The organism is Nonomuraea sp. NPDC050227 (assembly GCF_044459705.1).
GTDB lineage: Bacteria > Actinomycetota > Actinomycetes > Streptosporangiales > Streptosporangiaceae > Nonomuraea.
In genome coordinates, this window is the sequence record NZ_JBITJF010000018.1 from 1 (window position 1) to 57434 (window position 57434).

53 protein-coding genes and 1 tRNA gene (1 of these 54 running past the window's edge) are annotated in these 57434 nt (G+C 67.9%); 28 read left to right on the top strand and 26 right to left on the bottom strand.

From position 1 onward, the window contains the following. The 8 genes from ACIBK9_RS48035 to ACIBK9_RS48070 all read left to right on the top strand — a co-directional run. On the top strand, positions 1 to 685 hold a 685-nt coding region (locus tag ACIBK9_RS48035), incomplete at its 5' end, for a class I SAM-dependent methyltransferase (protein WP_397165857.1). A gap of 7 nt (positions 686 to 692) precedes the next feature. After that, positions 693 to 1901 (top strand): hypothetical protein, encoded by a 1209-nt coding sequence (locus tag ACIBK9_RS48040; RefSeq protein ID WP_397165859.1) that lies wholly within the window; start codon positions 693 to 695, stop codon positions 1899 to 1901. Beyond that, positions 1816 to 3336, top strand: coding sequence for a formylglycine-generating enzyme family protein (locus ACIBK9_RS48045; protein ID WP_397165860.1), 1521 nt, complete (start codon positions 1816 to 1818; stop codon positions 3334 to 3336). Before ACIBK9_RS48040 ends, ACIBK9_RS48045 begins: the two co-directional genes overlap by 86 nt. Beyond that, positions 3336 to 3620 carry a hypothetical protein gene (locus ACIBK9_RS48050; protein WP_397165862.1) on the top strand — a complete coding sequence of 95 codons (285 nt, stop codon included), beginning with the start codon at positions 3336 to 3338 and terminating at the stop codon, positions 3618 to 3620. The genes ACIBK9_RS48045 and ACIBK9_RS48050 overlap by 1 nt, the downstream gene beginning before the upstream one ends. Then, positions 3617 to 4834 carry a hypothetical protein gene (locus tag ACIBK9_RS48055; RefSeq protein ID WP_397165863.1) on the top strand — a complete coding sequence of 406 codons (1218 nt, stop codon included), beginning with the start codon at positions 3617 to 3619 and terminating at the stop codon, positions 4832 to 4834. Before ACIBK9_RS48050 ends, ACIBK9_RS48055 begins: the two co-directional genes overlap by 4 nt. A gap of 576 nt (positions 4835 to 5410) precedes the next feature. Beyond that, positions 5411 to 5626 (top strand): hypothetical protein, encoded by a 216-nt coding sequence (locus tag ACIBK9_RS48060; protein WP_397165865.1) that lies wholly within the window; start codon positions 5411 to 5413, stop codon positions 5624 to 5626. Continuing rightward, on the top strand, positions 5623 to 7647 hold the full coding sequence (locus ACIBK9_RS48065; RefSeq protein WP_397165866.1) for a hypothetical protein: 2025 nt from the start codon (positions 5623 to 5625) through the stop codon (positions 7645 to 7647). The genes ACIBK9_RS48060 and ACIBK9_RS48065 overlap by 4 nt, the downstream gene beginning before the upstream one ends. Positions 7648 to 7830: 183 nt before the next feature. Further along, a complete protein-coding gene (locus ACIBK9_RS48070) occupies positions 7831 to 8283 on the top strand; it encodes a hypothetical protein (RefSeq protein ID WP_397165868.1) in 453 nt (150 codons plus the stop codon). 306 nt (positions 8284 to 8589) lie between these two features. On the opposite strand, the gene ACIBK9_RS48075 is transcribed toward ACIBK9_RS48070, so the two are convergent. The 4 genes from ACIBK9_RS48075 to ACIBK9_RS48090 all read right to left on the bottom strand — a co-directional run bounded on the left by ACIBK9_RS48075 (position 8590) and on the right by ACIBK9_RS48090 (position 11932). After that, on the bottom strand, positions 8590 to 9954 hold the full coding sequence (locus tag ACIBK9_RS48075) for a tyrosine-type recombinase/integrase (RefSeq protein ID WP_397165870.1): 1365 nt from the start codon (positions 9952 to 9954) through the stop codon (positions 8590 to 8592). After that, positions 9951 to 10142 carry a helix-turn-helix domain-containing protein gene (locus tag ACIBK9_RS48080; protein ID WP_358287778.1) on the bottom strand — a complete coding sequence of 64 codons (192 nt, stop codon included), beginning with the start codon at positions 10140 to 10142 and terminating at the stop codon, positions 9951 to 9953. Before ACIBK9_RS48080 ends, ACIBK9_RS48075 begins: the two co-directional genes overlap by 4 nt. A 759-nt stretch (positions 10143 to 10901) precedes the next feature. Beyond that, a complete protein-coding gene (locus tag ACIBK9_RS48085) occupies positions 10902 to 11114 on the bottom strand; it encodes a DUF397 domain-containing protein (protein WP_358287781.1) in 213 nt (70 codons plus the stop codon). Further along, positions 11105 to 11932: a helix-turn-helix domain-containing protein gene (locus tag ACIBK9_RS48090; RefSeq protein ID WP_397165872.1), complete on the bottom strand. Its 828-nt coding sequence runs from the start codon at positions 11930 to 11932 to the stop codon at positions 11105 to 11107. Before ACIBK9_RS48090 ends, ACIBK9_RS48085 begins: the two co-directional genes overlap by 10 nt. 178 nt (positions 11933 to 12110) lie before the next feature. Between ACIBK9_RS48090 and ACIBK9_RS48095 the strand changes: the two genes are divergently transcribed. Together ACIBK9_RS48095 and ACIBK9_RS48100 are read left to right on the top strand one after the other, a co-directional pair. Continuing rightward, on the top strand, positions 12111 to 12704 hold the full coding sequence (locus ACIBK9_RS48095) for an ATP-binding protein (protein WP_397165874.1): 594 nt from the start codon (positions 12111 to 12113) through the stop codon (positions 12702 to 12704). A gap of 75 nt (positions 12705 to 12779) precedes the next feature. Next, positions 12780 to 13112, top strand: a complete 333-nt coding sequence (locus ACIBK9_RS48100) for a hypothetical protein (RefSeq protein ID WP_397165876.1) — start codon at positions 12780 to 12782, stop codon at positions 13110 to 13112. A 680-nt stretch (positions 13113 to 13792) separates the two neighbouring features. Here ACIBK9_RS48100 and ACIBK9_RS48105 read toward each other — a convergent pair. The 3 genes from ACIBK9_RS48105 to ACIBK9_RS48115 form a co-directional block, all read right to left on the bottom strand. Next, positions 13793 to 14041, bottom strand: a complete 249-nt coding sequence (locus ACIBK9_RS48105) for a helix-turn-helix domain-containing protein (RefSeq protein ID WP_397165878.1) — start codon at positions 14039 to 14041, stop codon at positions 13793 to 13795. A 293-nt stretch (positions 14042 to 14334) separates the two neighbouring features. Then, on the bottom strand, positions 14335 to 15276 hold the full coding sequence (locus ACIBK9_RS48110; protein WP_397165880.1) for a TRM11 family SAM-dependent methyltransferase: 942 nt from the start codon (positions 15274 to 15276) through the stop codon (positions 14335 to 14337). Next, a complete protein-coding gene (locus ACIBK9_RS48115; RefSeq protein WP_397165882.1) occupies positions 15276 to 16241 on the bottom strand; it encodes a hypothetical protein in 966 nt (321 codons plus the stop codon). The genes ACIBK9_RS48110 and ACIBK9_RS48115 overlap by 1 nt, the downstream gene beginning before the upstream one ends. Positions 16242 to 16822: 581 nt before the next feature. On the opposite strand from ACIBK9_RS48115, the gene ACIBK9_RS48120 reads away from it, so the two are divergent. The 10 genes from ACIBK9_RS48120 to ACIBK9_RS48165 all read left to right on the top strand — a co-directional run bounded on the left by ACIBK9_RS48120 (position 16823) and on the right by ACIBK9_RS48165 (position 29269). Next, positions 16823 to 17236, top strand: a complete 414-nt coding sequence (locus ACIBK9_RS48120) for a hypothetical protein (RefSeq protein WP_397165883.1) — start codon at positions 16823 to 16825, stop codon at positions 17234 to 17236. A gap of 310 nt (positions 17237 to 17546) precedes the next feature. Beyond that, complete coding sequence (locus ACIBK9_RS48125; protein ID WP_397165885.1) at positions 17547 to 18485, top strand: hypothetical protein; 939 nt, start codon at positions 17547 to 17549, stop codon at positions 18483 to 18485. A gap of 305 nt (positions 18486 to 18790) precedes the next feature. Then, positions 18791 to 19192, top strand: coding sequence for a pilin (locus ACIBK9_RS48130; protein ID WP_397165886.1), 402 nt, complete (start codon positions 18791 to 18793; stop codon positions 19190 to 19192). 248 nt (positions 19193 to 19440) lie between these two features. Beyond that, positions 19441 to 20892, top strand: coding sequence for a hypothetical protein (locus ACIBK9_RS48135; protein ID WP_397165888.1), 1452 nt, complete (start codon positions 19441 to 19443; stop codon positions 20890 to 20892). Further along, on the top strand, positions 20892 to 21863 hold the full coding sequence (locus tag ACIBK9_RS48140; RefSeq protein ID WP_397165890.1) for a PrgI family mobile element protein: 972 nt from the start codon (positions 20892 to 20894) through the stop codon (positions 21861 to 21863). Before ACIBK9_RS48135 ends, ACIBK9_RS48140 begins: the two co-directional genes overlap by 1 nt. A 94-nt stretch (positions 21864 to 21957) precedes the next feature. Continuing rightward, positions 21958 to 23715, top strand: a complete 1758-nt coding sequence (locus tag ACIBK9_RS48145) for a VirB4 family type IV secretion system protein (protein ID WP_397165891.1) — start codon at positions 21958 to 21960, stop codon at positions 23713 to 23715. After that, the gene (locus tag ACIBK9_RS48150; RefSeq protein WP_397165893.1) at positions 23712 to 26276 is read left to right on the top strand and encodes a type IV secretory system conjugative DNA transfer family protein; all 2565 of its coding nucleotides are present in this window, start codon (positions 23712 to 23714) and stop codon (positions 26274 to 26276) included. Before ACIBK9_RS48145 ends, ACIBK9_RS48150 begins: the two co-directional genes overlap by 4 nt. A 126-nt stretch (positions 26277 to 26402) precedes the next feature. After that, the gene (locus ACIBK9_RS48155; RefSeq protein WP_397165895.1) at positions 26403 to 27359 is read left to right on the top strand and encodes a replication-relaxation family protein; all 957 of its coding nucleotides are present in this window, start codon (positions 26403 to 26405) and stop codon (positions 27357 to 27359) included. Next, positions 27356 to 28327, top strand: a complete 972-nt coding sequence (locus tag ACIBK9_RS48160; protein ID WP_397165897.1) for a C40 family peptidase — start codon at positions 27356 to 27358, stop codon at positions 28325 to 28327. Before ACIBK9_RS48155 ends, ACIBK9_RS48160 begins: the two co-directional genes overlap by 4 nt. Before the next feature lie 210 nt (positions 28328 to 28537). Then, positions 28538 to 29269 (top strand): hypothetical protein, encoded by a 732-nt coding sequence (locus ACIBK9_RS48165; protein WP_397165898.1) that lies wholly within the window; start codon positions 28538 to 28540, stop codon positions 29267 to 29269. 84 nt (positions 29270 to 29353) lie between these two features. On the opposite strand, the gene ACIBK9_RS48170 is transcribed toward ACIBK9_RS48165, so the two are convergent. From ACIBK9_RS48170 to ACIBK9_RS48195, 6 genes are all read right to left on the bottom strand, one after another. Continuing rightward, entirely contained in the window at positions 29354 to 29791 is a 438-nt protein-coding gene (locus ACIBK9_RS48170) for a hypothetical protein (RefSeq protein WP_364084384.1), read from the bottom strand. Then, entirely contained in the window at positions 29788 to 30336 is a 549-nt protein-coding gene (locus ACIBK9_RS48175) for a hypothetical protein (protein ID WP_397165900.1), read from the bottom strand. The genes ACIBK9_RS48170 and ACIBK9_RS48175 overlap by 4 nt, the downstream gene beginning before the upstream one ends. Positions 30337 to 30401: 65 nt before the next feature. Then, positions 30402 to 30998: a hypothetical protein gene (locus ACIBK9_RS48180; protein ID WP_397165902.1), complete on the bottom strand. Its 597-nt coding sequence runs from the start codon at positions 30996 to 30998 to the stop codon at positions 30402 to 30404. A gap of 451 nt (positions 30999 to 31449) precedes the next feature. Further along, positions 31450 to 31902, bottom strand: a complete 453-nt coding sequence (locus ACIBK9_RS48185) for a hypothetical protein (protein WP_397165903.1) — start codon at positions 31900 to 31902, stop codon at positions 31450 to 31452. Between the two features lie 203 nt (positions 31903 to 32105). Beyond that, positions 32106 to 33110 (bottom strand): DUF932 domain-containing protein, encoded by a 1005-nt coding sequence (locus tag ACIBK9_RS48190; RefSeq protein WP_397165905.1) that lies wholly within the window; start codon positions 33108 to 33110, stop codon positions 32106 to 32108. A gap of 246 nt (positions 33111 to 33356) precedes the next feature. After that, positions 33357 to 34595 (bottom strand): hypothetical protein, encoded by a 1239-nt coding sequence (locus ACIBK9_RS48195; RefSeq protein ID WP_397165906.1) that lies wholly within the window; start codon positions 34593 to 34595, stop codon positions 33357 to 33359. A gap of 1312 nt (positions 34596 to 35907) precedes the next feature. On the opposite strand from ACIBK9_RS48195, the gene ACIBK9_RS48200 reads away from it, so the two are divergent. Next, a complete protein-coding gene (locus ACIBK9_RS48200) occupies positions 35908 to 36267 on the top strand; it encodes a helix-turn-helix domain-containing protein (protein ID WP_397165907.1) in 360 nt (119 codons plus the stop codon). 38 nt (positions 36268 to 36305) lie between these two features. On the opposite strand, the gene ACIBK9_RS48205 is transcribed toward ACIBK9_RS48200, so the two are convergent. The 4 genes from ACIBK9_RS48205 to ACIBK9_RS48220 all read right to left on the bottom strand — a co-directional run bounded on the left by ACIBK9_RS48205 (position 36306) and on the right by ACIBK9_RS48220 (position 40451). Then, positions 36306 to 37385: a BTAD domain-containing putative transcriptional regulator gene (locus tag ACIBK9_RS48205; protein WP_397165909.1), complete on the bottom strand. Its 1080-nt coding sequence runs from the start codon at positions 37383 to 37385 to the stop codon at positions 36306 to 36308. A gap of 818 nt (positions 37386 to 38203) precedes the next feature. Then, the gene (locus tag ACIBK9_RS48210; RefSeq protein WP_397165911.1) at positions 38204 to 38500 is read right to left on the bottom strand and encodes a hypothetical protein; all 297 of its coding nucleotides are present in this window, start codon (positions 38498 to 38500) and stop codon (positions 38204 to 38206) included. A 958-nt stretch (positions 38501 to 39458) separates the two neighbouring features. Further along, positions 39459 to 40088, bottom strand: a complete 630-nt coding sequence (locus ACIBK9_RS48215; protein ID WP_397165913.1) for a hypothetical protein — start codon at positions 40086 to 40088, stop codon at positions 39459 to 39461. 39 nt (positions 40089 to 40127) lie between these two features. Continuing rightward, entirely contained in the window at positions 40128 to 40451 is a 324-nt protein-coding gene (locus ACIBK9_RS48220) for a hypothetical protein (RefSeq protein ID WP_397165915.1), read from the bottom strand. Between the two features lie 1740 nt (positions 40452 to 42191). Here ACIBK9_RS48220 and ACIBK9_RS48225 point away from each other — a divergent pair. Further along, positions 42192 to 43529, top strand: a complete 1338-nt coding sequence (locus ACIBK9_RS48225) for a tyrosine-type recombinase/integrase (RefSeq protein ID WP_397165916.1) — start codon at positions 42192 to 42194, stop codon at positions 43527 to 43529. 208 nt (positions 43530 to 43737) lie between these two features. On the opposite strand, the gene ACIBK9_RS48230 is transcribed toward ACIBK9_RS48225, so the two are convergent. Continuing rightward, positions 43738 to 43811 (bottom strand) — tRNA-Arg (locus ACIBK9_RS48230). A gap of 54 nt (positions 43812 to 43865) precedes the next feature. Further along, the gene (locus tag ACIBK9_RS48235) at positions 43866 to 44600 is read right to left on the bottom strand and encodes a ZIP family metal transporter (protein WP_397165918.1); all 735 of its coding nucleotides are present in this window, start codon (positions 44598 to 44600) and stop codon (positions 43866 to 43868) included. A gap of 509 nt (positions 44601 to 45109) precedes the next feature. Here ACIBK9_RS48235 and ACIBK9_RS48240 point away from each other — a divergent pair. Next, positions 45110 to 45916 (top strand): phosphotransferase, encoded by an 807-nt coding sequence (locus ACIBK9_RS48240; protein ID WP_397165920.1) that lies wholly within the window; start codon positions 45110 to 45112, stop codon positions 45914 to 45916. Then, complete coding sequence (locus tag ACIBK9_RS48245; RefSeq protein ID WP_397165921.1) at positions 45900 to 46835, top strand: cobalamin biosynthesis protein; 936 nt, start codon at positions 45900 to 45902, stop codon at positions 46833 to 46835. Before ACIBK9_RS48240 ends, ACIBK9_RS48245 begins: the two co-directional genes overlap by 17 nt. Positions 46836 to 46859: 24 nt before the next feature. On the opposite strand, the gene ACIBK9_RS48250 is transcribed toward ACIBK9_RS48245, so the two are convergent. The 4 genes from ACIBK9_RS48250 to ACIBK9_RS48265 all read right to left on the bottom strand — a co-directional run bounded on the left by ACIBK9_RS48250 (position 46860) and on the right by ACIBK9_RS48265 (position 51489). Further along, positions 46860 to 47096 carry a hypothetical protein gene (locus ACIBK9_RS48250; protein WP_357978197.1) on the bottom strand — a complete coding sequence of 79 codons (237 nt, stop codon included), beginning with the start codon at positions 47094 to 47096 and terminating at the stop codon, positions 46860 to 46862. Between the two features lie 88 nt (positions 47097 to 47184). Further along, positions 47185 to 47985: an exodeoxyribonuclease III gene (locus ACIBK9_RS48255; protein ID WP_358287891.1), complete on the bottom strand. Its 801-nt coding sequence runs from the start codon at positions 47983 to 47985 to the stop codon at positions 47185 to 47187. 37 nt (positions 47986 to 48022) lie between these two features. Then, on the bottom strand, positions 48023 to 48994 hold the full coding sequence (locus tag ACIBK9_RS48260) for an inositol-3-phosphate synthase (RefSeq protein WP_397165922.1): 972 nt from the start codon (positions 48992 to 48994) through the stop codon (positions 48023 to 48025). Between the two features lie 8 nt (positions 48995 to 49002). Then, the gene (locus ACIBK9_RS48265; protein ID WP_397165924.1) at positions 49003 to 51489 is read right to left on the bottom strand and encodes an ATP-binding protein; all 2487 of its coding nucleotides are present in this window, start codon (positions 51487 to 51489) and stop codon (positions 49003 to 49005) included. A gap of 77 nt (positions 51490 to 51566) precedes the next feature. On the opposite strand from ACIBK9_RS48265, the gene ACIBK9_RS48270 reads away from it, so the two are divergent. After that, complete coding sequence (locus ACIBK9_RS48270) at positions 51567 to 52667, top strand: MFS transporter (RefSeq protein WP_397165925.1); 1101 nt, start codon at positions 51567 to 51569, stop codon at positions 52665 to 52667. On the opposite strand, the gene ACIBK9_RS48275 is transcribed toward ACIBK9_RS48270, so the two are convergent. Beyond that, positions 52636 to 53259, bottom strand: coding sequence for a hypothetical protein (locus ACIBK9_RS48275; RefSeq protein WP_358289060.1), 624 nt, complete (start codon positions 53257 to 53259; stop codon positions 52636 to 52638). The two genes, ACIBK9_RS48270 and ACIBK9_RS48275, sit on opposite strands and share 32 nt — an antisense overlap. A 20-nt stretch (positions 53260 to 53279) precedes the next feature. Here ACIBK9_RS48275 and ACIBK9_RS48280 point away from each other — a divergent pair, with 20 nt between their 5' ends. Next, complete coding sequence (locus ACIBK9_RS48280; protein ID WP_397165927.1) at positions 53280 to 53459, top strand: hypothetical protein; 180 nt, start codon at positions 53280 to 53282, stop codon at positions 53457 to 53459. On the opposite strand, the gene ACIBK9_RS48285 is transcribed toward ACIBK9_RS48280, so the two are convergent. Next, on the bottom strand, positions 53435 to 54994 hold the full coding sequence (locus ACIBK9_RS48285) for an ABC transporter substrate-binding protein (RefSeq protein WP_397165929.1): 1560 nt from the start codon (positions 54992 to 54994) through the stop codon (positions 53435 to 53437). The two genes, ACIBK9_RS48280 and ACIBK9_RS48285, sit on opposite strands and share 25 nt — an antisense overlap. 160 nt (positions 54995 to 55154) lie before the next feature. Between ACIBK9_RS48285 and ACIBK9_RS48290 the strand changes: the two genes are divergently transcribed. Both ACIBK9_RS48290 and ACIBK9_RS48295 read left to right on the top strand, forming a co-directional pair. Then, entirely contained in the window at positions 55155 to 57047 is a 1893-nt protein-coding gene (locus ACIBK9_RS48290; RefSeq protein WP_397165931.1) for a nitrate- and nitrite sensing domain-containing protein, read from the top strand. Further along, the gene (locus ACIBK9_RS48295) at positions 57040 to 57396 is read left to right on the top strand and encodes a DUF742 domain-containing protein (protein ID WP_352328721.1); all 357 of its coding nucleotides are present in this window, start codon (positions 57040 to 57042) and stop codon (positions 57394 to 57396) included. The genes ACIBK9_RS48290 and ACIBK9_RS48295 overlap by 8 nt, the downstream gene beginning before the upstream one ends. On the opposite strand, the gene ACIBK9_RS48300 is transcribed toward ACIBK9_RS48295, so the two are convergent. Then, positions 57374 to 57434, bottom strand: partial view of an MFS transporter gene (locus tag ACIBK9_RS48300; RefSeq protein WP_397165932.1) — the final stretch only. The gene runs 1346 nt beyond the window's last position; 61 of the gene's 1407 nt are visible here — the last part of the coding sequence; the start codon falls outside the window, past its right edge; the stop codon is at positions 57374 to 57376. The genes ACIBK9_RS48295 and ACIBK9_RS48300 overlap by 23 nt on opposite strands.

The following is a 57434-nucleotide window of genomic DNA, read 5'->3' on the forward strand; positions in this document are numbered from 1 at the left end:
GCACGGCGGCGCAGCTCGGCGGGGTAGGGAGACTTACCTGGCATGGACTCGATCCTCTCAAGAGATCAAGTCTCCACCGAACCCGGGGCGATTCACTGGCCTCTACTCCCGCGGTCTGGGCGAGCACACCGGCACGGTGGTCAGCGCCGATCCCTCCCCAGCGATGCTGGAGCAACTCCCCGCCGACGAGGGTTTGATCCCGCTGTGCGCGGGAGCCGAAGACCTCGCCGAAGGCCGGATCACGCCTCCTCATGACGGCTACGACGCGATCCTCCTCAAGGAGGTCCTTCACCACGTTGCAGATCCGCCGCAGGTCCTCGCCGGCCTGGCCCGCCTTCTGAAGCCGGGCGGGCGGATCCTCGTCGTCATGCTTCCGACGACCATCGACTACCCGTTGTTCGAGGCAGCGCTGACGCTCTTCCAAGAACGGCAACCCGACCCGGAAGACGTGGCCGCCGCGATGGACCGCAGCGGTCTTCAGGCCGAGCTGACCTACGATGCCTTCCCGCTAACGTTCACCGTCGAGCGCTACACGCGGATGGTCCGCGACCGGTACATGTCACTGCTGTCCAGCTTCAGCGACGCAGAGATCGAGGCCGGGATCTCCGAGATCCGCCGCGAGCATCCCGGTCCCGAGGTCCATTTCCTGGATCGGTTCGCCTTCATTCTCGGGACGAAGGGGTGACGGCAGCGTGAGCGTTGAGTTCGACACTCGCTTGTTCCAGTTGAAGAACGAGCTGGATGATCATTCCAGGGTCGCCCGGCATCTCGGGCTGGACTTCGAGCGCCCGATCAAGTCGCTCGGCGACGGTTATCCCGAGAACGCCATCGCCCTGGTCGGGAAGATCACCGAACGGATCCTCAAGCAGCTCTGGCGGCACCACAACGTACCCGGTGACCCCGGCGGAAAGGCGCTGAGCGAGCTGATCAAGGGGGCGCAGCCGTACATCCGCAGCAGTACGGTCCTGGACTCCCTCCGTGACATCCAGCGGCTGCGGAACAGGTCCGCCCATGACGGGTATGAGATAGCCGAGGAGGACGGGCTCACTGCTGTCCGCCGGCTGCTAAGCGTGCTGGCGTGGTTCAGCAGCACCGGCAGCGGCGTCTTGAGTGGGGACGTGCCCAAGCTTGCCCCCGAGGTGGCCGCCAAGGCTGAGTTTCTCGCGGGGCTGTACCTCACGCTGGGGTTCCAGCCGGTCAAGCGGTTCGAGCTATCCCGCAACACGGTTTATCAGCTGTTTTTTCGTGAGCGAGGACTGCGCAGCGAGTATGTCGAGTTGCTGCTGAGTAGGAACGCTGATGATGTGGTCCAGGTCCTGGAGACCACCGATGGCGAACTGTTGCAGACTCGGCTGCCCAAGCTCACTCGCTTCCTGATCCTGGAGGAGAACGGCATTAGCCAGGTGCCGAGCCCGCTGGGTGGTGACTACCGGGTGCTGGCCTACGACCGGTTCATGGACGCATTTGTCGACCTGGACCGGCATCTGGCAGATATCGTCGGGGCCTACCCGCAACTGCTGGACGCGGGGCGGCTGTCCCTCTCCGGTGATCTGCTTACCACCGACGAGCGAACGGGCGAGCAGCGGATCTCCCGGGTAGGTGCGGCCGACCAGTTGCTGGACGAGGTGGCGGCTTCGGGCGGGAACCTGCTCATCGTCGGCCGGTCGGGCAGCGGCAAGACGACGCTGCTCAAGCAGTTGGTTGCCCGCTCGGTCGCGGCGAGCCAGGCGGCGGTACCGCTTCTACTTCGACATGAGCCTCAAGCGGCCGGACGAGGCCTTCCGCGAGTTCGTGACGCGTGTCCTCACTCCGTACATGGCCGTGGAGAGCGCGTATGTTTTCGAGGTGTTCCACTACTTCGCCCGTTCCGGCTCGGTGCTCTGCGCGCTGGACGGCATTGACGAGGCGGTGCCGTCGACGACCCAGGCAGGATTTCTGGAGCTGTTCACCGAGATCGCCCAGGTCCTGTCGGCGGAATCGGCGGTCATCACCACCTCCCGGGTCTCTTTCCTGGAGGATTCCCCCCAGGTGCGGCGGCTGCTGGACGGCACTTCACTAGTGTCGGAGAAACTGGTTCAGCAGCTTCACGCGCAAGGCGTGAACCCGCTGCTTGTGCCGCGCTTCTCGGCGTTGCGCCTGCATGACGCCACCGACGCCGCCTCGCCCCTGGAAGTACGGCTGGCTGAGGATCTAGATCTCGCTCCTGACCGGCGTCTCCCGCACCTGGCCGAGCTGGCCTGGCAGCACATCACCCGGGTCGGTGACGCGGCGGGTCTTACGTCCGCTTTGCCGTCGATCACAGAGTACTTCGGGCTGGCCTTCCTACACGGCCGTACGGTCTTCACTTTCGTCGACCTCGTCAATGATCTAGGTATCGAGTTGTTCGACGGCGGGCGGCTCACCTACGACGCCTTCCGGCTGCGGGCCTTGTTCCGGCTCGCGGGTCCCTCTGCGGTCTCCTTCGCCCACAGTGCTTACCAGGAGCTGCTGGCTGCAGAGTTCCTCCGCGATGCGGCCAATCGAGAAGCGTCCCTCGGGATGGCCTCGCGTCTGACTGAGCAGGTTCGCGAGTTTCTCCACCGAAGGGGCCACCAGGAAGCCCCGGCGGAGGACTGTGTCCTGCCCGCCGGTGTCTACCTGGTCGGACCGAGCCATCACTTGATGCTCAAGCGCGTCAGGCAAAGCGTCCGCTTCGATCGTTTTCCCGTTACGGTCGGCCGCTACAACCGCTTCCTGGAGGCGGTCCGCCGGTACGGTTCACGGCAGTGGGACCACCCGGACAAACCCGAAGAGTTCTCCCACGAGCCTTGGCAGGAACGCCTCAAGGTTCAGGAGTACTTCACCGACCCGGCATACGAGGATCATCCGGCGGTCTGCATCAACTACTGGAGCGCCTATGCCTTTGCCCGCTTCGAAGGCAAGCGCCTGCCCACCTCCCTGGAGTGGGAAGCTGCCGCCCGCGGGACCGACGGCCGGCTGTTCCCCTGGGGGGACGAGATCGATCTTGGCATCGTTAGCAGCGCGGACTCCTGGAGCGGGCGTGCACTGATCACCTACGAGGCGTGGCGGGAGGAACTCGATCTCGGGAGGCTGAGCCAGGCCATGCCCAGTCCGGTCGACGCTCATCCTGGCAATGTCTCCCCGTTCGGCATCCGGGAGATGGCCGGAAACGTCTGGGAGATCACCGGCACCGTACTGGAAGATTTGAACGAGGTGGTCATCTGCGGCGGCTCCTATGACAACCCCTATCGGGCACTGCAGACTTCCTCCAAGGGCCTGGCGCGGCGGCGGGGATGTAGCAATGCGGTCGGTTTTCGTTGCGTCGAGGAGCTGTGATGAGCGGGGAAGGGCTCGCCGAGAGCGGCGGGCAGCGGTTCGGCTACATCGTCGATCGCATGCCGCACGGCAGCGGGCAGGGCGGGCGCCAGGGCACCTACATCGTCCGTAACGCCGACACGGGCACACACCACTCCTTCATGTACGCCGACATCGTGACTGAGGGGTTCCGGACTATCCGGACCGGCGAACGGGTGCGGTTCCTGGAGGCCCCGGAGGACTCAGAGCATGCCTGCTACGTCATCCGCTTGGACCTCCCGGAGATCGAGGACTATTACCAGTGACCAGGCTGGTACGCCAGACCCTGATTGTTGTCTATGAGGCCCGCTTCCCTGCCGCACCCGCGTGGGAGCCGGGGCCGCTGGTCCTCCAGCATGGCCAGGTCCGCTCCACCGCCGAAGCCCGCAGTGAGTACTACAGCGCTAAGGCGGCCCGCGTGCTGTACGGTGATGCGGCACACGCCAGACGCTGGCACGACGCATCTCGCCGCCTCACCGCCCACGGCGAGATCGTCGGCATTGAAGCCCTCCGCGTGACCGACGAGCCGGACGCTTGCGGACTGGTGGCGATCCATCTGCGGCTCAGACAGGGAACCCCCATTGCGCTGCTACGCGCGCTGGCCCGGCGCAGAGACGCCCTACCCGCCGATCTCGACCCGCAAGAGCTCGTCGGCGGACAGATCACGATCGAGCCAGGTGTCCGCCCCTTCACCATCACTTTCATCACCTCAGCACGAAACGGCCTGCCGCGCCTGTACCGGCAACCTCGCTACTGGCGGTGGTCAGCCGTCTGCCAGTGGCTGTGGGCTCTCGCTTCCCGGACTAACCTGGCCGACTACCCTCCTGACCCGAAGAACCTCGAACCCGCAGACAACGAGATCATCCGGCTTTCCAGCGACTGGCAGGCCATCGTCCTGCGAGATGGGATGGGAGTAGTCGGCGTCCGTTCCGACCGGGGGCAGGACGACCCGTTCTACTGCTACGCGGAGCTGTACCTGCGCTCGATCTACCTGGACGCCGTCCTGCTCGGCATGCTGCAGAAGCAGGGGCTCACCCATCTGGAGAAGCGCATGGCCGCCGCACTCGATTCCGCGCTGTCTGCGACGATGGCCGGGCTCGAACGCGAAGTCAGCTTCTTCCGCCATCAGCTGTGGGCGCAGCACCTTACCCCACACGGCACACCTAACCGCCTGCTGACCGCCTACCAGCGCCAGCACGCGCTGCGGGAACGGTTCGAGCAGATGCTCACCGAGATCAGCGACTTCAACCGGCTCACCCGCGACGACGAGAACCGGCACGTCAACAGCGCCGTAGTCGTATTCACCCTTGTCACTGTCCCCGCTGGCATCGCCCTCGCGCTCCTGCAGGTCCTGGGGACCGATCAACCATGGCTCCTAGCCACCGTCGCAGGAGTCTGTCTAGTGCTCACCGCGCTTCTCCTGCGCACACGTTCCGCGCGGATGGCCTTCGGAGCTCTCCGCCGCCGCTTCACACCATGACACAGGACGTTGGTGACACTTTCGTCGCGAACCAATCGGCGTGACGCTGCCTCGGCGAAGACCGCGGTGTATTTGGCGTTGCGGTCACGGATAAACTTCTACGCCTTCGGCCCGCTCCCCCAAGGCCCATGACACGGTCGCTCCCCGAACACCATCATTCAACCTCATCGCGGCGATCCTCCGCGTACCCCACTGGATGCCCGCGGCAGTAACGAGGAATCCTACAACGAGCCTAGAGCCCATCATTCCCTGGCGTAGGCGGCCCCGACACGCCGTCTTGGATCCCATCACCGGCCCGGCGGACATCGCCAACCTAACCCCGTGCCGACGAGGGCGGCTCGCGATGCCCATCGAAAACTTGCATGCCGCCCGAACTGCACGGACGGAGTTCCGGCAGGCGCTCCATCCGCGGCCTCCTCATGCCATAGCCACTTCCATGTTGTACGCACGGCCAGGGCTGCCAGGTTCGAGTGATATCCACTTGGTCGGACTCATCCCGATCACGCCACCCAGGGTTAGCATTCAAGCGTCTAGTCGTCTCTCCTGGGTCAGGCCGTCATGCCGACGAAAAATGAGGTGGAGACCGCCCGCCGGCAGATCGAGCGTCTTTCCGATCAGTGCGAGGCGGATTTACGCGAGCTCATCCGCCTTGCCGAGGGCGGCGCGCTGAAAGGACCGGAGGGAGACAAACTCTCCGCCGATATGCGTCAGTGGGAACGCGACACCAAGAACTACTTCCGGGCGGCCCTGGACACTCTCCACAACCTCCCCGCGTCCGAGGTGTCTCGATGAGTCCTCAGGTGGGCATCAACCCCGAACTCATGACCAAGCTCATCGCCATGCTCAAGCGCACGGGCCCTGAGTTCCGGGAATCGAGCCGCCAGGTCGAAAGCGCGCTCGGCCGTCTCGGAGTCGAGCTCTGGGCCTCCCCCGCGCTGCGCTCGGTCGCCGACCAGATGAGCGCGAAGCCGCCGGACCTTCAAGGTCGCCTGGACCTGATTCTCGCCACCCCTGACGTGGGGCTCGACCGCGAGGGCATGATGTGGGCGGACGGCGCGGACTGGCAGTCCAGCACCACGGAAGGCGCCGCCGCCGCCCAGACCCTGGCGGCCACGATCCGGGCGCAGGCCAAAGCCGGGACCCTCGACGCCAAGACAGTCGCCCAACTCGAAAAACACAAGAACGATCCGCTCTTCGCGGCCGCGTTCGCCAAGGAACTCCCGCCTGCCAAGCTCAAGCGACTGATCTCCCGCATGTTCAGAACAGATCTTCCTCCCATCGGCCGCCCGGACGACAAGGACCTGGACACCGAGAAGAAGGTCGCCGACCTGTTCAGCACCATCCTGGGTACCGCCTCCCGGGCCCGGAAGCTGCCCGACAAGTACGCCGATGAACTGCTCAAGGATCTGGGCGACCCGCAAAGCGCGTTCGCCCTCGGCAAGCTCCTCGGCAAGGGGACGTTCGACCACGCGTTCCTGCTCAACGTGGTGAAGCGGGTCTACGACTACGACGTTGCCCATCCCCAAGCACGGGCCATCGAGCCGGAGCTGCCGCTTTCCGGCACAAACAAGGTGCGGCCCGGCCCTGACCAGAGTCCCATGAGCGCGGTGCTGAATGCCCTAATCCATCATCCGAAGGTTGGCCAGGACTTCTTCGCCGACCCCAAACGCAGGCCGCTGGCCTACCTAATGCGCGAGCGGCGGTGGACGCCGGGGAGCGACAAGTTGCTCGGCGAGGCCCTTTTCGAGGCTGCGACGAAGTTCCGGGACCATGGCATGCCCCGGGAGCAGTCGAGCGGATACAAGTCCGCGCTCATCGCGTCATGGGCCAGCCATTACTGGGCCGAGGAGAAGGTGCAGCAGAACCTGCCGAACACCCGGACCTGGGCCGCCTCCCTCTACGCGAACTACATCAGTGACGTTCACCGGGCCAACCAGGCGCCGGCGACCAAGGAATACGGCGTGGACGCCGCCTACGACCCGGACAAGTCCCTCTCTGGCGTACAGCCCTATGGCGCCGTCCTCAACAAGGACGAGCTCAAGAAGGCCATGACGTGGGCGTTCAATGACAACGAAGCGTTCAAGACCGTGGCGGCGGCCCACGCGCAGTACTCGGTGAAGGTGCTGGACGAGACAGCGTCCGAACTGGCCGCGGAGGTAAGAAGCAAGTTCGCGGCATGGCACAAGTCGCACCCTGGCGCGACCAAGGAACAGATCGACCAGAAGCGACAGGAGATCCTCGAGAACACGATGAGCAGCGGCGGCGGGTCTTTCCAGTTCCAGGGCATGGTGGACGACCTCAGCGAGACGACGTACGCGATCACTGATGCCGGGAACATCGCCAAGATCGAGGAAGCCAGGAAGAACGACGAGCGGTACGCGATGTACAAGAACATGGTCACGAAGATCATCGACCTGGCTCCGGGACCGCAGGGCAAGTTCGTCGGCCTTCTGGTGGGTCAGGCGAAGGAGCACATCTATGGACAGTTCACGTCCAAATCCGAGGACAAGGCAAAAGTGGCGGCCGGGAATGCGATCGAAGACGCGGGAATCATGTTCCGGGATGCCACTGCGGCGGCCATGATGCGTCACGGTCTTTTCGGTGACGGATCGGCGCCGGCACCAACCCACCCGTATGCTTCCAAGCAATACCCGAAAGGCTCGCCCGGCGACTTCCTGGCCAACGGGAAGATCATACCGAAGGATCAGATGAACCTAGACCAGAGAAGAGCTTACCGTGAATGGCTTTATCTGACCAAAGAGACGAAACGCATCTTCTACGGCGCAGATTCCGCCATAACCCGAGACTCCTGATCCACAGCAGAGGCCCCCATGAGTCGCCCCCCCTTCAGCACGAGAAACCTGCTATCACCCACGGCATTACTTCTTGCGGCGGGCCTGCTGACTGCCTGCTCCGGCTCTCCGCCATCGCCCCCGTCGCCCGCACCGGACACGCGGCCACTCGGCGATGTCACCGCCGCTCCCAAGGTATGCGGCTTGGTCTCGAAGCAGTCCATCGAACGCGCCACCGGCCTCAGTGACTTCACCGTCCAGAAGTACATGTCCGACGATGGCAAGCACCTCGATTCTTGTTACATCTATACCAATCCCCGAAGCGGCAGCGGCTATCGCCTCAGGTTCGAGATTGACAACACGTCACCGCTGCCGCTGAAGGATATTGAGCGGATCAAAGCGTCCAGCGACGGAGTCGATCTGCCCGCAGATTCCGGGCCCGGATACACCTTCACCCTCATGGATTCCGGGGCGAAATACGAGACCGCGGGATGGGCATGGGCGCGGGACGGCAGCAGCATGCTCACCGTGACACTTGCCGAGACGCCGTCGAACAGGGATCCGCAAAGGGACGCCGCCGAGTTCATTCGTCAACTCAGGCCCATCGTTCTCGACACGGACGGAGCATCGACGCGGCCTTCCGGCCGGCCCAAGTGATCGACGCCCACGTATATGGCCGTTCGAAGACCGAAACCGCCGATCGCCTCATCAGCGCGGCGTAGACGCCACTTCGATCGACTCCCGGACGGTATCCGCCTGCACTTCATGGCACCTATGCGCATGGACCGGCCCAACGAGCAGCGGCATTGAATTCCTGTCCGTCTTGCCATGACCGAGCAAGGAGCCGACAGACCGAGTCACCCAGGGAGAGCGTTGCGTACCGTGGTGGAACGCCACGATAAGGCGCAAGGCGGGGAGTAAATGGCCCCGGCCGGGCCGGGGCCGTAAGCAGATCCATGCAGGCTACTCGGTCAGAGCGTCGTTGATCTTGCCATTGAAGTGCTCTCGCTGACCATCCACGCATTTCGCGTAGACCCGTAGCAGGACATCCACGCCATGGCCGGCGCGCTTGGCCACCTCGACGGCCGGAACGCCCGCGTTCAACCACAGCGAAACTGCAGCGTGCCGCAGGTCGTACGGTCGAGCAGCCAAAGATGAGGCGAACTGCGCCGGGGTGAGCGCGAGTTTGCGAGCTTCCTGCCAGACGTAGGAGTACGCCGAACTGGAGTACGTGCCACCCGTACCTGTGTGGAAAACTCTGCCGTCCTCAGCGGTGGCATACGCGGCGATGTGCTCGCGAAGCATGGCAACCAGGACGGGCGGGATCGGGATCTCTCGTGTTTCCTTGTCCGCGCGGTGCTTCAGGTTGCGCGACTCGTGGGTCTCGCCGGAGTTGGTCCAGCGCTTCGTCCCCTGGGGCCGCGCCCTTTCCAAGACGATCAGGCCCCAGCCCGCGTCCGGCAACGTGCAGTTGGCCAGCCGCAGGTCCGCCGCTTCCTCCGGCCGGAGTGCGGCGTAGTAGACACATGCGAAAAGGGCCTTGAGCCGAGGACCGCGCCTGCGGCCTACTTTCGGCACTGCATCGAGGAGTTGGCGTGCTTGGGTGGGGTTGACCACCGTACGGGGGTCAACGAGCGTTACGGACTTGGGTGCCCTCCTCTTGATCTTATCCAGCGGGTTTCTGTTGAACAGTTGCTCCTCGACTGCATGCTCCAGCAGGTGATGCAGGATGGCACGCTTACGACGGACCGTGTTTGCTGCCGCGGGTGCGCCGGAGAAGCTGATCGAGATGGCGTCGAGCGCCGTGCGTAGAACCTGCGCTTTTTCGAAGGCCGTCAGCGCCAAAGAGTTCCTCTCCAACCAACTCAAAGCCACGGCCTGTGCCGCTGTCAGGTTGGCCCGCCGCTTCTCTGGGAGCAGCACATGAATTCGGAGAACCTCCCTGAGCTCCTCATCGGCAGGACGGTACGGCGCGTCGGTGACCAGCACGGGGATGAGAGACAGCAGTGCGTACGCGTCTGTCTCTCGGGTTCGAGGTGCCGTCGAGTTCCAGCGTCGCAGGACATACGCCTGAGCGAACTGCAGGAACGATGGCCCGGAGGATCGCCGCGCGCACCTCGACACAGGCAGGCCGGTGCCGAGGTCGAACTCCTCCCCTACCCTGGTCGCCTGCCGTAGGTCGGACATGAAGGCGTAGGCCAGCCCCTTGGTCCGGAAGCTCTTCGACCTTTCCTTGCCGGCTACTCGCCAGCGAGCGATGTAGGCGGGCGTACTTTTGTTGAAGCGCCGCTGGATCTGGCCTAGCTTCACGTCGTAAGTGGTGTTCACCTCGACTCCCGTCGTGAGTCGAGCCAGGCCATGAGATCGCTCCGCCAGACGCGGAGTTCGAGGTTCGGCAGCTGGACGCAGACCGGTGCACGGCCAATCTGACGCCAGCGGTAGAAGGTGCGACGGGATACGCCGCCCAGCTCTTTGAGGACCTGAGGAACGGTCAGCAGCTCATCATGCCTCGTCATCGGCCAATACCCCTATTTGAAACGCCAGGTACTTGGGCGACTGCTCCCTGTGGGGCAAGCTGGCGTACGGCACGCCGGACTTTGGGGTCTACCGGGCGGACACTGTCCGGCTCATGGGTGGTGTTGGCGTGGCGGAGGAGCCCACATGGAGTGCCGTTTGGGCGGTTCACACTGCCATGTAGGAGTCGGCGTCGACGGAGCTCGCCGCTTCTACAGATCCGACTCGCCCCGCGGTTGTCAGTCCGGGCGTTCAACCAGTCGATCGACCCAGGGGTGGTGCGGGAATGGGCGAGCTTGCCCAAGGCGTACATCTTTCCTCCAGCGATCTGATCTGACCTCGGCCCGTCAGGTGTCCTGGTGGACGTACGGTCCCGCGATCAACCGCATGGCGATGATCCCCGGACCGGCTGAGGCACGGGCTATAGACGCTCACCTCTAGCCGCGCTGTCAAGTCCAGCGGGACGGCGTACTCACGTATCGCGGCAGCTCAGCATGGACCGAACCGCCGAGCGGATAGGCGAGCAGGAGCAGGTCTCGGCGGCTTGCGGAAGGTCAGCTGGTCGCCGTACACGGTGACACGGATCGGCAATTCAACTGGGGAGCTGCTTCCAGTTCGTCGCCAACCTCGCGAGCGCCTTCGGCGTCAAGCGGTAGGCGCTGACCCACTGCTCTTGTTGGAAGGGGTCGATCGCCCTACTCGGCAGCAGGGACAGGAGCTCGCCGCCAGCGAGCCCCAGTCGATTCCAACGTCGGTAATCGTCAGAAGTCGAATTCGCCCTTCTTGGCGCCATCGATGAACGCAGCCCAAACCGATGCTGAGACGACGTAGGGAGCCTGGTCGGGGGCTTCAGTGTCGCGGATGCCGACACGGCCTCCGGGTAGCGGTGCAACCTCCAGGCAATTGCCGTTGTCGCCAGAGCGTGCGGCCTTGCGCCAAGCAGCGCGGTCCAGATCCTCGTTGGTCACTTCCATCGCTTGGCTTTCTCCTCGATCAATCGGAGTGACGCCCTGCGGGGAAGGGCATCACCATGCAACATCTCATACCTCGACTTGACGTCCAGGACACGATCGGAGTCGGCGGTGATCTGGCTCAGGGTGATTGACTCAATATAGGCCGTATCGGGCATCTCTGGTCCGCTGGCGAGCATGAAGGCACCTTGCAGGCCGGTCGTCAGCCACGCATTGTGGGGAAGGACATGAATGTGAACGCGCGGATGATCACCCATCGCGGCCAGGTACGTGAGTTGCTCGTTCATGACCGCCTCACTACCGATAGGCCGGACGAGGACCCCCTCATCCAGCACTGCCCATAGCGTAGGCCCGTTTTCCCGCTCCAGGATGCGCTGGCGATCCATCCGGGCGGCGACGCTTTGCTCGACGAGGTCGGGAGTGGTTCTCGGCCTGCCCCGGAAAATGGCTCGGGCGTACTGCTCGGTCTGAAGTATGCCAGGGATGATCAGCGGCTCCCAGGCGCGAAGCATGTCCGCCCGCTGTTCGATCTCGACGAGTTGAGCCAGCCAGATCGGCCACCGGCCGGCATGCTCGACGGTCTCCCGCCAGCGGGCCAGCAGTCCGCCGTCGGCTTCCAGGGCAGTGTCGGCGGCGCGGGCGAATTCCTCGTCGGCCGGCCGTTCCCCGCGCTCAACCATGCTGATCTTCGAGACAGACCAGCCGAGCATTGCGGCAAGTTCTTTTTGCCGCCTCCCAGCCACTATGCGGTATTCACGAAGATGAACACCGAATTCCGCTCTTGGGGCTTTCAATGCAGGTTCCGCATCGATGTCTCGCAATGCTGGATGCTTCCTTCCTCGGGGCACACAAGAAACGCACGCCGCATGTGTAGTAGCACACCTGGTTCGTGCCTGGAAAGTGCTTTGCAATCCACCCCTCAGGCTGGGGATTTCTGAGAAGGTCTCTTCAGGCCAGCTCGGCGTATCACAGCCAGCCACACACAGAAGATGATCGTGCGTGCACTTGGCCGATCCCATTATTCACATAAGCGGCATGGCTGTTGGATCGAGGATTAGCGAGGCGGATTCGTTGATCTACCACATTTCACTCCCCCAGCTCCAGGTAATCGGCACAGCCCACCTGGCGCACAGCGATCGGGCCCCTCATCTGGCCCGGAAAGCTGTCAGCGTCTGGCTGGCGCCCGAGCATCCAGCGCAGGAGATCACGGTTCTGGCGGCCTCGGAACTGGTCACCAATGCGGTGAAGTACGCCGACGCCTCCAGCGACAGCGGCGATGACGGTCGTGACTGCGGCGGTGATGCCGAAGGCCGTCAGGACGCAATCGCGCTCAGGCTGTGTCAGGGGCGGGACTACCTGCGACTGACGGTGACCGATCCCGGATCGTCCTGCTCAGAGCCGTCGAGGATTCCGCTGCAGACACCGAGCCTGGACGCCGAGCGTGGGCGGGGGCTGGCAATCGTGGAAGCCCTATCCCGCAACCGGTGGGGCAGCTACCTGATGCCCCTGACCGGACTGCGCCTGGTGTGGTGCCATCTCGACCTCAACCCGACCCCAGCGCAAGTCGAAGAGCTGTTCCGCGCCCCGATCTAGCCCGGGCGCATCCAGCCGCATGTCGCAAGCAATCTCCGCTAAACCCATTGCCGTCGATCAGCCTCGGAGACCGTCATGCCCGAACCCGTCCCGCCTGGCATAGCCGACCAAGCCGCCACCTACCTCAGCGACCTGCAAAAACTGCTGCAGGAACAGGGCCTGCACGCGCGCCTTCTCACCCACGACGAGCGACTGCCGCGTCTACGGGTCATCAACCCCGACGCCCCCTCGCTCAGCGAGGTCATCTCGGCGGCGCCTCTGGGAAACGAGTGGAGCTTGTGGTGGTCATGGGCCGAACCGATCACCCCGGTCAATGAGATCGCCACCGCCGCCGAGCGCATCCGCTATGTGCTAACCCCCACCGCGAACCAAGACGCCTGCCTCGGACCACAACGCGAACCAACCTGACAGCTTCCGGCCGCTCCATGACGCGGCAGGAATGGCCACGATCCGCACCCATCGAACGACACCGGCCGCGCCGGTGCGCAAACCCCTTCTAGCCCCCGACCGCCCAGAAGGCGGACTTGTCTGGATGCAGCGCCTCATCTGGCCACATCCGAGAGCGCCGAATGAGAGCAAATCCTCTGCCTCTCGGGAGCGCGGGAGTCATGTGCAGCTCGACACGAAGCGCTTCTGAGAGGGCGGTGACCGCGAGCGCCTCGAGTGAAGGCGTGGACGCGGTCACGCCCGGACGGCTGGCCGATGAGCGGAGCCCGGTCAGCCGCCCCTGCGACGATCACGGCGGTGCCCCCGTCCGCCTGATCGTCGCAGGGCGGCCCCTCGCACGGAAGTGGCGTCGCAGAGGCAAGGGCCCTGCGACTGAGGGGCCGCCCATCTCCGTAGACGTCCGGCAGCAGCGCGCTCCCTTCCCAGCGTGTGCTGCTGCCGGACCCAGGGTCTTCAGAGGGCACGGGTTACGGGTCACACCTGCCAGGCGCATCATCCCTTTCTAATAAGGCCTCCCATTGAAGAGCAGGGAGAAGGCGAAGACTGGCCAGTCGTGCGGCTCTTGAATGTGGCGCCCTTGGCGACTCTCGATGCCTTCGCCACCGTCTGTCCCGGATCTCTGACCATCGTGGTCATCCGTCCTAGCCTGCCGGGCGGCTGTCGTTGCTACCCCAGGTAGTGGGTTCAAGAAGCGCCCGCAGCCCGCGCACCGGCACCGCGTACCGGCCGCCGATGCGCAGCACCCGGCACGGGAACTCGCCTGCTTTGGCCAGGCGATATGCCTTGGTGCGGCCCATCCCGAGCAGCCGTCCGGCCGCCAGCAGGCTGACTACCTCCGGCCGTTCACGGGCCTCGGTCGCCTGGGGCTGGGCTGGGATCGTGCTAGTCATGCATGACCTCCGTGACGTTGATGAACAGGAGCCGTGCTGGGCCGCGCGGGCTGCGCAGCCGCTGTGACCGTGGCAGGCTACGGTGAGCGCTACGCCACTGGCCCGGCCCCGACCGGCCCCTGCTGGGGGACCGCCGTTCATAGACGGGCGGCCACAGCCCTAGGCATATGGGTCTGGCGCAGTACCGGCTGACTGTGGCGCTGTCGACGCTTACCTTCATGGCACGCGCCAAGCGATATCCGCAGGTCTACGCCCATGGCCAGGATCAGGACCGGGACGCGGGACGATTCGGGCTACTTCAGCTCGCGGCCGTCTCCAAGGCCGGAATCCGACTGAGTTGATGCCGGAGTCGGTTCCTGCTGAAGACTATGCAGCTTCTGCGAACTCACGGGCTTCGTGACTCTCCGGAACACCAGCAGGTCCTCGTGCGCGACGGCGTGGATGGGCAGGCCGCGCGCCCATGCCTTGCGTGCTTCATATAGCTGGAAGAACGACGCCCGGTTCAGAAGGTGGCCATCGCCGAGGCCACACAGCAGGCACACGATCCGATCGGCGAACACCAGACCGGCGTCCTCGGCCACCTGGTGGACGTGACCCGGCAGGTCGACCAGCTCACCGCGCATCCGGTATGGCCGCACGGTAATCGCCGCAATCCCGCCCGGACGCAGTAGTTCCACGCAGCCGGCCAGGATGTGGCCGAACCCGTCTAGCAATGCCGGGAGCTGCTGGTGGGCGAGATTGCCGCGGTCGGTCGAGTAGTGGTGGTTCCACTTGCGCACGCCTGGCTCCCCGGTGTCGCGGGTGGAGCGGATGTGCCCGTGCGTCACCGCTCCGTACGGCGGGGAGGTCAGTACCAGCGCCGCCTGCCCGGCCAGATCCGGTAGCAGCCGGGCGATGTTGCGAGAGTCCCCGACCACCACTCGCCCGAAGCCGGACGCCCCGTGCTTCTTGGCGAAGCCGAGGTTCGCGACGGCCAGGCGCGCCCATTGTTCCTCGTACTCCACGCCTGCGGCGTGCCTGTCGAGATGGATGGCTTCGACCAGGGTGGTGCCGATCCCGCACATCGGGTCGACGACCAGTTCGCCCGGCCGGGTGTAGGTGGAGATCACGCGGGCGGCGATGGAGGGCAGCATCTTGCCCGGATGCCGCATCGACTCCGGCACGTACCGGCCCCGCCGCTGCACCCGCGAGGGTTCCTGCCCGGTGGCCCACACCGACGTTGTCACCTCGACCATCAGCGCTCACTCCCAGCCTGCGCGATGGAACCGGTGGCGGCCTGCGAGCCGGCGCTGCCTGCGGATGGCGCCTGCGGTCCGTGCGGCTCGCGCAGCTCCCTTGGCCGCGTGAACAGCAGCACGTCCGAGTGCACCCGGGCGCTGGCCGGCAATCCGGCGCACTGCGGCAGCTCCTGCAACGCGGCTAGGCCACGGCGCAAGAGGTCAGGTTCGATGTACTCACCGCGAGCAGAGTGCCGCAGGGCGACGATGTGCTGCAGATACACCAGCCCCACGCTCCGGGCCTGGGTGATAATCTCCGGCATCGGGTCGGCCGCATCGCCTTGGCGATGCAGGCCGGTCACCACAGCCAGATGCCCGTCCGGCTTCACCAGTCTCGCCGCCGCCGCGATGCCGTGCGCCCTGGCCTCATCGTGCGAGCTTGCCTGGCCCAGGCCCCGGCCTGACTGGTCGCAGATCTGCTCCGTCACCACCAGCCCTGCGCTCCTGGTGAGATCGGTCAGCGGCGCCTCGTCGTCCTTGTGTTCGGTGATGCGTAGATCGGTGACCTCCAGGTCGTGGGCGGTGTGGGTGCGCGCGAGACGGGTCCAGGTCACGTCCGCACGAGCCGCGTCGGTGAAGACGGCCACCGGCAGGCAGCCTGCCGTCAACGCGGCCGAGACCAGCTGGTGATCGCCAGCACTGAGATGAACCACTGTCTCGCCCAATCGCGCGCAGGTGGCTATGAGGTGACGGGCCAGCGGGCCGCTGACCGGATGGCAGCAACCCGCCGCGCAGGCGGCGATGGATTCGGTGTCGGCTGCCGCCAGCCAAACGGTCAGTGGCAGATGCCCCCGTGAAGGGTCCTGGGCCTCGCGGCTCATACAGAGTTCGCGGAAGGGATTGATGGTCGTTGCGGACGTGGACGAAGAGTTGGCTGTGGTGGAGCTGGAGACGGTGGAGGTGGTGATGGCCGGTTCAGTCATCTGGGTGTGGCCCGAGTACCGGGTCAGCGGTCCCTGTCACTGAACCAAATACCGGGCTGATGGCCAGAGTTAGGACGGGCCGTCAAGCAAAGGTCCGGCAATGTCGGCCGCTACCGTCCAGCACTCGCGGCCTCCACGGCTCGGTCTCCCCTGCGGATCCGTCCACAGCTTGCGGGCGATGTTTCCTCATCGGAGGCACTTGCCAGCCATCGAGGCAGCCACGGACCCGAAGGCGCACGTTCCGCACGCCCATGAGGCAGTTCCCCTTCTGCGTTCATTTGATCATGCAGATAATGATGCGGCATATGGGTCGGACACTGATGTAGCTCTGGCCCGCTCGGTGGTGTGCCGGCCTGGCCCCTTTCCTTGCCGGGCCAGCATCTTTATGTCCTGCCGTGGCCGACAAGCACACCGCTACCCAGATACGTTTTCGCAGGTCACAGCGTTTCCGTCCAGGCCCTGTACATATCTCGGACACTGCCTGTCCTCAGCTTTCACCTGGGTTGACCACCGTTGCTGGGCAGCGTCGGCCTACGCTGAGAAGACACGGGCCCAGGCCGTGTCAGCGGGAGGTGGTTCGCGTGTCGAGCCGGAAGGACGAACTGGCCCAGCGCCGCTTCGTGAAGCTCGTCGACCGAATCAAGGCGATGATGGCTGCCGGTCTCAAGCCGGAGTACCGCGGCTTCTATGGCCAGCTCATACTCGACCAAGAGGCAGTCGCCGAACTGGGAGAGCTTGCCGACATTCGGCGAGCAGCGCGAGCGGCCGGACGTCAGCTCGGTTGGCATGTGCGCACCCATGCCGCCCACAACGGAACCCTCTTCATCATCGATGACCGCGACCCTCCCCGGGAGATCCAGGAGCTGGCGGGACGCCGCGCCGCTGACGCCGTCTCTGCCGTGATCTCCAGCGCCATGGCCGAGGCTCGCATGCTCCGCACCGGCGCGCCCATCGCCCTCCCCAACCGTCCAGACAGCGCAGGCGTGGATCTCTGAGCAGCCGACGGCCTGCCATGTCCTCAACGGCGCTTACCGCCGAGCTACGGGACCAGGCTCGGGACCGCCCGCTTGACTCAAGCTTGACCTAGGAGTTTCGCCCCCATCCCGTTATCGCAGGTCACGCAGCTTTTCGGACGCAAGAGGCGCGGAGTGCGACCTCGTGCCGGCCAGCGCGCGTATGCGCCACTTCCTTACGTCTTCGCAGGTCATCCTTAGTTCGGCGACATGATCCAAAACAGACTTGATCTTTGCTGTGCCCGAAGTCTGATCATTTCCTGCCCGGTTCTTGCCCAGGGCCTTTGGCGGGATGGCGACGTCCGAACCGATCTCGTCTTCCGGGAGCGTCGCCATGTCTCAGCCTTCTTCGATCCGCCTGTCTTCGGACATCGCCAGCTCGACCGCCAACAACAATGCCCCCCAGCTGTCACCCTCCGATGTCGGTGACCTGTCCGGCACCTCCTGCCGGTCCATCACAGACCTTCCCGTCTCCGGCCTGGCCAGTTCGCTGGCGCTGGACGTGGCCGAGCACGCCTTCAACCTGCTCATGCGCGGCCCGTCCCCGCTGTCAGTCGACGGCGCCGCACTCGGGCAGGGGCTCCCCGCCCGGCCGATCCCGATGAATGAACTGCGGGCGATCCTGCTGCACCCGTCCTGCTCGCGTACCACCCGCGACCACGTCTGGCGGCACCTCATCGACCAGGCCCGCACCCACCGAGGAGCATGGATGGTCGCCGCCGTCGCACTCGCCATCCCAATGCTGCGCCGCCTCGCCACCACGCTCACCGACAAGATCTACCCCGGGCAGTCTGGCCGCCTGGCCCGCGCCGATCGGGAGGATCTGGAAGCCGAAGTGCTGGCCGCCTACATCGAGGCCTTGACTCGGGTGAAGCTGGCCTGGTCGCACCCGGTACTGCGGCTGTCGCGGCTCGCCCAGTTCACAGTGCTGCGCGCCTACGCTTCGGAGCGGCCCGGCCTGCTGGCCGATCCCGATCTCATTGACCGCCCCGACGAGCGGCAGCATCCGCTTGCCTATCCGGCCGGTCACCCCGACCTGCTCCTGGCTCAGGCGGTCGCCGACGGGGTCATCACTGAGCTGGAGGCGGAACTCATCGGGTTCACGCGGCTGGAGGGCGTCTCGCTCAGCTCCTACTGCCGGCGCCGCGGCCTGCTCTACTGCACCGCGCTCAAGCGCCGTCAGCGCGCCGAAAACGCCCTCTACCAGGCCCTTCTCAAGCACAACCGGTAGCGACGGCATCGGTGTCGACGTGAGACGAGCAGCAAAGCGTGCGCAAAATCCGCTGGCTCCGATGTCCTAACTCAACTCTTCGGCCTGGTCTTTAGCCAGTTGAGAAGGCAGCGCGGAGGGCGTCGGCCCTCGGCAGCGGGCCACCTGGTCACCGGTCCCTGTCACCCGGCCCAGCCCAACGCTTCCGCTCTTGAAGGAGGACGCCCATCCGGCCCCGCAGCCGACCGGCACCTCCGCACTGCCCTCGCCCTGCACAACCACCCGCAACCGCAGCTTGACCGCACCACCGCACTGGGAGGTAGTACATGATCCGCCCGCGACGCACCACCTCATCCCAGCCCCACAGCCTCAAGATCTTCCTCGTCGTCCTGGTCGTTCTCGGCGGCCTTGTCGTAGGCACCCTGCTCGAATACGCCATCGCCCATGCCGCCGCCTACGCCACCAGCGTGACTCTGGCCAGCACGGCAGCGGCCCCGTCCTCGCTGAACGCGGTGATCGACAATCTGCGCAACGTCATCGTCGGCCTGCTCGTGGCTCTGGCCACCCTCTTCCTCACCGTCGGCGGAGTCCGCTACATCCTGGCCGGCGGCGACCCCGGCGAGGTCGAGGCCGCCAAGAAGACCCTGCGCTACGCCGCCCTCGGCTACGGCATCGCCGTCCTGGCACCCCTTCTGGTGACCATCCTCAAGGGCATCGTCGGAGCCTGACGATGCCGCAGCTCGCACGCCTCCGGCCGCTCCGGAGGCTGCCCTGGCCGGCCATGGCCCTGGTTCTGGTCACTTTCCTGACCGGGCTCGCCGCCACCGCGCCAGCACACGCAGACCCGGCACCCACACCAAAGCCAGCGCCGTCGCCTTCCGCCAGCCCGGTCCTATCACCGCAGGTGACCTGGATCCCATCAGCCCAGCAGTCGCCGCCTTCCTCGCCGACCACAGGTGTGCAGGAGTGCGGGTGGATGGACATCGGATGCAAGATCAATCAGGCGATGAACGGCTGGTTCACCAGCCTGGTGACCGATGCCATCAACCCGGCCTTCGTTCTGGTCGGTAGCGTCCTGCTCGCCGCCCCGCCGCCCATGATGCTGGAGCGGGTTCAGGAGCTGTCCGGCCACGTGCGGCTGGTCGCCAATGCGCTGCTGGTGTTGATGGTGCTGGCAGGCGGTGTGATCGTGATGGCCTACGGCAGCGCCCAGACCCCCACCACGCCCGGCGAGGTCATCCCACGCCTAGTGGTCGCTGTAATCGCGTTGAACACCTCGCTGACCATCTGCCAGTACGCGATCGAACTGGCCAACGCCATGGTCACCGCGCTGCTCGGCGACGGGGTCGACGGGCAGCGGGCCGGGAACCTGATCGCCGCCAAGGTCGACGGACTCATCAAGGACCCCAGAGGCACCCTGCTCTTTCTCGTGCTGCTGGTCGGCGTGGCGGCATTGATGGGCTTCCTGCTCGCCTTCATCGGCATCATCCGGGTCACGCTGCTGCTGTTTCTGATCATCGCCGCACCACTCGCTCTGCTGTGTCACGCGCTCCTGCAGACCGAGGGAATCGCGAAGCTGTGGTGGCGGTCCTTGTCCGGTCTGCTGGCCATCCAGATCCTGCAGGCCCTCGGCCTGATCCTGGCGTTCAAGTTGTTCCTCACCGACTCCGCCGCCGCTTACCCGCTCAGACCCGCGGCCCCAGGCACAGGCGATGCGGTAGAGGCGCTGGCGAAGCCCCCCGCGAACCGGGCTCTGGACGCGCTCATCGTGATCGGCGTCCTGTTCGTGCTGATCAAGATTCCTGGCTGGGTGGCCAGGACAATCTGGCAGCAGGGGCAACCCAACATGCTGAAGCGGCTGCTCAAGGCCGTAATCGTCTACAAGACGCTCGGCGCCGCCCGCGCCCTGGGCAAGGCCGGGCGCACAGCCACCTCCAAGGGTGCTGTGCGAGCCGCGCACCGGCGCGGCAGGCCATCAGGTCGAGGCCGCCCCAGCGGCCCCCAAGGTCCACGAGCGCGCGGGCCCCGCCGCCCCGGCCCACGCACTCCACCAAGCTCACCATCGGGAGCCGCCATGCCCGGCAGCACGCCCACCTGGCAGCAGCTTGCACTGCCGCTCAATCTGCCACCCCATGCAGCAGCGACACGGACACCTGGAGCCGCATCTACCCCCAGCAGGCGAACCAGGCAGGGCAAACAGCTCACATTGCCCTTCCCTGTCACCCGCGTACCACGCCCACCCACACCACCCTCCGCGGCCACCGCGACGACCGCGCGGCCCTGGATACGGCCCCGCCCGCCCTGGGTTCAGGACCGGCTTCCCGGCATGCCCACCCGCGCCCCCCGCCCGGGCCAACTCCGCCTGCGACTCGATCCACCACCTCGCCGCATCCCGCGCACTGGTCGTCAGCCACGATGGGAGGGCTGATGAGGCACGAGGCCGAACCGCCGCCGCTGCTGGCCCGTATCCCCTCCGACATCAACCAGCCGGACAAGATCGCCTACGGGCTCACCTTCCGCCAGATCCTCGTCGTCACCCTCACTGGCGGCATCGCTGCCGCCATCTACTACCTGTTCCACCAGCTACTGCCCGTCGTCATCCTGGCCGCCATCCTGCTCCCACTCGTCGCCCTCGGCATCACGGTCGCCCTCGGACGACGCGATGGCCTGAGCCTGGACCGGTTCGCCTGGACCGCGCTGTCGTTCGCCCGGACTCCGAAAAAACTGGTCGCCGCACGTGAGGGGATAACCGGGCCGCCCCGGTGGTGCCGCCTGCGGGGCAAGCTGCCCGCACCGCTGCGGTTGCCGGTACGGGCGATCCGCACCGACGGTGCACTCGAACTCGCAGACGGAGGCGTCGCCGTGCTGGTGGAGACCAGCACCCTGTCCTTCCACCTGCGCACCATCAGCGAGCAGGGCGCGCTGGTAGGCGCGTTCGGCCGATGGCTGAACTCACTTGAGTCTCCCGTGCAACTTCTGGCCCGCGCCCGGCCTGCGGATCTGTCCGACCTGATCCAGACCATCGAGCATCAGGCAGACGAGCTGCCGCATCCGGCGCTGGCCCAGGCCGCCCGCGAGCACGCCGGCTACCTGGCCGAGCTGAACACCTCGCGTGAGCTACTGACCCGGCAAGTGCTCGTCGTGCTCCGTGACCATCCCGCCACCAATCGGGGACGGCGCCCGGTACGACGCGACGCCTCGGCCGCGGTCGTGTTGCGCAGGGCCGCAGAAGCCGAACGCAGCCTGGCCGCACTCGGCATCGCCACCCGCGTCCTGGACGCCGAACAAGCCGCCCAAGCACTCACTGAGTGTCTCGACCCCGGCAGCTGGCATCCGCTCGGTCAGGCCCTCCTCGATGAGCCGATCTCCGCGACGGCGCAGACCCACACCACCTCGTGAGGAACACGTGAGATTTCACCGTCATCTCCACGGTCAAGACTCTGGGACGCTGCTCCACCCGACTGCTGTGCAGGTCGGTGTACGGTCCGTCGCCTTGCCCAACGCCGTCTGCGCGTCGTTCGCCGTCGCCGGATACCCGCGCGAGGTCGGCGCGGGCTGGCTGGAACCCCTGCTTACCTACCCGGGCCACCTGGACGTGTCCCTGCACGTGGAACCCATCCCGCAGCAGGTCGCCGCGATGCGGCTGCGCCGCCAGCTCGCCCGCCTGGAATCAGCCAGCCGCTCCGACGCCCAACAAGGCAGGCTTGCCGACTTCGCGGCCGAGGCCGCCGCCGACGACGCCACCGACCTGGCCGACAACCTTGCCCGAGGCCACGGCCGCCTGTTCAAAGTCGGTCTCTACCTCACCATCCACGCACCCTCGGAACCGGAACTGGCCGCCGAGGTCGAATGCGTCCGGGCACTCGCGTCCTCGCTGTTGCTCGATGCCCAACCAGCGACGTTTCGCGCCCTGCAGGGCTGGACCACGACCCTTCCCTTGGGTGTTGACTCGCTCAACGCGACGCGGACGTTCGACACGACCGCGCTGGCCGCTGCCTTCCCCTTCACTTCCCCTGACCTGACGACCGAAGTCGGAGGGACAGGGGTCCTGTATGGGCTGAGCGCCACCAGCTCCGGCATCGTCCTGTGGGACCGCTACGCCCAGGACAACCACAACTCCGTCGTCCTGGCCCGCTCCGGCGCGGGCAAGAGCTTCTTCACCAAACTCGAAACCCTGCGCCTGCTCTACCAAGGGGTCGAGGTCGCCGTCGTTGACCCCGAAGACGAATACGCCCGCCTGGCACGAGCGGTCGGCGGCACCTGCCTGCACCTCGGCGCGGCCGGAGTGCGATGGAACCCCTTCGACCTGCCCGTCAGCCAGGGCCCTCGTGACAACGTGCTGTCGCGTCGAGCAATGTTCCTGCAGACTCTCATCGCCACCATGCTCGGCGGGCAGCTCACCGCGCAGATGCGGGCTGTGCTCGACTCGGCGATCATCGCGACCTACCAGGCGGCCGGGATCACCCGCGACCCCGCCACTTGGACTCGGCCTGCGCCGCTGCTCGCCGATCTGGCCACAACCCTTACCAAAAACACCAAAGCAGCCGGTTCCGTGGAGACGGAGCTGGCGGCGGAGCTCGCCCCCTATGTCTCCGGCTCCTACCGCGAACTGTTCGACGGCCCGACCACCACCCAGCCGGCCGGACACCTGACCGTCTTCTCCTTGCGTGACCTGCCTGAGGAGATGAAGGCGGTCGGCACGCTACTGGCGCTGGACGCCATCTGGCGGCGAGTGGCCAACCCGCGCAACCGCAAGAAGCGCCTCGTCGTCGTGGACGAAGCCTGGCTGCTGATGAAGGAGCCCGAGGGGGCCCGGTTCCTGTTCCGAATGGCCAAGGCTGCGCGCAAGCACTGGGCCGGGCTCGCCGTCGTCACCCAAGATGCAGCCGACCTGCTCGGCTCCGAGCTTGGGCAGGCGATCGTGGCCAACGCCGCCAACCAGATCCTCCTGCGCCAGGCACCGCAGGCCATCGGCACGGTCGGAGACGCCTTCGACCTGACCGACGGAGAACGCCAGTTCCTGCTCACCGCCGAGCGCGGCGAGGCGCTCCTGGTCGCCGGCCCCGCCAGCCGAGCCGCCTTCCACGTCATCGCCTCCGCCCGTGAGGTCCAGCTGATCACTACCGATCCCGCCCACCTGGCCGAACTCGACCAACACGACCCACCTCCAGACCGTGTCGGTCACTCACCGGCCCAGACCGCTTCCAGCTTCCCGGACGAAGACCACGACGAGGAGAGCGACCCGCTGTGATCACCGCTCCGTCGCCTCACCTGGACGGGTCGTGCCTGCTGTGCGGGATCGACGACCGCGATGTCCAGACCACGCTCGACTTCCTGGCCGAACTCCCCGCCCACCTGCCTGAACTTGCCCTCGCCTACGGGCCCCGTCTCGCTGCGGCCCTCGCCGTCATTTGGTCCATGGCCGCCGCCGCGCGCTACGTGCTGGGCTGGCTCCACCACATCGATATGGCGCCCGAGGCCCGGCTCATCGAGATCGCCAGCCCGCCCCGCAGCGACCCCGAAGGGGCCGTAGTGCTGTGGCGGCAACTCGTCGGCCTGCTCCGGCCGGCATGGAAACGCGCCTTCACCGGTCAGCCGCACCTGGTGTGGGAGTACCACGGCAGCGACGCCGGAATCCGCGTCCGCCTGTGGGTGCCAGGCTCAATCCCGCCCGGCATCGTGGAGAAGGCCATTCACGCCGCATGGCCAGGCGCGACCACCACCACTAGACCCGCCACCCCTCCCTTCTCTGAGGGCACCAAGGCCACGGGCGGGCGGCTCGTGCCAGCCGCACCTGAACACTTCCCGCTCAAGACCGACCACAGCCACGACCCGGTCCGATCGTTGCTGGAAGCCATGAGCGGACTGCGCGAAGGCGAACACGCTGTCGTACAGATCCTGGCCCGGCCCACCACCGGCAAACGCCTGCGCCACGCCTACCGGGCAGCCGCCCGCCTGCGTGGAGGAGGCAGCCGCAACAGCCTCGGCCGCGTCTTCGACGAGATCCTTCCCCTACCGTCAGATACGCGAGGCCACCACCGCGCGAGCGAGCTGGCCCGCGAATTCCCCGAACGCGCCGAACAAGTCCGCGCCATCCTCGCCAAAGCCGGTCAACCGCGCTACACGGTCGCCATCCGCTACGCCGTCGCCACCAGCCGCGAACCAGCCTCCACCGGCCTTCCGGCAAACAGTTCGATGAGCACCCGCCACGATGGCATGGGCTCCTCTGATCTGGTTCGCGGATGGCTACGAGGTCAAGCACACACCCTGGCCGGCGTCTTCGCCCTCTTCAGCGGCGGCCACCAGTACCTCCGCCGAGCCCGCCTCTGGCTCCCCCGTCGCGCGGTCAGCTCGCGCCGCCTCGACAGCGGCTACCTGCTGTCCGTCGACGAGCTGGCAGCACTGGCGCACCTGCCATGGGACATCGACGCTCCCGGCGTCACCCGCGCCGGAGCCCGCCCCATCGCCCCGTCCCCGGCCATACCCCGCGCCACGGCCGGAGGGACGGCCCGCGTCCTGGGCGACGCCGACAGCGGCCCCCAGCGGCCCGTTGCGTTGCCCGTGGCCGACGCACGCCATCACACCCACGTGCTCGGCGGCACCGGCGTCGGCAAATCGACTCTCCTGGCCAACCTCGTGCTCGCCGACGCCCATGCTGGGCGAGGCGCCCTGGTCATCGACCCGAAAGGCGACCTGGTCACCGACATCCTCAACCGGCTCCCGAAGCGAGCAGTCGGCAAGACTGTGGTGTTCGACCCGCAAGACCCCGCGCCGCCGCCCTCGATCAATATCCTCGCCGGACACGACCCCGCCTTTGCCGTCGACTCCGTCGTCACCATCTTCCACCGTTGCTTCTCCACAGCCTGGGGACCGCGGGTGGATGACCTGCTCCGCTCCACCTGTCTCACCCTCACCCATGTCCTGGGCCGCAAGGCGACCCTGGCCGATGTGCCCCGGCTGCTGACCGACTCGGCCTTCCGAGCCCGGACCATATGCAAGCTCGGTGATGAGCTGCTGGCAGGGTTCTGGGACTCCTACGAAGCCCTCACCCCCGCAGGACAGGCCACCGTCATCGGCCCGGTGATGAACAAGCTCCGCGCCGTCCTGCTACGTCCGTTCGTCCGGCAGGCGCTGGCCAGCCCGGACACCACAGTCCCCATCGGCAGGCTCCTTGACCGAGGCGGACTGATCCTGGCCCGGCTCCCCAAGGGCGTCCTCGGCGACGATGCCGCCCGGCTGTTCGGCTCCATCCTGCTCGCCCACACCTGGCAAGCCGCCACCCGCCGCTCCGAACTCCCCGAAACTGACCGGCCCGACGCCTCGCTCGTCATCGACGAGTGCCACAACTTCTTGAACCTGCCCGGCCACATCAACGACGTTCTCGCCGAGGCGCGGGGCTACCGCCTCTCCCTCGTCCTGGCCCATCAGCACCTCGACCAGCTCCCCGCCGACCTGCGCGAGGCCCTGTCCGCCGACGCACGCAACAAGATCTATTTCAACGCCTCACCCAAAGACGCAGGGGACCTCAAGCACCACACCGCACCGTTGATCAGCCCGCACGACCTCACCCACCTCGGCGCCTACCAAGCCGCCGCCCGCCTCATCATCGACGGCCAGCAAACCTCCGCGTTCACCCTGCGCACCCGCCCCTTGCCCGCTGCGGTCGGAGGCCGGGAGACGGAGATCCGGCAGGCATCCCGCGAAGGATTCACTGCCTCGAAGAACGCCGCTCCCTCTCATCCGCGCACAGACCGCGAAGGCCGCCGCGCCTCCAGCCGCGACCCGCGCTACGGCGCACCATCCACCCGCTGAACCGCACCCGCCTCTGCTGACCAGCCACACGCTCGCCCCGCAGATCCGAAAAGGGCCGGCGTGCCGCAACAGCCGTGCGTCTGCTCCAGCCAGTCCACCATCCGATCAACCCGCAAGGAGACGCCCATGAACATGCTCCCGATCCCGGCCGGACAGCCCCGCCTCGACCGCGCCACATTGCCCGCCCTGTCGGCGCGGCTGACCCCCCGCGACCACGACATCCTCACCTACCTGCACCGGCACCGCGTCCTGACCACTCACCAGATCCAGCGCATCTTCTTCGGCATCCCCCAGTCCACGCGCAAGCGCATGAACACCCTGCACCTGCTCAACGCCGTCACCCGCTTCCGGCCCTGGGCCGGATACGGCGCAGGCTCAGCCCCCATCCACTGGGTACTCGGCAAGGCCGGAGCCGCCGTTCTGGCCGAACGCTGGGGTATCAGCGTCAAGGAACTCGGCTACAACCCTGACATTCCCATCGCCGTCTCGTCCCGCCTGAACCACCAGGTCGGCGTCAACGACTTCTTCTCCCACCTCCACCACCAGGCCCGCCATGCCTCGGCAGAGCCCGAAGCCACAGCCGAGGTAAGGGCTTGGTGGTCTGAGCAGCAATGCGCCAAGCTCTGGGGCGACCTGGCCCGTCCCGACGCCTGGGGCCAGTGGCGGGAGAACAGTAACGAGATCAACTTCTTCCTCGAACACGACACCGGCACCGAAACCCTCAAGCGTGTCGCCGACAAGCTGCACGACTACCGCAACCTCGCCGACGCCACCGGCATCAACACCCCTGTGCTGTTCTGGCTGCCCAGCGCCGCTCGCGAAGCAAACCTGCGCAAACTCCTCACCGAATCGGGCATTCCGCTAGCCACCGCCGTCCACACCAGCGACGGGGACGGCCCCGCCGGGCCGATCTGGCTCCCCCTCGGAGCCGATGCGCATCCGTCCCGGATGCGGCTCGCCGACCTTGCGGGCGCTTGGCCACACCTACCCCTCGGCCGGATCCACGACCCGTCCGGCATGGACCAGCCGCACCCTGAACTCGCCACCGTGCCTGCCGTCCGCGTCGGAGACGAACCGAGGTGAAGGCCGCCGCGGCCGGCGCCGCCCTCCTGCTGCTCGTCGTCTTGGCCCTCATCGCAGCCGCCACCAGCCTCCTGAGCACCTCCGGGACGCCCGGCGTCGTCTGCGCGACCATACCCGCGACGACGAGCAGGCCGGAGAGCAGCCCGGTCGCGGCCTCAGCTCCGGCGCCTACGGCTCTCGACCTGGACGCCGATCAGCGGGCCAACGCCTCGCTCATCGTCCAGACCGCGATGGAGCGGGGTCTGCCCGTACGAGCAGCCGTCATCGCGGTCGCCACCGCCTTGCAGGAATCCCAACTCCGTAACCTGCGCTACGGCCATCTCGACAGCCTCGGCCTGTTTCAGCAACGCCCGTCGCAAGGCTGGGGAACACCCGAGCAGATCCTCACTCCCCGCTACGCCACTGGCATCTTCTACGACCGCCTGGTCGAAGTGCCCCGCTGGGAGCAGATGCCGCTCACCAGAGCCGCCCAAGCCGTTCAGCGCTCTGCCCGCCCTGACGCCTATGCCCAGTGGGAGCCGCTCGCCCAGCGCACCGTCGACGCCCTGGCCGGGACTTGCGTCCCGCTCATCCCTGGCGAGCAGATCGCCGCTGTACTCGCCTACGCCCACGCCCAGCTCGGCAAGCCGTACTTGTGGGGAGCCGAGGGACCTGCATCCTTCGACTGCAGCGGCCTGACCATGCGCGCCTTTCAAGCCGCCGGGATCTCGATCCCCCGTGTTGCCGCCGACCAGTGGCGGCACGGCCCGGCCATCCCGCTCGGCCAGGAACAGCCCGGCGATCTCGCCTTCTTCCGGATGGAAGCAGACGGCCCCGGACACGTTGGCATCGTCCTCGGCAACGGCCAGATGATCCACGCACCCCACCAGCACACCGTCGTCCAAATCGGCACCTACCAGCGCGGGGACCTGATCGGGTTCACCCGCCCGGCCGCCCACCCTGTCACTGGCCAACCCGACCCACGCTGACTGCATGACCCACCACCACGTACAGCCCTAACGCGGCCATGGTTGCCCTTCACCGCCCCCGCCCTGCCTTGACATGCTGCCTGGCCGGGCGTGCCCCTGCCGGGCAGCGTGAGCTGCTCGTTTCTTCCCTAAACACATAGTCACAGATAGCGATGTGACCGATACTGTCCGGGAAGGTCTCCAGCAGGACCAGGTGAAGGAGACACCTCCATGTGCGCAGTCCGGCTCGCCCCGTCCCCGCTCATCGTCAGCCTCTCCTACGACCTCAACAACCCGATCAAGATCCGAGCCAAGCACAAGGTCGCTGGCATGCTTCTGCTCGACCGAGACCACGCCAACCGCCTTGAACGGGGCTGGAACGTCCCCGGCGCCTATATCCTCCTCGACCGCCCAGACACCGAGGGCCGATGGGGAGCCTACGTCGGCAAGGCCACCACCCCTGGACTACGCCAGCGAGTCCTCCAGCAGCTCAAAGGCCGGAACCACTGGTATCGGGCCCTGCTCATACGCTACGAATCCAACGAGGACGAGACGCTCAACAGCAGCGAAGCCGGTTGGCTGGAAGGCCGCCTCTACGACCACCTGGCCAACGCCGGGCAAGTCGACCTGCACAACCGCAACCGGCCTCACGACCCCACCTTGACCGACGATGACGAAACCAGTCTTCTCGACTACCTGCTCCCCATCGAATCAGTGCTCCGCCTCATCGGCCACACCCTCCATCCTCGCAACCCCAACGCCCCGGACGGCGGCGGACCCCTCGTCGAAATGACCAAGCCTGTGCCGGAGAAGCCCGAACCCTACGTGAGCGTTTTCGGGTATGGGCCCAACCCGTATCTCCTGCAAAACCCAACGCCTCAAGCGCTACTGGAGCGGTTCGAGCTAATCAAAGCAGGGAAGCATCCTCGAGTTGTTGAAGCGGACTCCACCAGGCCGATGTGAGCCGGTGGTGCAGGAGGTATGCCCCGCCCAGCGCACTACGGATGTGCTGGGCGGGGCATACCTCCTACGCCACCGGGTCAGGCACTACGCGATGCAGCCCTGTCCCTTCTCCCCGCCGTGCATCCTGCAGGCGAGCTCCTCCTCGGCCGTGAGCACCACGGCGTACAACTCGGACACTTCGGTGGTCAGAGCCTTGTACAAGCGGTGCCAGCCGTCGATGATCAGCATCCCGCCGTTCGGGACTGTGGCCATGATCAACGGCACGGACAGGTCCACCTGAGCGGCGTGCTCGCGGTTGATGGCGACCAACCGGAGCATGCCTGCCCACTCCTTGGGTTCGATCCGGCCCTCAGCTGCGCGGTTCCGGGTGAGCTTCTTGGCTGTGGTGATGTCCCATCGCCAGGCCATCATCTGGAACGATTCCATCCGCGAGCTGCCCTCACAGCCGGATGCGGGCGGGTGCGTCGAGGAGGCCTCAGGCACGGTTGGGATCGGTTCGCCGGTGGCGGCGCTGTTGCTCATGCCTTCGCCTCCGGCCCGGGCGAGCTGCTGGGAGCCTGCTCTGAGGAGGAGGCCGGCACGAGTGTCTTGACTTGCGCCAGGAAGGTTCGAGCCGCGTCCTGCCGGATGAGGGCCAAGGCCCGGTCGAAGTGGGCCAGGGCGAGTTCGTGTTCGCAGTGCAGCCCGAGGGCACGCACCGTTCCAGCGGTGTCAGGGGTGGTGGTGTCGTCGTCCAGGTAGGGACTGACCCAGGTGACGAACCTGACCGTTGCATGAGCCGGGGTCAGGCCCCGGCCGCCTCGGGCGTGCTGGATCTGCCGGTCGACGAGCAGCCACCAACCGGCGAGCGTTTGCGCGTGCAGGATGTCGTAGAGCACCTCAGCACTCAGCCGCTGGCCCTGGCTGAGCCGCCGTCCGATGGTGTCGGCGTTGTGCTGCCGTATCTGGCGGGCCTGCTCGATGACCACCTCCACCGACGGCGCTTCACTCGGATCGGGGCCGGAAGTGGCGGCGGTACCGGTGTCGGATGCGGGGATCGGGGCATCGGGGTGCTGTGGGTTCCACATGGGATTGTCCCTTCGTCGGGTGATGACGCCAGCGCCGGGACGCGCTGACACGGCTGGTTGCAGATTCACAGCGCGTCCGCCGTCGCTGAGGGAACCGCCGGGAGTACTACCGGGTTCGGGGGCGTGCTTGCGGGGTGGTGGTTGTCCACGGGCATACCTGAAGCCGGAACATCGGCTCCATCACCGGACTCGGCGAGGTGCTGGATCAGGAGCTGGCCGCTGGCCGTGAGGAAGTCGCGGGCGGCGATGCGTGAGGCGTGGGCGAGGGCGTGATCGAACAATGTGCCTGGCAGGGCGGCCGGAGGTTCTCCGGTGAGGTAGTGGCGGGCCCAGGAGCGCACCCGCCGCAGCGCGTGATCGGAGGCCAGCTTCTTGCCGGTGATCTCCTCATCCACCAGATCCCACCAGGCTCGCGATGCCTGGGCGTAAGCAGCGGCGAACAACTTCTCGCTGGAAAGCCGTCGCCCGTTCTGCAAGGTGAAGATCGCCTTTGCTGCCGCCGTGTAGAAGGCGTGGCGGGCAGCGATGATCTTCTCGCCGATCAGCCGATCGAACGGGTGCCGCTCATGCCCGGCTTGGTTCGCGCCGATGTGCCAGGCGGGGGTACTACTGTCCGCTTCCCCAATCGGGGGCAGAGGGCCGGACTGGCGGTGATGATCCATCGCGTGTCTTCCTTTCGTCGGGTGATCGGTGAGGGGTGGGGGCTCATGGAGTGGCCGCCGGACCAGCGGCTCGGGTTCGCCAGGCGCGCGCCAAAGAGGCGCAGGCCGGGCAAGTAGACGGTGGGCGGCTGGAAAGCGCCGCGTCGGATACGGCACACGCGCCCGTCGATGACGAGAGACGCCGCGCGGGCATGGAAGCGCGATCAACGGCCACCCGGCTCTGCGCGAACCCGCGCCCGTGAAATCCTGGTCGTCCGCGCCGCCTGCGCAACCACCTCGGCCTCGTGCTTCTGGTCCGTTCGAGTCGGGGTTGAGGGAGGCCAACACCGCCCACCGTGCCCACCGTGCCCAGCGAGACGGGCAGACTGCTTGGTAGCGGCCTGGGACCTCGCGATCCCGTGGGCCCCTTCCCAGCCTGTCCGCTCGATCCGGGAACCGCTCTCCCACGGCGTCACGAACGGTCGCCCTCGACCGAGGACCGCTCGATCCCGGGGATATCGGTGTCGGCCGGACGAACGCCGTGATCGATGGGGAGGGCAACCGCCTCGGCGAGCTTCTCGGTCGCGTCCAGAAAGGCACGCGCGCCGCCTCTGCGGGACTCGGCCATCGCCTGGGCGAACAAGCCGCCGTTGTTCACAGGGCGGGCGTTGATCAGCGACTCACGTGCCTGTTGCCGCACGGTCAACAGCGCGGTCCCGCCGTCGAGCGTCTCCTCGCAGCCGTGCGTGAGGTCGGTGACCTGCTGCCACCACGACAGCCGCTGGTAGGCGTAAGCGATGCGGCCCAGGTCCTTGTCACCCAACGTGCCTTCATCATCGAGGGAGACGATGCGGCTGAGGGCCTCGCTGAGTTCCCAGCGGGCGGCGGTGGCGTAGTGGCTGACCAGGTCTTCGAGTCGTCCCATGACGATCTCCTTCAGTAGTGGTGGATGACGTACGTGGGGCGGGGTACCGGCCGGTCGGGGTGCCCCGGCCCCAACCGGCCACTCGTCGCCTGCCGCGTCCCGTGATGATGGAGCGGGCGGCCCTCTGTGATCGGTTGTCGGGTTAGTCCGTGTGGGTCCGGTACGGCCCACGTCGGAGCCGGACCGGACAGCGACGTTGTGGGCTACGCGGAAACCAGGAGCCGGAAGGCGCGCGCCTTGATCTTGGCGTTGTCGTGGTCATCCAGCAGGGCCCGCTCGGCCCGCACCGCCGCCACGTCGCGGTTGCCGAATACCGGGCTCCTGTGGTCCAGCCGCTCGGTCACCGCGTTGTACGCGGCCCATCGCGTGTTCCGGATCGGTTCCTGAGTCGGGGCCTGCGCGAACAGGTACTCGAGCTCCCGCATCGTTAGGTCGTGATTGCGCTTGGCCAGGTCCTTCGCGTCCGAGGGAAGCGGGTGGAGCCGGTTGGCGAACTGACGGAACTCCTTCACACCCATCGGGACCGCGAGCAACTTCTCGGCCTCGGCCGCGAAGGCTTCCCCGTGCTTCCAGGTCAGTTTCAGCGCGTCGCGCGCCTCGGAGATGCGCCCGGCAACGTTGCCGGTGTGCCGGACAGTGAACTTCGAGGCGTGGTTGGCGAGCGCGGCTCGTTCGGTGTTCGCGCACACCACCCGAACCGGGGTGGCGACCGTGACGAACGAACCCCATCCGTCATGCCGGGAGAACGCGGCGAGGTACAGGTCGATCTGATCGAATCCGCCGACCATGAGGGGCTCGGGCAGGCGCATGGTGACGAACACCCGGCGTCCGCCGTTCAGCGAGCCGCCCGTATCGAAGATCGCCCCGGACTCGTCCACCAGCGTCTGCAGGAAGCCGGTCACGTCCTCGTTCTGCAGGACCTGATAGTCCCTGCCGACACGGCCGAGGCGCTCAGGTTGGCCGGTGACCGGGTTGGTACGCACCACGAGGAAGTCCTCATCGGTGACGACCGGCTGGCCGGTGACCGGATCGGTGACCTGACCGACCGGCACCTTACGCACGTTCCACCCGGCCAGCTGGGCGTTGGACAGGAGTTCCTCGGCGGTCATCGGGCCGGGCGCGGTGTAGCCGAGCCCGTGCCAGCCGGGCTTCCCGGCGGCGGCGAACCCGGCCGAACCGTTGGCGAAGATCTCGATCTCGTGAGCCATGACAGCTCCTCTCTTTGAGCATGCGAAACAGAAGTGATGACCGAATGGGCCATGGGTGGGGTGGGGTTCCGCCCTACTGGGGGCTGGTGCGCCGGTGATCAGGGGGCCAGGCGGTGTTACCGCCCGGCACGGGCCGGGGTTGTGCCGGGCATGCGGCGGCGTTGTGGTGGGCTCGGAGAGCCCTGGGTCGGGGCCATGGGACCGAGGCGGGCGGGCCAGTGGGGGCGGCCCGCCCTCACGCCCGGCTCAGTCGCCGTAGGTGTCGGCCCCCTCGTCGGTGTTGACGGCGGGCCGGGCCGTGGGGGCGAGGGCGAACCGTCGGGGCCGTTCACAGGTCAGCACCGCATCCCCGAGGTTCACGAGGCGGTCCAGGGCGTTGGCCACCGCGCCGGAGGAGGCGTTCAGAACCCTTCCGATCTCGTAGGGGGTGAAGTCCTTGTCCGGGAACTCGATCAGGTGGGCGTGCACCCGATCACGCAATGCCCCCGGCCGCACCCCACTCCCCGTACCCGCGCCACTGGCGCTACCCGGCCGGGTGGCCGACACCGCGCGGGTCGGCGTGACGGCGGTGCCCGTCAGCACCGCCCGCGCGTTACGGTGAACCGAGGCGACCTTCGTCATCGCCATTTCCAGGCACCCCAACGCCATCACGGCGTTACCCTCATCGTTCGCCAGAATCACCCCGCCGATGAGGCTTCCGATCTCGGTGAGCTCAGCTTTCACGAGTGCCCACATCGGATCGTCCACCCCCGGCTCGGACACTGGCTGGGATGCGTCCATGTCGGGGATCGAGTCGAGTTCGCCGTTCGTCCCGTCGGACCCCTGATCGGCTGCGCCGTCGGCGATCAGGTTCTCCTCGCCATCGGCCGGGTCTTCCGCCGGGGCGGCATCATTCGAATCGATGGCGGCCGGGAGCGCCTCCTCCTCGGATGCGGGCACCGTGTCAGCCTCCGGAGTGTCCGCATCCAGAGCGGGGGCTGCCTCAGGCGTTGCATCCGGCGTCTCCGGGGCCGGGGCCGGGGCGGACGTGTCGGCGGTGCCGGTCAGCTCGGTGTCGGTGGTGATCGGAAACCACCGGTCCGCCGCCCGGCCGCGCGTGGTGCCGTCGCTCACGCCCGGCTCACGGCGGGCGCGACCATCGGCCTCGAACTCGTTGAGGATCTTGCCCGCCGCCATCCGGCTCAGACCGGCCGCCGCCCCGATCATCGTGGCCGACCCGCCCGACTCGGCGCTCAGCGCCGCCCACACCGCCGCTACGCGCACATCGGTATCCGGCGCGGGGACGGCGTTCGGGGCGTCAGCGTCGGCCCGTTCAGGGGCCGTCAGGGGCGCAGCGTCGGTGTGGGCAGTGATGGCGGTTTCCGTGTCATCGGAAACATATTCGGTGACAGTCGTTTCCGGGATGTGAATAGCCATTGCGCGATGCCCTTTCCGGTCGCATTCCCGGCCCGGTGCGGCCGGTGTTTTTGTTTGCATCACGACCATCCCTCGCACATCACCCAGGCAGCAAGTCGACCGGCCAATAAATTCCGTCACCCCAACGGCTGGAGAGGCTAACCTAATGAAATAATGACTGACCTGCCGAGACAGCTTTCGAGAAGGCGGCCGGATCGACTTGACATCAATGACCCACCCGCCTCTTCACGCATTTCACCGGACAGCGGCAAACAGCACCCCGTTGTGTCCAAATTGGGCTTGAAATAATCTGCGAGCCGATTGCACATTCGGTTGACATCGACGCAGTATCGAGCGTCAATGGAACTAGGTGGAAAACGTCGCCAGCAAACGCGCGCGTCAACACGTCAGGAAACGAAAAGGGATCCTTCCCCCTGCTACCCGCCGAGGCCGCCACCTCCGACACCCACTGATGTTGCCAAGCCGATCGCCGCTCACATCGCCATCCCCCACTACAGACACCACGGGTACGTCTGAGAAACGCCGACACCCCGCCACCGCATACCCTCAGCAGGACAACCCAACGGCCCGAGTACGTGCCCCACGGGCGGTACATGGGCCCGTACACATTCACGGCCGTCAGTCCAGGGCAGTACCGCCGTACTGAGTCGAGGCGGACGACCGGACCCCGGGTGGCCCCCCTCAGGCGCAGGAGCTGCTCGCCGCTCACGGCGAGGTCACCGCAGCGGCCGGCCTTCCGCGAGGCCGACTACAAGTTGCTGATGAAGAGAAGTGATGGAGAGATACACCAGAAGCGGCAGAGCAGGGCGCGAGCAGCATGGCCAGCCACGAGGCGCATGCACACATATTCCCAGGAGTCGTCTTTAGACGAGTCGGGCCGTCCACCGCCGCAGCCGAAAACGGCTTGACCTGCAAGAATGAATTCTCCAAGGCCTAGCGGTCTTAATCGCGCAGGCGAACGCTACCCCAATTTCCAGTGCGGAAATCTGCCCCCATTCGCGTATCAGCTGACGGCCTGAACCGGTCTGAACCAAAGACGGCGGCGTTGGTTCGCCTCGTCCCCTACACGAGGCGAACCCACCCCAGCCCGTCCACCCAGCCCCACTACACCGCGCCTATGGACCGACCATTGGACCGGTATCTACGCCCACCTGCACTCCAGGTGTCAAGTCCGCACCCACCACCGTGATCAGGCCGTCGACCTGAGACTTCGACGACCTGCGGTAGTACCCGCCGCAACGTCACCGACAACCATGCGAACGCCCCGGCAATCACCCCATGCGGAGACTGGAGCTCCTCATCAGAGCCGCCGACCGTCCGCCGGAACCCGGCAACGGGCCCCGCGCGGATCCCGCGCTGAACCACAAAGAGACCTGAGCCCATGTCAGGCACCGGATATCAGACACTGCTCGATTGCCGCCGCCGCGGCCGATATCTACGCCAGCACAGCTTCACCACTGACCAGATCGCCGTCATCCACGGCCTGGACCACCGTGCCACCCCATTGCGCCTCTACCGGTACACCGTCGGGCTCACCGCGGCGCAGACGATCGACGCCTTCCACCGCCTCGCAGGCACCAACGGCGCCGGACTGCGCGAGTCCCGCCTGCATGACTATGAGAACTGCCCGCAGGCAGGCCGACGCCCATCGGTTGCCACCCTGCGCCTACTGGCCCGCATCTACGGCACTCACCCCGCCCATCTGCTCACGGCCGAGGTTTGGCCACACCCCAATGCGTGACCGACAGAGTCTTGGCCACCATGACTGGGAGCTGTCAATCACCCGATGAAGCGCTGGTAGATCTGCCGGGCTTGTGCACTCGGTCGCGCGTCGATTTCCGCCAGCCGTTCCGTCAGCTGCTGGAAAGTCACCTCGAAGGCGGACAATCTACCGAGATCCCCCTGAATCGTGAGGATCTGGCGCCACAACACCTCGTTGTAGGGATCGATGCGGTCAACCGCCAACGTCAGCACATCCAGCGCACGGTCCGGGTTCTCCGGTCGTTCGAGGTCGACCAGTCGCAGAGCTCCTCGAACTGCCTGTGTCGCAGCAGCCTGGCGTGGAGAAATGCACCAGGTGTCATCACGATCCGCCAGGAGGGGTCCCTGGTACAGGTCCAGCATCCGTCGCAACGCCTCCCGGCGAGCGTGCTCGCCGGACGCGGAATTGGCTTGAACGTACGCCTCCTCGAACTGCCACCAGTCCACGTCGAAGTACGCCGCAGGCAGCCGGCGCCTCTGTCCTGTCTTCACCACAAACTTCACATGGGCTGCAAGTCCCGTCGCCTGCCGCATCGTCGCATTGATGTCGCGCACCGCTGTGTCCAGGCGGCGGGCGCCTCGCTCTTCGTCCCCTGGCCACAACCGCTCGACCACCGACTCCGACGATGCGCCATCCTTGATCGTCGCGAGTAGGGCGAACAACGCGCGGCCTTCCGCACGGCCGAACGACACCTCCCGTCCAGCCACCATCACGCGCGCCGGTCCAAGTACGTACACCTGGGCCAGGGCTGCCGAGCCCGCGACTGTCGGAGGTCCTATTGCCCCCGATGCGGGCTCCGAGATCAGCGAGGCTGCCGCCGCCGTTTCGCGCCGGGAGGGCAGTTCCTGTGCACTGGCCTCTTCCTGAGTACCCGTACTGACCGTGGCGGCACCGACAGTTGCAGTAATGAGTTCGCGCCCAGGGACGAGGCCGTCCTCGCGCCGTATGTCTACTCCAGGGACCGCGATCAGCGGGACGTTCGGCCTGCCCCTCCTTCGGGCCCAATGGACCAGAAGCCCGGTCAGCAGCATCACCAACAAGGCGAATGCGGCAGCCCCGCCCAAGACCGGCCAGGAGTCGGTCGAGGCGGTATTCACCGGCTCGCTGCCTTGAGCAGATCGGGAAGGCAGGGCGGGCATGGGTGCAACACGCGTACTGGCCGGAGCAGGAGCCGGCACGCCGGAAGCAGAAGGCTTGGGCCTTGGATGAGCATGCCGGCGCCCACGGGGCGCGTGCGAGTGCTTGTGTCGTGCCTTCTGGGCGTTCAGGGAACTCATCGGATGTGGTCGCACGACCCGCCCAGGCGACACCTCTACGTCGGCCGAATGATGACCGCGAGCGTTCAGTGCCGGCTCGGCTGCTGGTCGCTGCGTTCTGATCGGATGTGGAGCGTCCGGGGTTACCGTCCTGCTGGGTGATGGTTGCGGCCTGGCCCGTGGCCTTTCTGCTATGTCGCGTTCTGGAGGTGCCACGGAGGCCGGCTGACGCCGCGCCTCCTTCAAAAGCCCCAACAAGTCCGGGTAGTGACCGCTTTCAAACTCATCGTTGACGGAAGCGCACCACTTTTCGATATCGAACATTTTGTACGCTTCCTCAGATACTGGCGGGCAGTAATCCGTGCCCAGTGCATGCGCCAAGGATGGTCCGCCCAATACTGCACCGAGCGCAGCTGCGGCCAGGGCGAGGGAACGGGCCGCCAGCCAGAACCCCAGCCATTTTCCCCTTGCGTGAGGATCATCCCGAATCAGCAGGCACCTCCACAGGAGCCGATCACGTCACTTCAGATTTACCAGCCCCTTCAGCGGAATTGATCTGGGAAACACGATTCCAATCGCCAAAGCTTGACCCAAGAGCCACTTGCGGACACGGCAGATACGACCACATAAGGCGTATTCCCCGCCCGCCAAGAATCGGGTCAGCCGATGAAGACACTCTTGCCCGTTCTGGCGATTTCCAGCCGACCGGAGAGTAGTACGGCGTTGATGTCGACGTCACAGCTTGGGCCCTCATGGATAAAGGCGACCCCGTCGGTCTCGTTGAGAACGTACGCCGGCAGATCTCGGATGGGGTAACAGCCATGAGGTTTGTAGTACACCTCACCGTTGATGATCAGCGCTCCAGCCGCAGCACGTACCGGTGCAGCGGGAAGGGCAGCCGTAACCAACATCCCTACTGCGGCGAGGGCAAAGAACCTGGCAGCGAACAATCCCATGTGAAGCCTCCCTGTGCTCTGACTGCCCCTTGCAGCCATACGGTAAACAGAGAGTCATATGATAACCACGGTTAGCTATAGCCGCTGGGTAACAGCCCGGTTCGCGCGCACCGAGGCTGCGCGAGCGGATCGCATCACGTCTCCTCTTTCGCGTAGATCTAGTGGACCCCTGTATTGATCAGCATCTTCATGGGCCAAGCGACAAGCTGCTGCGTCGCGCGGATGGCACGTAGATGCAGGCCGCCGCCTCATATCTCAGTGCCACGAATCTTTCAGGGAAGATCAAAGCCTGTCCGACGGGCACCGTCCCGCAATTAGGCTGCGACACCTTAGCGATCAGGAGAATCGGGAGCAGGCTATGCCCGGAATGAGTGAGCGACGACGCGGGCGGATCCGCGCCATGGCTCTGTTGCTCGCAGGTGGGGCCAGTACCGCCGCAGCCATCGCCATGGCCGTCAGCGGAGCCGGGACAGCCACGTCAGGGAACCAGCAGACTTCCTCACAAGCAGCCACGGAGATTCCGCAAGGCGCCAACAACACGAGGATCGTCACATCTCCCCACCACAAGAGGAAGTCGGCCACCTCATCCAGGGGCACCACCGGTACTCCAAACGAAACGACCGGAAAACGAGATGGCATCACCGGCAACGCCAAGGCCGTCATCGCACCCAGGAATCGAGCACACGTCGATGTGGCGCGTGACCGCCTCCCGGCCGTCCGCCCACAAACGCCGGACGGATCCGCGATTGGCCGTCACGCGCCACAGTCGAGCCATCGAGCAAAACGAGCGCCGAGCCGTCCCCGCCCAGCCTCATCCGGCAGCTCTGAGCACGCTGGAATCCCATCATTGATCGGGATGAAGTGCGACGAGTTGTTCCCCTCCCACGAACGAGATTTTCGTCTGCGCAACATGGCATGCCATCAATTCTTGGATTGATGCTGCGCGTTCAGCGCGATGTCAAGGTTGTGTGCGCACGACAGCGATGGAGATCTCCCCGTTGAGGGCGTGGGCCGCGACCACAGGCGCAACGGCACTGTCCACGACGACCGTTGCCTGACTGGCCGATCCGGACGTGTAGCTCACGCTCTCCACCACAGCCTCCTCCGCGAGAAGCGTGGGCGGTTCGGAGTCGGGCTTGCGCGCGGGGACGTGGATGAGCTGGACCCGTTCACCGCGCTGCAGGTCGTAGGGCGCTTGGCCAGGCTTGAGCGCCAGCCCCATCCTGACGGATTTCCCGCTGATCGCTCCGGTCCCGTTCGCCGCGGCCATCGGCCGGGTGAGTAGCGTGCCGGGCAGCACGGTGACGGTGGCGACGGTGGCGGCCACCTGGTCGCGCTGGGCCCACGACCAGTAGGTGACTCCCCCATCGGCGATGCGTGCCTCCTGCAGCGCTCCGCGGTCGAAACGCTGGCCGGCACCGATCTTCTTGGTGACACGGATCACGGAGATGCGTTCGTCGGCGCGCATCACCAGGAGGGTCGTGGCCAGGGCGCCACCAAGCACGAGCAGCACAGCGAGGGCGGCGAGGGCCGGCCTGCGTTGACGCGCCTGCTGCGGTAAGCCACGGGAAGCAACCCCGGTCAGCACACCCGCTCCTTCAGTCATACGCGGTCGTCCTGGGAGTTCCTAGATGTTGCGTGCCGGGTTGCACCAGCGCCATGTGCCACCATCGGGATCGACGTCCGGGCCGTAACAGAACTTGGCTCGCTTGATGGAGCCGAAGAACACCGAATCGTCGACACACCCCGACTTGGGCCCTGCCTGCAGCAGGATCGTCCGGCCGATCGTGGTCTTGTACTCCACGGCCACCTTGTCCTCGTCGTCGAGCGCATCACACAGCATCACGCGCTTTCGATCGGCACTGATCTCAACGGTCCCAAGCCGCCCATACCCATCGGTCCACGGGCGTGCGGACGCCCACACCGGCCCCGTCACCAACAACCCGCCCACCAACACTCCCGGCACTACCCTCGCCCACCGTGACATCGTTCCCCTTCCTGCGAGCACGCAGCTCATGATGTCACGAAGAGTTATCATGCATACCCGGAACGCAGCGACTAAACGCGGCGCACGCCTTGAGGAGATCGAGTCGGCAGACCAAGAGCTGAAAGCCCGTCGTGGAGCCGACTACATTCACATGACAGGACGATCGTGTCTGCGCCTCGTTGGCCGCACACCTGCAGATTGCGAGCGGACAGATGGACTGGCGACCATGACTCAAGTTCCTCACATCAAGCACTGCCGCCACGGCCCAGGCATAGCCTCACCGAACGCGATGCTCTATGAGCCACCTCCGTGTCGCCTCCACGGCCCAACCCACGCCGCGCCGCCGCCAAGCTCTCCGTCCTGCGCGGTCCCCGTCTCGCTAAGATCAACTGCCATGAGCCACAGGAGCTCCGAGATCCACGACCTGGCTGGCCGTGCACGACGTGGAACGGACGTCGCATCCCCCGAACAGCTGAATGTCTTGCCACTGTCGAGCTGCACATCCGCCATACGGCGGACGCCACCTCGCTGTCCATCGCAGCTCTTGACCTTTAATCCGCAGGCGCCAGCTTGCCCGCGCGTTCCCGTAGGCACCCCGGCATGCCAACAAGACCGTTGGCCACCCGGCCAGCGCCTTGCCACTAATCAAGGCGCATGAGCGCCCCCTGATACGCACGCCTTGTCCGGTAACCATGGCCGGACCTTTGCTTCGCCTGCTGTCCGAGTTCGGAGCCGACCACAGGTATTTGGAGAGGTGACAGGGATCAGGTGGCCCGGCTGATCGGGCCGCACCAGCATGACACCACCTCACCGCAGGGCAACACAACCGAACCACGTCACCCCGCCATGTAACGAAGCCGCCCTCGTCCACGCCGTTCAGCACTCCGGCGGCGCCCGACTGGTGCCCAATGACACTCATCAGCACCGGCCGATCGGCCATCCCATGCCGGCACTCGGTACACGGCTGCCCTATCTCCCTATGCAGACGAGCGCGCATGCCCCCCGGAGCAGGATCTGCTCTAGGGCGCAGGCGAGAGGTGATGCACAGCTCGATGGCCACGCGGCAAGGCGGAGGCTGGCAGCGTCCTGGGGCCGGCGGTGACCGTCGGATTCGGCTTGACCATGGCCACCCAGGTGGGCGTCGATACGCCCGTCCGACACGGTCCTGAACGCGGTGGTGCGATCATCACGGGCGTGCTCGCGTGATCCTCCCCACCGCATCATGCCGGGCCGGATGGCACCAGCAACCCCCGGGCTACGCCACACGGCCATGACCGGGTTTGCCGCAGCCCATCCAGCCAGCGCCGACCGTGGCCTACCGGGCCACCCGGGGGCCAGAGCTCGCTAGGGGGACACCGCCTGGATCCGGCCTGCGGTCACGCAGCGGCACCGTGCGAACGCCGCCCACCGAATCCAGCTCGCCACGACCGTCGGCTCGATCCAGCAGCACCCGAAGAGAAGGAGACACGACACACGATGGCTGAGGGACGCACTTTCAAACGCTGCTCGTGCCGAGACGGGAACAGTAAGGCGCTTGGGCAGAAATGCCCCAAGCTGCGCCGTCCTGGTGGTGGGTGGAGCTACCGGCACGGCGTCTGGAACTACCAGATCGAACTCCCGCCAACAGCGGACGGTAAGCGGCGCGGGCCGCTGCGCCGCGGCGGCTTCGCCTCGCAAGACGCCGCCGAAGCTGAACTCGGTCAGGTGCGTGACCTGCTGGCGCTGGCCGATCCGCACGAGCCCGCCACTCGCACCCAGATCGCCGACCTGATCAAACGCACGCTGGCCGAGACCCACACCCTCCCGACGCTGGAGACGGTCCGCCGCAAGATCAAGACCGGGCAGCACCTGACCCAGGAGATCACCGTCGAGCAGTGGCTGACCGAGTTCCTCCACCGCAAGCGCAGAATCGAGGAGACCACCCGCCGCTCCTACGAAAGCCACATCCGCCTCTACCTCACCCCGTATCTGGGGCGGCTGCGGCTGGATCAGCTCAAGGTCAGCGACATCGCGTTGATGTTCGAGCAGATCGAGGAGTTCAACAACACCATCGCCGAACGCCGTACCAATGCTGACCCGCAGATACGTGAGAGCGTCAAGTTCCGGCGGCCGATCAGCATCGCCACCATGCACCGCATCCGCGCGACCCTCCGCCACGCGCTCAACATGGCCATGCGGCAGGACCGGCTGATCGATTTCAACCCCGCCGCCGTGCTGGAGATGCCCGCCCACGTCCGGCCCAAGCCACTGGTGTGGACCGAAGACCGGGTCCACACCTGGCAGGAGAACTTCTCCGCCTACCGCCGGGCGGAGAAGCAGCGCCGGGGCGGACGGCGGGTCGATCCCATCGACGCCTACACCAGCGCGCCGCGCCCCTCCCCCGTCATGGTCTGGACACCCGCCCAGACCCGCCTGTTCCTCGAAGAAGCACGACAGCACCGGCTGTTCGCCTTGTATCAGCTGGTCGCGTTGCGCGGGCTACGGCGGGGCGAGGCATGCGGGCTGCGGTGGAAGGAGGTCGATCTCAACGGCCACCGCCTGACGGTGAACTGGCAGCTGGTGCAGCTGGCGTGGCAGGTCCACGAGGGCACACCGAAGACCGACGCCTCAGTCCGCACCATCGCCCTGGACACCGACACCGCCCACGTGCTGCGCGCCCACCGGCAGCAGCAACTGCAGGAACGCCTGGCCATGGGCGAGGCATGGATCGACACCGGGTTCGTGTTCACCCAGCCCGACGGCACCCGCCTGCACCCCCAGCACGTCTCCGACCAGTTCCTGTGGCTGGCCTACCTGGCCGACCTGCCACCCATCCGGCTGCATGACCTGCGGCATGGTGCGGCCTCGCTGATGCTGGCGGCCGGGGTGGAGATGAAAGTTGTCCAGGAAACGCTGGGCCACACCTCCAGCGCGTTCACCGCTGACACCTACACCTCCGTCTATCCGCAGGTGGCCACCGCGGCGGCCGAGAAGACCGCCGCGCTGCTGTTCGGCAAGGAAGACCAGACAGAGGCGGGGAGAGTCGTCTCGTTGAGGAGCTGACAGTCGGATTAAGCATCCGGCCCCGCGTTCGCCGCCTGCTCGCGGCGAGGCGGGGCCGCTGCTCTTGCCGCACAGACTCGGGGATGGCGGATGATCATGGTGTGTGCAGGGTTGGTGCAACCGAGCACGTACGGAGCACGCAAACGCTAGACGAAAATTCTAGAACGCATCCGATCCCGCATAGCCGCAGGTCAGGCCATGATCAAAGCGCGCCCTGCAGGATTCGAACCTGCGACCGTCGGATTAGAAGTCCGGTGCTCTATCCAGCTGAGCTAAGGGCGCTCCTGCCTTATTGTGCATGATCCGGCGACTTGTCACGCACACGTTCTGGTCGTGTCAGGCCGACAGGGCGATCACCAGCCACATGAACAGGGTTCCCGTGACCGTGGCGGCCAGGGTCCAGCCGGTGGCGCGTCTGGTTGTGTGGGCCTCCGGGAGGATGTCGGAGATGGCCAGATAGAGGAGGAATCCGGCGAAAAGGCCCAGGTAGGCGGTCAGGACATGGGCCGGGATGGCGATGAGGAAGGTCAGGGTGGCACCGATCACAGGGGCGAGGGCGTCGAGGGCCAGGAGGGTGAGGGCGCGGCGGCGGGCGTTTCCGTACAGCGACGTGATTGTGTACGTGTTGAAGCCGTCGGTGAAGTCGTGGGCGATGACGCCGATGGCCACGGCGACGGCGAGCGAGGCGTCCGTCTGGTAGGAGGCTCCGATGGCGGCGCCGTCCAGGAGGCTGTGGACGACCAGGGCGGATCCGGCCGTGACGCCTACGCCGGCTCGGGCGTGGCGGTGGGCGGCGTAGTCGCCTTCGTGCGCGTCGTGCATGCCCATGGAGCGTTCGACGATGTGGATGCCGAGGAACGCCAGGGCGAACATGAGCATCGGGAGCGGGACGCCGAGCACTTCGACGGCGTCCCGGGTGAGGGCTTCGGGGAGGAGGTCGAAGGCCACCACGCCGAGCATCACGCCCGCGGCGGCGCCGAGCACGAGGTGGCGGTTGTTCTTGACGCGGTCGGCGACCAGCCCGCCCAGCAGCGTCATGAGGAAGGCCGCCAAGGAGAGCAGGATGGGCACGGTTCCTCAGGCTAGGGGGTGGCTGGGGAGCGGGAGCGGTACGACACTCGGCCGCGGAATTCGAGGGGCTCGGCGGCTTCGAGGACAGGCTCGCGACACCGTCCAGGTTCGGGAAGGGCTCGGGTTCGGGAAGGGCTCGGGCTCGGGGAGGGCTCGGGCTCGGGTCCGGGAAAGGGCTCGGGTTCGGGGACAGGCTCGCCACGCAGCACAGGCTCGCGTAAGGGCACAGGTTCAGGGACAGGCTCGCGAAACAACACAGACTCGCGTAAGGGCACGGGTTCGGGGACAGGTTCGGGATTCCGCGCGGCACAGCGTCTCTCGGCCGCCAGGGTGTCGGGTGGGGGGTCGGGACGAGGGCGAAGGCGAGGAGACCGGTACGGCGGGGCAGGGCGGCCCGTAGCCAGGAGAAGGGCCTGCCGGAAGCAGGAGGAAGAGGAGCAGAACGGGGAGGGAGGGGGCGGGGTAAAGGGCAGGCGGCCGTGGGGCAAATGGGGCTAAGCTGTTGTGGCATGGTCGCGACGCTCCTGCATGAGATTCCCCTGCAGGGCGGGGACGTGACAGACGGGGTGGTGCGCGTCGGTGACACGGTGCGCAGGCCGGTCGGTCCGGCCACGCCCGCCGTGCACGCCCTGCTCAGACACCTTGAGGCAGCCGGGTTCGGGGGTGCGCCGCGGGTCCTGGGAACGGACGGTTTAGGGCGCGAGATCCTCACGTACGTCCCTGGGCGGAGCGGGTTGTGCCGGGCCGTTTCGACGGACGCGTTCCTGGTCGACCTGGCGCGACTGGTCAGGGAGTTCCACGACGCGACCGCCGGGTTCCCGCTCGACGCCGGCGGATGGGAAGGCGGGTCGAACGACGACCGCGCGCCGGAGGTCATCGGACATTGCGACCTGACGCCGGACAACGTGATCTTCCGTCACGACATCGACACCGACACCGCCGCGGCCACCCCCGTCGCGCTGATCGACTTCGACCTCGCCCGGCCCACCACCCGGCTGTTCGACATCGTCACCACCCTCCGCCACTGGGCCCCGATCGCCGACCCGGTCGACCGCCACCCCCTCCAGCGCGACGCCGACGTCGGAGCCAGGATCCGCCTGTTCTGCGACGCCTACGGCCTCGCGCCCCGCGAACGCCGGCGGCTGCTGGAACTGTCCAGGCTCCGCTTCCACCGCTCCTACGACGTCATGCGCACCCGCGCCCGGGCGGGTGGGAACTGGGCCAAGATGTGGACGGGCGGCGCCGGGGAACGCATCCGCCGGGCGGCAGCGTGGCTGGATGTGCACGAAGATGAGCTTCATGCCCATTTGGTATGACCCGCTAGGTCTCGCGCTCGGTGTCGCACTCGACCAGGTTCTCGGTGATCCGCGCAGCTCGGCCCACCCCGTCGCCCTGTTCGGACGGGCGGCGGCGAAGCTGGAGGAGTCGTCGTACGGCGACACGAGGTGGCATGGAGTGGTCCATGTCGGGATCTGCGTCGGGGGCGCGGCCGCCCTGGGCGTGCTGGCCCAGAGGAGCGGCGACCGGGCCGTCCGCACGGCGGTGACGGCGTTCGCCACGTGGGCCGTGCTCGGCGGCGCGACACTCGCCCGCGAAGGCGTGCACATGGCCGAGGCCCTGGAGCAGGACGATCTCCGGCGGGCCCGGGCCAGGCTCCCCCACCTGTGCGGCCGCGATCCCGCGGGGCTGGAGGCGCCCGAGCTGGCCAGGGCGACGGTGGAGTCGCTGGCGGAGAACACCTCCGACGCCGTGGTCGCCCCCCTGTTCTGGGGCGCGGTGGCGGGCGTGCCGGGGCTGCTGGCCTACCGGGCGGTCAACACGCTGGACGCCATGATCGGCCACCACTCCCCCCGCTACGAACGGTTCGGCTGGGCCGCGGCCCGGCTCGACGACGTGGCGAACTACGTACCGGCACGCGTGACGGGACTGCTGACGGCGGCGCTGGCCGACGACCCCGTCAGAGCGCTGCGGATGCTGCGACGGGACGGCCACCGCCACCCCAGCCCGAACGCGGGCAGGTGCGAGGCCGCCTTCGCCGGCGCGCTCGGCGTCACCCTCGGCGGCACGAACGTGTACGGCGGCAGGACCGAACACCGCCCCACGATGGGCGACGGCCCCAAGCCCGACGTCAAGGACATCCGGCGCGCCGCCCGGCTCACCCGCGCGGTCGGACTGGCGGCGGCGGGGCTGGCCGTGCTCACCGCATGGGGCCTGCGCCGCCGCCATTCCGGATAATCGCGGTAATCAGCTAAATGGCGGTTAACTCATTATCCGATTGAGATTGATCGCCAGCCAGATGACGAATGCGGCGACGGCGGTGACGGCGACCAGACCCTTCACCGCGTGGTGCGCGGTCTCCCGTCGCACGGTCACCTGCCGCTGCGTCTGCTTCCAGACCTGCCTGAGCATGATCATGTTCTGGAAGCGGCGTCCGAGCGCGAACAGGGCCAGCCCGATGAGGACGAACAGGATGACACGACCATCGGCAGGTTCCACGACACGGCCCCCTTTTTCGGTCTTGAAGAAGAAGCGTGCCCCCGCACATTTGGTTACTCACGATACTCGTCTGGCAGCTGTTTGTTGATTAATTTATCGGGTCGAGATCCACCACGATGGGAGCGTGATCCGAGGGGCCTTTCCCCTTGCGCGCCTCGCGGTCGACGTACGCCCCCCGCACCCGTTCCGCGACGTCGGCGCTGGCGTAGACCAGGTCGATCCGCATGCCCTTGTTCTGGTGGAACATCCCGGCCCGGTAGTCCCAGTACGTGTACGGGTGCGGCCCCTTCATCGGCGTCGGCACCACGTCGCGCAGGCCGAGGTCGAGCAGTTCGGCGAGCGCGCGGCGTTCGGCGGGGGTGACGTGCGTGGAGCCGGCGAACAGCGCGGGATCCCAGACGTCGGCGTCGGTCGGCGCCACGTTGTAGTCGCCGCAGGCCACCAGCGGCGAGCCGGCCTCCTCGGCCAGCGCGTCCCGCAGCGCGGCGAACCACTCCAGCTTGTAGGCGTAGTGCGGCGAGTCGACCGCGCGGCCGTTCGGCGCGTACAGGGACCAGACCCGCAGGCCGCCGCAGGTCGCGCCGAGCGCGCGGGCCTCGGGACGGGCGGCGCCCACCCCGTCGAGCTCGGCGAAGCCCGGTTCGCCGGGGAAGCTCGGCGTCACCTCCTCCAGCCCGACCCGCGACAACACGGCGACGCCGTTCCACCGGCCGTCGCCGTGGGCGGCGGCGGCGTAGCCGAGCTCGCCCACCTCCGCCACGGGGAACGACTCCGCGGGACACTTCGTCTCCTGCAGGCAGACGATGTCGGGCTCGGTCGCGGCCAGCCAGTCGAGCAGGCGCGGCAGCCGTGCCTTGACCGAGTTCACGTTCCAGGTCGCCAGGCGCATCCTCCTAGCCTGCCACGGCCGGTCCCGTCGTCCGTGGTCAGACCGCCTTCATGAGGGTGGCCGAGACGTCCCGCAGGAAGCCGCCCGCGCCCGCGTCGAGCGCGGCCTTGGCCTGGCGCACGGCGTCGAGGACGTTCCCCGCCGCGCTCGGCGAGTCCTCCACCACCATGCGCAGCTCGACCTCCAGCGGGGAGCCGCCGAACCCCTCGCCCTCCAGCCGGATGAAGGCGATCTTGCGGTCGTCGAGGAAGGGCAGGTACTGGGCGCCGACGTGGGTGGAGGTGCCGGCGCCGGACGCCTTGGTGGCCCGCTTGCCGGCCATCCTGGCCGGGTCCTGGAGGTTGACGAAGTCCATGTTGCCCCCGGCCAGGAGCTGGTGGCCGTCGCGCAGCCGCACCCCGCTCGCGGTGAGGGCGTCGACCAGCGCCCGGTGCACGAGCGTGGCGCCGAAGGAGCTCTTGAGGTCGTCGCCGAGCAGCGGCAGCCCGGCCGCGGCGAAGCGGTCGCGCCAGCGTTCGGAGCGGGCGAGCACGGCGGGCATGCAGTTGACGAACGCGCAGCCGGCCTCGATCGCGGCCTCGGCGTACCGCTCGGCGGCGCGCTGGGCGCCGGTGGGCAGGAAGTTCACCACGACCTGGGAGCCGGTCTCGCGCAGGTGCGCGGCCACGTCGGCGACGGTCGCGGCGCCGCTCGGCTCGACCAGCCCGGCCGAGCCCTCGCCCACGCCGTCGGCCAGGATGCCCTCGCGCACCGGCACGTCCAGGTGCGGCACGTCGGCGAAGCGGCGGGAGTTGTTCGGCCGCGCCCAGATCGCCTGCGACAGGTCCAGGCCGAGCTTGGCCCGGCCGACGTCGAAGGCGGCGGTGAACCGCACGTCGGAGACGGCGTATCCGGCGCACACGGGGTTGAGCAGGCCGGGCGCCTGGCCGTCGCGGTAGTACTCGACGCCCTGCACGAGGGACGACACGCAGTTGCCCACGCCGATGAGGGCGACGTTCACGGTGGTCATGCCGGAGTTCATATCAGGCCGGTCCGGCGGGCGAGGGCGGCGGCCTCCACGCGGGAGGCGGCGCCCAGCTTGGCCATGATGTTCGACACGTGCACGCCGGAGGTCCTGGCCGAGATGAACAGCCGCTCGGCGATCTGCCGGTTGCTCAGGCCCTCGGCGACCAGGCCGAGCACCTCCAGCTCGCGGGCCGACAGCCCCGGCGTCGCCGACAGCGTCACCCGGGCGGTGGCCGCCGCCGCCTCCGCCTGCCGCCGCAACGGCTCCGCGCCGAGCGCGGCGGCGATGGCCAGGGCCTCGCGCAGCGGCTCGCGGGCCCGCGCCGGGTCCCGCTCGGCCGCGCCGACCAGCGCCCGCCCCAGCCCGTACGGCTGCCCCACCGACCGCCAGGCGGCGACCGCGTCCGCCCACGAGCCGCCGAGCTCGGCCTCGAACGTGGCCCGGTACGCCTCCTGCAGCCGTCCGACGGTGGGCAGGCCCGGGGGCGCGGCGCGCACCCGTCCGATGCGGGCCGCGAGGGCCAGCAGCGGCCAGGCGTAGCGGCGGCTGCGGCTCAGGTCGTGCTCCGCCAGCACGTGGTCGACCAGCCGGCGCGCCCGGTCCAGGTCTCCCCCGGCCTCGGCCAGGCGGCATTCCAGCAGGTCGGGCTCCAGGCAGGAGTCGTAGCCGCGGGAACGCCCGCGCATGAGCGGCCTGGCCTGCGCGAGCAGCGCGCCGGCCGCCGACAGCGAGCCCTCCTGCACCGCGACCGTGCCGAGCACGAGCAGGATCCAGGCGCGGTAGATCGGCGGCGGGTCGAGCGCGAGCGCGGGGGCGGCGACCTCGCGGGCCTCCGTCCAGCGGCCCAGCGAGGCGAGCGGCTCGGCCAGGTTGGCGGCCAGGTGGGCGCCGCGCGAGCGGGCCAGGCCCAGCCGGGCGGCCTCGGCGATGCCGCGCCGCGCGACCGCCTCGGCCCTGGCGTGCTCGCCGGCGGCCTCCAGCGCGTCGGCCTCGCCGGCGTAGGAGACGAGCAGCGTGTCGTCGTCGGGCGCGCTGATCCGGGCGCGGGCGTACAGGGCGGAGGCGGTGGCGAGGTCGTCGTCGAGCGCGGCGAGCGCGGCCAGGGTGACCAGGGACCTGGCGTCGCCCAGCGCGTACGCCTCCTCGGCGCGGGCGCGGGCCTCGTCGTCCTGGCCGTGCCAGGCCAGCGTGCAGGCCAGGGCGCCGAGCAGCCGGGACTCGCGGGGGGCCAGCCGGACGGCCTCGCGCAGGTCGTCCAGGCCCTCCTCGCCGTGCAGGTCGCGGATGGCGACGCGCAGCTCCAGCAGGTGGGCCGCGCGCAGCGGGTCGGCGACCTCGGCGAGCGCCCGGCCGGCCAGGTCGTCGGCGCGGTGTGCGTCGCCGGCGCGCAGGGCGTCCCTGGCGGCGTCCTCCAGCACCTGGGCGTGGTCCTGGCCGTCCGCGTGCGCCCACAGCTCCAGCACCAGATCCCATCTGCGGGCCCGCCAGGCGGCCTCGAAGGCGCGCGGCCCGTCGCCGGCCGCGTGCCAGTGGTCGGCGGCCAGCTCGGGCTGGGCGAGGGCGCAGCGGGCGTGCAGGCGGCGGCGTTCGCCGGGGAGCAGGTCGTCGTAGACGGCCTCGCGGATGAGCGCGTGCCGGAAGACGTAGGCGTCGCCGTCCACGAGCAGCAGCCGGGCCCGGACGACCGGCCGCAGCGCCTCGTCGAGCGCGAGGTCGTCGAGCCCGGCGATCCGGCGCAGCACCTCGTGGGGCGTCCTGCGCCCGGCCACGGCGGCGATCCGCAGCACGTCGAGACCGGGCCCCGGCAGCTTCTCGGCCCCGGCGAGCAGCAGCTCGCGCAGCGAGGCCGGAGTCGTGTCGCCCGCCTCGGCCAGCGCCTCGGCGAACAGCGGGTTGCCCTCGCTGCGCGCCACGATCGCGTCGACGTCGTCGCGGCCGAGCAGGCGGGCCACCTCGTCGCGGCCGAGCGGCGGCACCCTGACCACCTCGGCGCCGGGCAGCCGCAGCGGCTCGCGCGAGGTCGCGACGACCATCGCGCCCGGCCGCGTCAGGTTGCGCAGCAGGTACGCCAGCAGGTCGCGGGCGGCCTGGTCGGCCCAGTGCAGATCCTCCAGCACGATCACCAGCGGACGGCGCTCGGCGGCCCGCTCGACCAGCAGCAGCACCTCCTCGAACAGCCGGGCCCGGCCCAGGTCGGGCGTGTCGTCCAGCTCCCCCAGCTCGGGCAGCAGGCACGCCAGCCCCTTGCGCCCGCCGCCCGGTACGAGCCCGGCGCCGTACTCCCTGACCAGGCGGCGCAGCACGGGCACGAACGGCGCGTACGCCGGCCCGCCCGGATCGGCCCCGCCCTCGGCCACCAGCGCGTCCACGTCACCGGCGAACCGCGCGACCAGCCTGGACTTGCCGATCCCCGCCTCGCCCACGACCAGCACCGCACTCGGGGTACGGGCCCACGCGGCGGCCAGCCGGCCCAGTTCGGCCTCACGTCCCACGAACACACCCCTCATTATGAAGAGGCGGCTACGCATCATGCCCGATCCCGCCCAGAACGGGATTTGTCATCGTCGAAGGCGTGATGACGCGTTCGTTAAGCCTGATGATGGCCGCCTCGGTGACCGGGATGCTCGGTTTCTTCCTGCTGTTCTCCACCGTCCCCCTGTACGCGGCGACCGGCGGCTCCGGCGCGTCCGGCGCGGGCCTGGCCACCGGCGCGATGATGCTGTCCACGGTGCTCGCCGAGCTGGCCGTCCCCTGGCTGCTGTCGCGGCACGGCTACCGGGCGGCGATGGCGCTCGGCCTGGTCCTGCTCGGCCTGCCCGCCCTGCTGCTGCCGCTGTCGGCGGAGCTGCCCGTGGTGCTGGCCGTGTCCCTGCTGCGCGGCGCGGGCCTCGGCGTGCTCGTGGTCGCCGGCACCGCGCTCACCGCCGACCTGGTGCCCGCCGAGCGCCGCGGCGAAGGGCTCGGCCTGTACGGCCTGGCCGTCGGCGTGCCCTCGGTCGCCGGCCTGCCGCTGGGCCTGTGGGCGGCCGACGTGCTCGGGTTCGCGCCCGTCCTCGTGGTCGCCGGGCTGCTGCCCCTGGCCGGGCTCGTGGCGGTGACCGGCCTGCCCGCCGGTCGGCCCGTCACGACCGGCGCGGGCGGGCGGACGGGCGGGCTGGCCGCGCCGATGCTGGTCTTCGCCTCGGTCACGCTCTCCGTCGGCGTGCTGGTGACGTTCCTGCCGCTGGCGGGCTCGCCGGGACTGGCCTCGGCGGCCCTGCTAGCCCAGTCGCTCGCCACGCCGGCGGCCCGCTGGTGGGCGGGCCGGTTTGGCGACCGCCACGGACCGGCCAGGCTGCTCGTGCCGGGCCTGCTCGCCGCCGCCGCGGGCACCGCGCTGCAGGCGTGGACGGCCGCTCCCGTCGCGGTCGTGGCCGGGATGGCGCTGTTCGGGGCGGGGTTCGGGGTGCTGCAGAACGCGACACTGACGGTGATGCTCCAGCGCGGCGAGCCGGCCCGCGTCAGCGCTCTGTGGAACCTGGCCTACGACGCCGGGATGGGCGTGGGCGCGACCGGGTTCGGGCTGGTGCTCGGGCACACCGGCTACCGGCTGGGGTTCATGCTGGTGGCCGCGCTCGTCGTGGTGACGATCCCGCTGGCCAGGGTCAGGCCCGCGTACGCGGCACTCCCACGGTGATCTCGCGGCCGAGGCGGCGGCCGGCCAGCAGCTCCAGGTCGTCGCCGCTCCAGAACCTGCCCGGGTCGTACCAGTTGGGACGCCGGCCGCCGGGCAGCAGGCCCATCTCCTCGTAGGTGACGGCCACGACCTCCGCGCAGTACGCGCTCTCCAGCGTGGCCTCCTTCCTGGCCCGCCGCGGCACCCGGCCCCTGGCCCAGCGGGCGGCCAGCCGGGCGGTGGACGGGAACGGGGTGCCGTCGAGCCGGGCGACCACGCGCAGGGCGGCGTCCTCCATCTCGGGGGTGGCCTGCGGTTCGAGCTGGCGCAGCCAGGGACGCTGGCCGTAACGGTCGGCCCAGACGGTGACCGCGTCGCGCAGGTCGTGCAGCTGGACGCCGCGCTGGTGGGTGCCCGCCCACAGGTCGAGCAGCGACTTGCCCAGCTCGGCGTGCCACATCATGGGCGGCAGGTCCTCGATCACGATCGCCATGCCCACGTGGTTGACCGGGCTGTTGGTCATGGTCTGGATGGCCCGGTCGGGCACGGACCTGCCGCGGAAGATCCACAGATCGCCGGTCCTGGTCACCTTGACGGCCTCGTCGAGAGTCAGCACATCGCTAGCCTAGGCACATGCGCTGGTGGAAGATGCTCGGTCTGGCGGGAATCGCGGGGGTCGCGGCCACGGGGGTGGTGATCGCGCGCGCCGAACGCAGGCGGCGGGCGTACACGCCCGAGGAGATCAGGACGCGGCTGCGTGCGCGCGTCGAGGCGGCGTCGGAGGCGGCTCAGCCGGACGGGCGCAGCTCGTAGGCGAAGACCACGTCGGGGTAGGCCGGGTTGTCGTCGTACCCCTGGACGCCGCCCAGGTAGGCCCGCTGGTACCGCACCACCCAGGGCAGCGCCGCGGCGGCCCGCACGTCGAGCACGCGTCCGGTGGCCTGCTCGTACGCCGCCTGCGCGGCCTCCTTGTCGGTCACGCTCAGCTCGGGCAGCCCTTCGAGCAGCTCGTCCAGGGTCCTGTCGCGCAGGTAGGCCAGGTTGAACACCGGCGGCTCGCCGCCGCGGAAGACGTTGCCGAACCACGAGTAGCCGTCGGCGTAGTCGGGCCACCAGTACATGACGAAGATGTCCTGGCCGCGTTTCCTGCCCTGCTGCCACTGGGCGTTCCAGGGCATGGCGCGGGCGTCGAGCGTGACGTTCAGCGGCTTCAGCTCCGCCGCCAGGCTGGTGGCCAGCAGCCGCTGGTCGTGGTCGCCCTGCGCGTAGGTGAGCCGCAGCCGCAGCGGCCGGCCCGCGGGTCCGTACCCGGCGCGGCCCAGCAGGGCCGCCGCGCCCGCCAGGTCCTGCCGGGGCGCGCGGCCGGCGACGTGGCCGGTCAGTCCCTCAGGGACGATGCCGCTGGCCGGTGCGACCGCGCCCCTGAGCGCCCTGACCAGGCCGCGGTAGTCGACGGCCTGCTGCACCGCGCGGCGCACCCGCACGTCCTTCATCGGGCCGCTCGCGGTGTTGAACAGCAGCATGGCCGTCTGGTAGGAGTCCCGCTCGCTGGTGCGCACCCCGGGCGTGACCGCGGCCCTGGCGAACAGCCGGGGGCTGAGCCGGTCCACGAAGCTCACCTCGCCGCGGGCCAGCATCCGCCACGCGCGGTCGGGGTCGGGCACGACGCGGTACTTGACCGTGCTGTAGTGCGGCTTGTCCCATCCGCCCCAGTACTTGGGGTACGCCTTGAGCGTCAGCTCCTCCTCCTGGCCCGGATGCCAGGCCGCCACCGTGTACGGCCCCGACCCGGCGTCTCTGCCCGCGCCGAGCCATGAGCGCAGGTCGGGCGCCGCCTGCGTGTCGTAGATGTAGGCCGCGTACCCGGAGGAGGCCACCAGGTCGAGCGGCACGGCGTACTTCAGGGCGAAGGTGACCGTGTTCGGGTCCTCGGCCTTGACGGAGGAGACGGCGTCCCAGATGTAGGACGCGCCCGCGCCGGTCTTCATCGTGCGCTCGATCGACGCCTTGACCGCCGCGGCGTCCACCGGCCGGCCGGTGTGGAAGGTCGCGCCCTGGCGCAGCGTGAACGTCCAGGTGCGGCCGTCGGGCGTCGAGCGCCAGGAGGTGGCCAGGCGGGGGGCCGACTTCTTGGTGAAGGGGTTCCAGAGGGTCAGGGTCTCGTAGACGTTCTGGAAGGCGATGAGCTCGTTGGAGTAGGAGCTCGCGGGGTCCCAGTCGGAGATGACGTCCAGGTTCTGCGCGTACACGAAGACCGACTCGGCGGCGGGGGGCCGGGGGACCTCCGTGGGCCCAGAACAGGCCGACAGAAGCGCCAGCGCGGCGGCCGCTGCGAGACGACGGCGCAACGCATCTCCCTCTGTAACCGATTTGGGGGAAACCTACTGCAAGATCACGGACACATGTCCAAAAGTCCCGAAAAATTGGGCAATTGGGTGATCGAATTGCTATCCTCTGGGCTTGTCCCGTCCGGGGTTGCCAGCAGGGGACCGACCGGAGTGAGGTGCCATGGGTCGTAGCCGGACGATCCGCATGAAGATCATCGGACTACTACTCGTGCCTCTGACCTCCATGGTCGTGTTGTGGGGCGTGATCACCGCCGTCACCGCCGGCGAGAGCCTGGAGCTGCGTCAGTACAAGACACTCTGGACGAACCTCCGCCATCCGGCGTACAAGTTGATCAGCGAGCTCCAGCACGAGCGTCTCTCCTCGGCCAAGCTGCTGCGCCGGGCCGCCTCCCAGAAGGACGTGGCCGACCAGCGCACCCGCACCGACGCCGCCAGGGACGAGTTCAGAAAGCTCTCCAGCAACTCCAAGGACCGATCGGAAGAGATCCGTACGCAGGTGGACGCGGTGTACACGCAGCTCGGCAGGCTCGACGCGATCCGGGGTGAGATCGACGACGGCCTGTCCGACCGTCTGCTCGCCGGCGAGGCGTACAACACCGTGATCGACTCCCTCTACGGCCTGCACCGGCGCGTCGCGCTCATCGACGACATCCCGATCTACGAGCAGTCCCGCGTGATCATCGAGCTGGGCTACGCCAAGGAGCTGCTGACCAGGGAGCAGGCCATCGCGCTCGGCCCGGTCACGCCCTCGGAACGCCGGCAGTTCACCCAGATCGTCGGCAACCGGCGCTTCCTCATCGACCAGGGCCTCGGCGAGCTGGACCCGAGCCTGCGCGACACCCAGGTCTCCCTCGTCACCTCCCCCGTCTACCAGCGCATGCGGCTGATGGAGGACCGGATCATCGCCGGCGCCGTGCCGCCGCGCGGCTGGCTGAGCACCACCGAGTCGATCTCCAAGACGTACGCGGAGTCGCTCATGCGGGCCAGCACGCTGCTCAACGCGCGCGCCGACCCCGTGGCCGACCAGGTGCTGTCGCGGGCGTTCATCCTGGCCGGGACGTGTTTCCTGCTGGTCATCGTGTCGATCGTGTTCTCGATCCGGATGGGCAACCGGCTGTCGAAGGAGCTGGGCGCGCTCCGGCTGGCCGCGCTGGAGGTGGCCCAGGAGCGGCTGCCGCACGTGGTGGCCAAGCTGCGCAAGGGCGAGAGGGTGGAGATGCCGGAGTTGTCGGTGGCCACCAGCACGGTCGAGATCGGCGACGTCGGCCAGGCCTTCTCCACCGTCCAGCAGACCGCCGTCGAGGCCGCGATCGGCCAGGCGCAGCTCAGCGAGGGCGTCGGGCACGTCTTCCGCAACCTCGCCAGGCGTTCGCAGGCTCTGCTGCACCGCCAGCGCATCCAGCTGGAGGACATGCAGCACCGCGCCACCGACCCCGAGGCCCTGGACGACCTGTTCCGCCTCGACCACCTGACCACGCGCATGCGCCGTCACGCCGAGGGCCTGATCATCCTGTCGGGCGCCACCCCGGGCCGCGGCTGGAGCAAGCCGGTGCCGCTGCTCGACGTGGCCCGCGGCGCGACGGCCGAGGTGGAGGACTACCGCCGGGTCACCGTCGAGCCGATGTCCGGCCAGCGCCTGGCCGGGCCGGTGGTCGGCGACGTGATCCACCTGGTCGCCGAGCTCATCGAGAACGCGACCGTCTACTCGCCGCCGCACACGCAGGTCATCGTGCGCGGCGAGGAGACCGCCCGCGGCTTCGCCTTCGAGGTCGAGGACCGCGGGCTCGGGCTGAGCGCCCAGGAGCTGGCCGAACTCAACGAGCGGCTGGCCAGCCCACCCGAGTTCGACCTGGCCGACAGCGACAAGCTGGGGCTTTTCGTCGTCTCGCGCCTGGCCGCCAGGCACGACATCCGCGTGACGCTACGCGGTTCACCATATGGAGGGACCACCGCGATCGTGTTGATCCCGGCTGAGCACGTCGCCGATCCGGAACCGGAGGCCGACGTGAAGGAGCCCGCCCGTCCTGTGATGCGGGTGGTGCCAAGTGAGTGACGAGCGCTGGCTGGACGAGGACGCCGGTCCGATCGTCCCGGCCTACCTGCTGACCAGGGGCCGTACGGTGCCCGCGAGCGAGGCCATCGACCTCATCGCGGTCATCGTCACCGCCGGCGGGCTGACGCCTCCGGTGGGGCTCGGGCCCGAGCACCTGATCATCATGCAGAAGTGCACCAAGCCGACCCGGCTGGTGGACGTGGCCGCCGAGCTGAACCTGCCCATCGGCGTGGTCCGGGTGCTGGTCGGCGACCTGCACGCGCGGCAGCTCGTCCAGGTCGAGCTGCCGCCCCCCGCGCCGGACGCCAAGGTGCTGCTGGAAGTGATCAGTGGGCTGAAGGCGCTGTGACGGCCCGGCTGTTCAGCATTCCGTAGACGGTGGCGAAC

What these genes read in the sequence shown, in the direction of transcription:
- ACIBK9_RS48105 (WP_397165878.1), bottom strand. Translation starts at nt 14,041, where the DNA reads ATGACTAGCACGATCCCAGCCCAGCCCCAGGCGACCGAGGCCCGTGAA.
- ACIBK9_RS48180 (WP_397165902.1), bottom strand. Translation starts at nt 30,998, where the DNA reads ATGGATCATCACCGCCAGTCCGGCCCTCTGCCCCCGATTGGGGAAGCG.
- ACIBK9_RS48065 (WP_397165866.1), top strand. Translation starts at nt 5,623, where the DNA reads ATGAGTCCTCAGGTGGGCATCAACCCCGAACTCATGACCAAGCTCATC.
- ACIBK9_RS48115 (WP_397165882.1), bottom strand. Translation starts at nt 16,241, where the DNA reads ATGACTGAACCGGCCATCACCACCTCCACCGTCTCCAGCTCCACCACA.
- ACIBK9_RS48080 (WP_358287778.1), bottom strand. Translation starts at nt 10,142, where the DNA reads ATGACGAGGCATGATGAGCTGCTGACCGTTCCTCAGGTCCTCAAAGAG.
- ACIBK9_RS48125 (WP_397165885.1), top strand. Translation starts at nt 17,547, where the DNA reads ATGGCGACGTCCGAACCGATCTCGTCTTCCGGGAGCGTCGCCATGTCT.
- ACIBK9_RS48175 (WP_397165900.1), bottom strand. Translation starts at nt 30,336, where the DNA reads ATGTGGAACCCACAGCACCCCGATGCCCCGATCCCCGCATCCGACACC.
- ACIBK9_RS48085 (WP_358287781.1), bottom strand. Translation starts at nt 11,114, where the DNA reads ATGGAAGTGACCAACGAGGATCTGGACCGCGCTGCTTGGCGCAAGGCC.
- ACIBK9_RS48165 (WP_397165898.1), top strand. Translation starts at nt 28,538, where the DNA reads ATGTGCGCAGTCCGGCTCGCCCCGTCCCCGCTCATCGTCAGCCTCTCC.
- ACIBK9_RS48135 (WP_397165888.1), top strand. Translation starts at nt 19,441, where the DNA reads ATGGACATCGGATGCAAGATCAATCAGGCGATGAACGGCTGGTTCACC.
- ACIBK9_RS48200 (WP_397165907.1), top strand. Translation starts at nt 35,908, where the DNA reads ATGTCAGGCACCGGATATCAGACACTGCTCGATTGCCGCCGCCGCGGC.
- ACIBK9_RS48155 (WP_397165895.1), top strand. Translation starts at nt 26,403, where the DNA reads ATGAACATGCTCCCGATCCCGGCCGGACAGCCCCGCCTCGACCGCGCC.
- ACIBK9_RS48210 (WP_397165911.1), bottom strand. Translation starts at nt 38,500, where the DNA reads ATGGGATTGTTCGCTGCCAGGTTCTTTGCCCTCGCCGCAGTAGGGATG.
- ACIBK9_RS48255 (WP_358287891.1), bottom strand. Translation starts at nt 47,985, where the DNA reads ATGCGCCTGGCGACCTGGAACGTGAACTCGGTCAAGGCACGGCTGCCG.
- ACIBK9_RS48270 (WP_397165925.1), top strand. Translation starts at nt 51,567, where the DNA reads ATGACGCGTTCGTTAAGCCTGATGATGGCCGCCTCGGTGACCGGGATG.
- ACIBK9_RS48185 (WP_397165903.1), bottom strand. Translation starts at nt 31,902, where the DNA reads ATGGGACGACTCGAAGACCTGGTCAGCCACTACGCCACCGCCGCCCGC.
- ACIBK9_RS48260 (WP_397165922.1), bottom strand. Translation starts at nt 48,994, where the DNA reads ATGACCACCGTGAACGTCGCCCTCATCGGCGTGGGCAACTGCGTGTCG.
- ACIBK9_RS48280 (WP_397165927.1), top strand. Translation starts at nt 53,280, where the DNA reads ATGCGCTGGTGGAAGATGCTCGGTCTGGCGGGAATCGCGGGGGTCGCG.
- ACIBK9_RS48050 (WP_397165862.1), top strand. Translation starts at nt 3,336, where the DNA reads ATGAGCGGGGAAGGGCTCGCCGAGAGCGGCGGGCAGCGGTTCGGCTAC.
- ACIBK9_RS48140 (WP_397165890.1), top strand. Translation starts at nt 20,892, where the DNA reads ATGAGGCACGAGGCCGAACCGCCGCCGCTGCTGGCCCGTATCCCCTCC.
- ACIBK9_RS48195 (WP_397165906.1), bottom strand. Translation starts at nt 34,595, where the DNA reads ATGGTCGTGATGCAAACAAAAACACCGGCCGCACCGGGCCGGGAATGC.
- ACIBK9_RS48190 (WP_397165905.1), bottom strand. Translation starts at nt 33,110, where the DNA reads ATGGCTCACGAGATCGAGATCTTCGCCAACGGTTCGGCCGGGTTCGCC.
- ACIBK9_RS48245 (WP_397165921.1), top strand. Translation starts at nt 45,900, where the DNA reads ATGCCCATTTGGTATGACCCGCTAGGTCTCGCGCTCGGTGTCGCACTC.
- ACIBK9_RS48110 (WP_397165880.1), bottom strand. Translation starts at nt 15,276, where the DNA reads ATGGTCGAGGTGACAACGTCGGTGTGGGCCACCGGGCAGGAACCCTCG.
- ACIBK9_RS48240 (WP_397165920.1), top strand. Translation starts at nt 45,110, where the DNA reads ATGGTCGCGACGCTCCTGCATGAGATTCCCCTGCAGGGCGGGGACGTG.
- ACIBK9_RS48290 (WP_397165931.1), top strand. Translation starts at nt 55,155, where the DNA reads ATGGGTCGTAGCCGGACGATCCGCATGAAGATCATCGGACTACTACTC.
- ACIBK9_RS48130 (WP_397165886.1), top strand. Translation starts at nt 18,791, where the DNA reads ATGATCCGCCCGCGACGCACCACCTCATCCCAGCCCCACAGCCTCAAG.
- ACIBK9_RS48045 (WP_397165860.1), top strand. Translation starts at nt 1,816, where the DNA reads ATGGCCGTGGAGAGCGCGTATGTTTTCGAGGTGTTCCACTACTTCGCC.
- ACIBK9_RS48100 (WP_397165876.1), top strand. Translation starts at nt 12,780, where the DNA reads ATGCCCGAACCCGTCCCGCCTGGCATAGCCGACCAAGCCGCCACCTAC.
- ACIBK9_RS48170 (WP_364084384.1), bottom strand. Translation starts at nt 29,791, where the DNA reads ATGAGCAACAGCGCCGCCACCGGCGAACCGATCCCAACCGTGCCTGAG.